The sequence below is a fragment of the Streptomyces sp. NPDC054794 genome (genome assembly GCF_053611585.1).
Window position 1 is genome coordinate 23955 of record NZ_JBSHAQ010000004.1, and the last position, 56954, is coordinate 80908.

Genomic DNA, 56954 nt, shown 5'->3' on the forward strand with positions numbered 1-56954 from the left:
GCCCGCCCCGGGCTACACGCCCCCAACAACAACCCCCGCGGCGGGGGGCGCGCCGCGGGGCGGCGCCCCCCCCCGGGGGGCGCCCGCGCCCGACTCCGCTCTCAGTACACGTAAACCACCGTGCAGTTGCCCAGCCCGAGCGTCGCGTGCAGCGTGCACTCCAGCGCGACGGGGGCGGCGGCCACCCGCGGAGGCTTCACCCTGAGCGAGGGCTCCCGCTCGACGCCCACCGCGTCGAACTCGCCCTCCTTCCTGGGGAAGTCCGTCGCGGTCGCGTTGATCTGCTCGAAGAGCGGCTCGGGAGCGAAGTTGACGACGAACTCGCCGCTCTCCTCGACGTTGCGCAGCGAGTCCTTGCGCCCCACGGACGTGAACTGCACGACGGGCGGATCGGTGCTGGCGACCGTGAAGAACGAGTGCGGGGCCAGGTTGGCCGTCTCCCCGTCCGCGGTGAGGGTCGAGACCCAGGCGATCGGCCGGGGCACGATCACCGCGGTGAGCAGACGGTAGAAGGAGCCCGGATCGAGGGACTCCGGCGAGTAGTCGACGCGCATGACAACACGCTATGCACACGGGTACGTGGACACGTCACCCGCCCCCTGGTGGGGCAGCAGACAGGCGGTCAGGGCGGCGATGTCGTCGTGCAGCCGGTCGTGGCTGTAGTCGAGCAGGTCGTGGTGGAGCCGGACCAGGAGTTCCCCGTGCGGGAGAGGCCCCCAGGACCGGACCCGGTCGACGAGCGGATAGAAGGAACCGTCCGGGGCGCGGGTCTCCGTGATGCCGTCCGTGTACATCAGCATCTGGTCGCCGGGACGGAAGGCGTGGACGTCGACGTGGTACGGCTCGCCGACGAGCATCCCGAGGTTCAGCGGCGGCCCCGACCGTCCCGTGCCCAGTTCGCGCACCTCGCCGGAGCGGATCAGCAGCGGCGGCGGGTGCCCGCAGTTGACGATCTTGAGGACCTGGTCCCCGGCGACGATCTCGGCGAAGACGGCGGTGACGAACCGCTCGCCCACCTCGCTGCCGGACAGCAGCTCGGCCCGGCGCGCCATGCTGGTCTCGACCCGGGCCGCCAGGGCGGGCAGGTCGGCCTCCTCGTGCGCCGCCTCCCGGAACGCGCCGAGCAGGGTGGCCGCGGTCTCCACCGCGAGCAGTCCCTTGCCGCGCACGTCGCCGATGACCAGGCGGACCCCGTGCGTGGTGGGGACGGCCTCGTAGAGGTCACCGCCGATCCGGGCCTCCGCGGCGGCGGACACGTAGAAGCTGTCCACCAGGAGGCCGCCGATGCGGTGCGGAAGCGGTCTGAGCAGCACGTGCTGCGCGATGTCCGCCACGAAGCGGACGTCGGCGAGCGTGCGTTCCCGGCGTGTGCGGTGGGAGGCCAGGATGGTGGCCAAGGCGCCCACCAGGGCGGTGCAGATGTAGGCGGTGACATAGTGCCGGTCCCAGAGGTAGCCGACGGACCGGCCCGCGCAGCACGGGGTCCCGGCCAGGACTCCCTCGAAGACGATCGCGAAGGCCGTGACACCGGCGACGAAGACGGGCCCGTGCGCGAAGGCGGCCACCAGCGGCAGGGCGATCAGCAGAAAGCTCACCGGCCACTGCACGGGAGTGAGGGGCTCCAGCGCCAGGACCCCGGCGACGTAGAAGACGGGCAGCCAGCGCATCCACGCCGGGTCCGCGGGCAGCCGCCGACGATCGGGGGCGGCCGCCTCGATCGCGGGGCCGTGCCGCCTCACCACCCGCTCCCGCGCACCGCTGTCGCCGTCTCGCCGAGGCGGCCCGGGGCGGGGCACGCGGGCGGACGGGTGGCCCGACGGCTCGACTGACGCGGCCTGCACACACGGAACTCCTGGCACAAGATCTCAGCAAGGGCCCCAGCCTGTTGTGCCCGACCCCGGCCCGCCGGTCATTGCTCCACTCAGCGGCATGTCCGGGCGTGCCGCTGATCTCCCGGCCGGTGGCCGCGGGTGGCGGGCAAACGGTGGCGTCGCGGCGTGGCATTCCCCGGGTACGTCGTCGCACGGTGAGTATTACTGGCCGTTGCTCCGGAAGATCGGGAGGCAGACGTGACGGTGAACCGGATCGGTCTGGTCGTGCACAGCGGGCGCGCGGAAGCCGCGGAGGCCGCACGGACCGTACGCGACTGGTGTGCCGAACACGCCGTGCCGTGCACGGACATCGACGTGTGGCGGCACGGCGACCGGCACAGTGCCCGGTACGAGGTCGACGCGGCGGGCGATCCCGACCTCGTCGTCACCCTGGGCGGTGACGGCACGTTCCTGCGCGGCGCCCGGCTGGCCGCCGCGAACGACGCCCTCGTGCTGGGCGTCGACCTGGGACGGGTGGGCTTTCTGACGGAGGTCCCGGCGGCGGCCGTGCGCGCCGCGCTGGACTCCGTACGGGAGAACCGGCACTCGGTCGAGGAGCGCATGCTGCTGACGATGCGCGCCTCGCGCCGCCTGGAGGTGCCCACCGACATGGAGGCGCTCCTGCGCTACGGCCGCGGCCCCATGCTGCCGCCGCCCCGCGTGCGCACCGACTGCGAGGTGGACCGCGACTGGGGCATCGCCCTGAACGTCATGGCGCTCAACGACATCGTCCTGGAGAAGCTGGCCCGCGACCGGCAGGTGTCGGTCGGTGTCTACGTCTCCGGCAGACTCCTCGCGTCCTACTCCGCCGACGCCCTGCTGGTGGCCACGCCGACGGGTTCGACCGCCTACAGCTTCGCCGCCGGCGGGCCGGTCGTGTCGCCCCGTGCGCAGGGGCTGGTGTTCACGCCGGTCGCCCCGCACATGACGTTCAACCGGTCGGTCGTCACGGCTCCGGACGAGCCCGTCGGCCTGCGCGTGCTCGAACGCTCCGGGCAGGCGGCGGTCAGCATCGACGGGCAGCTGCGGGGCGTGCTCGACCCGGGGGACTGGATCGGGGTGTACGCGGCTCCGCGCACGCTGCGGGCGGTCCGCTTCGGGCCGATGGACTTCTACGGCCGGCTGCGCGAGCGGATGAACCTGACCGACGCCCCGGCCGCGGTCGCCGACGGGACCCCCGCTCCGCTGTGGTCGGTGACCACGCCTCCGCCCGGGGACCTGGCCCACCTCTCGTTGCTGACCGGCCCGGACGACGTGGCGCCGGCCTTCTAGGCAATGCCGCCGGCCTCACTCGTTCGGGGCGCCCGGCGGGGCGTCTGCGAGTCTGCGCGTGCCGGGGCTGCCGGAGTGTGCGCAGGGTGAGATGCGTGCGTCTCGTGACAACAGTGAGGGGCGATGATCGTTTCGCTGGTGTCGATGCCGGAAGGGATCACCACTCGTGCGGACCTGACGCAGGCGCGCGAGCGGCTCGCGGAGTCCGACTTCCTGCTCGTCGACATCCAGTTGCCGGAGGAGGAGCCGGCCGACGAGGGGATCGGCCCCGAGGAGGCGATCGCCGAGGATCCTCGGATCGCTCAGCAGCTCGGTGTGGAGGCCTACAACCTGCCCTGGTTCGGCCGGGCGGGCGAAGCCGCGCGGGCCGACTTCCTCGGGGACGCCGCGGGGTTCGTCGTGCCCGTGGTCGAGGACTCACGGGTCACCCACGTCCATGTCCTGGTGACCGAGCGGTTCGTGATCACGGTGCACTGGGGGCAGATCGCCATGCTGGGGACCTTCGCCGCGCGACTGGTGCCCGAGCGGCCGCCCGACCCCGTGGCCGCCATGTTCCTGCTGCTGCAGGAAGCCCTGGAGACCTTCCGGCGGGCCGCGCTGGCCTGCCTGCTGGCGGTGGAGGACCTGGAGGACGAGATGTTCGAGCGGCGACGTCCCGAGCAGGTCTACAACCTGGCGCGGCTACGACGACGCTCCGCCCTGCTCCATCACAGCCTGCTGCCCTACCTCCAGGCGACGGACGAACTCGTCACCCGGCGGATGATGAGCCGGAACTTCCCCGAGGAACGCCAGCGGCTGGCGCGTGAGTTCCAGAACGCGAGCAGGCTGGTGCTCGCGGACATCGAGTCCCTGCAGGACGCCTCCCGGCGGGCGCTCTCCAGCTACTCCTCGCTCGTCTCCGGCGAGCAGAACAACGTGATCAACCGACTGGCCATCGTATCGACGATCTTCCTGCCGCTGTCGTTCCTGACCGGGTACTTCGGGATGAACTTCACCTACTTGACGGACGAGTTGGAGAGCAAGATCGTCTTTTGGATGCTCGCCGTCGGGCTGCAGGTGGCCGTCCTGGTCGCCGCACTCTACGTGCTGCACCGCATGCACCTGTGGCGCAAGCTCCGCGACGACGAGGGCACGGACGACCGCTGACACCGATCCGGTACCTCGGCGGTACCTCGGCGTCAGCCCAGGACCCGGCGCTTCTGCGCCTCGAACTCCTCGTCCGTGAGCACCCCTTGCGCCTTGAGCTCACCCAGCTCCTTGAGCTGGTCGATCTTGCTGCTCATGTCGTCGGCGACGGTGGGCGGCGTGCTGGGCGCGGGCGGCGGCGGCACGGGGGGCTGCGGCACCGGCTGTTGGTAGGCCGCCTGCTGCTGCTCGTAGGCCGCCGCCTGCTGCTGTTCGTAGTCCTGCTGTGCCCAGCGCCCCGCCTGCCGTCGTGACACACGGTTGGACACGGCGGTGGCGGTTCCGGCGACGACGGCGGTACGCGCGACGCCGCGAAGGAGTCCTGGCATGTTCACTCATCTCCCACACACTGCGCCGCGGTTCAGGCGGCCGCGGGTCCGCTGCTGGGCGGTGTCGTCCCCTCCACCGCGTCCAGGCAGGCCAGCAGTGCCTGGACCGGGATGCGGCCGTTGGCCACGAGCTGGGCCCCGCTGCGCCGGAGCGCGCGGGCCAGGGGCGCCGCCCACAGGTTCTCGTAGATCAGGACCGCGGCGGCGTTGCCGGGCTCCAGCGCGGCACCGGCCTCGTCGAGGTCGCTCTGGTCCAACAGCCCGGACGAGGCGCCCTCGAAGACCGTCAGATCGACTTCACCGCCGCCGACGTCCCGCAGCTCCAGCGCGGTGACCGACCCGTCGCTGTCCTTGCGGACGAAGGCCAGGTCCATGATCCTGATGATCCCCCGCTCGGCGAGATCGACGAGCATGGGGAACGCCTCGCCGGTCATGCGGTTGCCGGGGAACTCCATGACCACGTAGTCGACGGGGCCCATCTCTTCGACATCGTTCATGACCACTCCTCGGGAGCGGGACGGGCGTCCGGGCAGGTGAGCCGGGCCCTCCTCCGGAGCGGCGACGCGGCGCGACCGGGACTGGGAACCGTACTCCACAGCCCATTCCAACACGCGGCAGGAGGCGTCGCACTTCCGGGCGATCCGTGCCGCGGGCGGGCGGTGGGCCCGGCGTCAGGGCGATGTGCGGGCTGGTCAGCCGCGTGCTGCAATGGTCCGGAGATCACCGGGACAGCGAGGAGTGCGCCATGTCTCCCGGCTCCGACGTCGGCCCCGGCCAGGGCCCAGGGTCTGCCTCCGCCGCCTCCGCCGCTCCGCGCATGAGCGAAGCCGCGTTCCGGGCGCTGTACGAGCGACTGCGGGCGGACACCCGCGAGGGCGGCGTGCCGCGGCGCGGGGCCCTGCGTCATCTCACGCCCGAGCGCGTCGTGCACGCCGCCGCCGAGGTCCGTACGGGGCGAACGGTCTCCCTCGCCGCCCCCATCGAGACGCACACGGGGCCGGACAGCCCCGAGCCCGCCCGCCACCGGATGCTCGCGCCGAGCGCCGACGAGCTGGACGCGCCGGGGCTGCACTTCGCCCGCGACCGCCTGGAGATGAACGTCCACGGTGACGTGGACAGCCACCTCGACGCCCTGTGCCACGTGATCTACGACGGAGAGCTCTACGACGGGGTCCCGGCGCGCACCCTGACACCGGACGGGGCCGGCGAGCTGTCCGTCGACCTCGTCCGCGCGGGCATCGTCGGACGCGGCGTGCTCCTGGACGTGCCCCGGCTGCGCGGCGTCCCCTGGCTGGAGCCCGGCGACCACGTCACCCTGGAGGACCTGACCGCGGCCGCGGAGGCGCAGGGCGTGCGGGTCGGGCCCGGCGACCTGCTGTTCGTCCGCGTCGGTCACCGGCGCAGACGGCAGGAACGGGGACCGTGGGACGTCTCCGAGGCGCGCGCCGGTCTGCATCCGACGGCCCTGCGCTTCCTCGCCGAGCGGCAGGTGGCGGCGCTGGGCGGGGACGGCAACAACGACACCGCCCCCTGCGCGGTGGACGGCGTCGGCTTCCCCGTCCACGTGCTCGCGATCCAGGCCATGGGGACGTATCTGATGGACTGGCTCCAGTTCGAGGAACTGGCACCGGCGTGCGCGGACGCGGGCCGCTGGTCCTTCCTGTGCGTGGTCGCCCCGCTGCGGCTGCCGGCGGCCACGGGGTCGCCGGTGAATCCCGTCGCCGTCCTCTGAGCGGACCGTACGCGCCCGGCGGCCCCGGGTGCCGATCGCCCGGACGGCGGATACGTTCGAAAGGACGGACCGGCTGCCGCGCTCCTGCGGCGCGCACCGGCAGGTCCTGCGGGCGCGTAGGGCCGCGAGCGCAAGGACGGTGGTCCCTATGGCAGAGTCCCCGCACTACGACGTCATCATCATCGGCAGCGGGGCCGGCGGCGGCACCCTCGCCCATCGGCTGGCTCCTTCCGGGAAGCGCGTGCTCGTCCTCGAACGCGGGGGCTTCCTCCCGCGCGAGAGGGACAACTGGGACTCCACCGCCGTGTTCGTCAAGGGCAAGTACCGGGCCCCGGAATTCTGGCTCGACAAGCACGGGCACGAGTTCCCGCCCGAGGTCAACTACTACGTGGGCGGCAATACCAAGTTCTACGGCGCCGCGCTCTTCAGGCTGCGCCCCGAGGACTTCGGCGATCTGCGCCACCACGACGGCGTCTCGTCCGCCTGGCCGATCGACTACGCGGACCTGGAGCCGTACTACACCCAGGCGGAACACCTCTACCTGGTGCACGGGCGGCACGGCGAGGATCCCTGGGAGGGGCCGGTGAGCGGGCAGTACGCCTACCCTCCGGTCGAACACGAGCCGCGCATCCAGCAGTTGAGCGACGACCTGGAGAAGCAGGGCCTGCACCCCTTCCACCTGCCGATCGGCGTCAACCTCAGCCAGGACGAGAACGGCCACGCGACCCGGTCCAGCGCCTGCATCCGCTGCGACCGCGTGGACGGCTTCCCCTGCCTCGTCCGCGCCAAGTCCGACGCACAGGTCATCTGCGTGGAACCCGCCCTGGAGCACCCCAACGTCGAACTGGTCACCCGCGCCCACGTGGTGCGGCTGGAGACCGGCCCGGACGGGCGCAGTGTCACCACGGTCGTGGCCCGGCTGGACGGGGACGAGGAGGTCCGGTACTCGGCGGACATCGTGGCCGTCGCCTGCGGGGCGGTGAACTCGGCCGTCCTGCTGCTCGCCTCGGCCAACGAGCACCACCCCCAGGGGCTGGCCAACTCCTCCGACGTGGTCGGCCGGCACTACATGCGGCACAACAACCTCGCCCTGATGGCCGTGTCCAAGGAGCCCAACGACACCCGGTTCCAAAAGACCCTCGCCCTGCACGACTGGTACCTGGGCGCGGACGACTGGGAGTACCCCCTGGGCGGCATCCAGATGCTGGGCAAGTCGGACGCCGAGCAGATCCACGGAGAGGCGCCGCGCTGGGCGGGAGCGGTCACTCCCGACATGCCCTTCGAGGTCCTGGCCCATCACGCCGTCGACTTCTGGCTGTGCGGGGAGGACCTGCCCCAACCCGGCAACCGGGTCACCCTGGACCGGGACGGCCGGGTCCACCTCGCCCTCGACGAGTCCAACAACATCGAGGCGCTGCGCCGGCTGCGGCACAAGCTCCAGCAGATGCTCGGCCACCTCGGCATGCACGAGCACCATCTGCTCTCCCGCAGCATCTACCTGCACAAGGGCATGCCGATCGGTGCCACCGCGCACCAGGCCGGCACCGTGCGCTTCGGCTACGACCCGGCGACCTCCGCCCTGGACACGCACTGCAAGGCCCACGACCTGGACAACCTGTACGTGGTCGACACCAGCTTCTTCCCGAGCATCGGCGCGGTGAACCCGTCCCTGACCGCCATGGCGAACGCCCTGCGGGTGGGCGACCACATCCTGGAGCGGCTCGGCTGACCGCCGGCGCCCACGCGGCCGCCGACAGCGCGCAGCCCCCGACCGGGCGAAGATCCTCAGTCTGGCGGCGCAACCGCCGCACGTCGCGCGCGCCGCCCGTGTCGCGCGCTGATTGTGTGAGGTGCGACCTCTCCTGGGCGGTCCGGGTTCACCGGGGTCACGCTGCGGAGGAGGCAGTCGATCGTGGGTTCCACCTCGGCCACGACCCAGGGCGTGATCCCCGCCCACCTGCTCAAGGGACAGAAGGCGCTCGTCACCGGCGCCAACTCGGGCATCGGCAGGGCGACCGCCGTCGCGCTGGGCCGGGCCGGATGCGATGTCGTCGTCAACTACGTGGCCGGCCGCGAGGAAGCGGAGCAGGTCGTCGACGAGATCACGGCGATGGGCGTGCGGGCGGCGGCCTACGAGGCCGACGTGTCCCAGGAGGACCAGGTCGTCGCCATGATGGACCGGATGGTCGGCGAGTTCGGGACCATCGACATCCTCGTCGCCAACGCCGGGCTCCAACGGGACGCCGCGCTCACGGACATGACGCTCGCCCAGTGGCAGAAGGTGCTGGACGTCAATCTGACCGGGCAGTTCCTGTGCGCCCGCGAGGCGGTGAAGGAGTTCGTGCGCCGGGGAGTCGTCCCCGAGGTGTCGCGCGCCGCCGGGAAGATCATCTGCATGAGTTCGGTGCACCAGATCATCCCCTGGTCCGGGCACGTCAACTACGCCAGCTCCAAGGGCGGCGTACTGATGATGATGCAGACCCTGGCGCAGGAGCTCGCGCCGAAGAAGATCCGCGTGAACGCCGTCGCTCCCGGGGCCATCAAGACGCCCATCAACCGCAGCGCCTGGGAGACCCCGGAGGCCGAACGCGACCTCCTGCAGCTGATCCCGTACGGCCGGGTCGGCGACCCCGACGACATCGCCCACGCGGCCGTCGTCCTCGCCTCCGACCTCATGGACTACGTCGTGGGAGCCACCCTCTACGTGGACGGCGGCATGACCCTCTTCCCCGGCTTCGCCACCGGCGGCTGACACTTCCCGTACGTCGTCCTCGTACGTCGTCCCCGGCTGGAGGCACGCATGCACACCACGGTCCACCTGCTGGCGGACGTGCCGCCGCAGATGCTTCCGGCCAGATCCATGATGGCCTTCACCCTCGTCACGCACATCATCCTGGTGCCGCTGGGCGTGGCGCTGCCGCTGATCACGCTGATCATGCACGGCTACGGTCTGCGCCGCGGCGACGCGACCGCCCTGCTGCTGGCCCGGCGCTGGTCGGCCGTCATGGCGGTCCAGTTCGCGATCGGGGTCGTCACGGGCACCGTGCTGTCGTTCGAGTTCGGGCTGCTGTGGCCGGGCATGATGGGCCGGTGGGGCGATGTCTTCGGCCTCGGTTTCGGGGTGGAGGGGTGGGGTTTCTTCCTGGAGGCGGTCCTCATCGCCATCTATCTCTACGGCTGGCGGAGACTTCCCTCCCGTACCCACTTCCTGCTCGCGCTGCCACTGCCCTTCACAGCCCTGCTGGGCGCCTTCGGGATCCTGGCCGCCAACTCGTGGATGAACACGCCCCGGGGCTTCAGCCTCGACTCCGCGGGCAACCCCGTGGACGTGAACGTCCGGAAGGCGATCTTCACGCCCATCTTCGGCCCGGAGTACTGGCACTTCGTCGTGGCGATGTTCGTCACGGCGGGCTATGTCACGGCGGGCGTCTACGCCGTGGGCTGGCTGCGCGGCCGCCGTGACCGGTACCACCGGCTCGGTTTCACGATCCCCTTCACGATCGCCGCGGTGTTCACGCCGATCCAGTTCATGCTGGGCGACTCCATCGCCCGGCAGGTGTTCCACAAACAGCCGGTGAAGTTCGCCGCGATGGAGATCGTCTGGAAGACCGACACGCACGTGCCGGAGTACCTCTTCGGTCGACTGCACCCCGACGGCACGATCTCCGGTGGCATCAAGATCCCGCAGCTCGACTCCATCCTCGCCGGATTCCGCCCGGACACGAAGGTCACCGGCCTGACGTCGGTGGCGCCCGACGACCGGCCGACGGCCACCCAGGCCACGATCACCCACTTCGCGTTCGACACCATGGTCGGCATCGGCTCCCTGCTGCTCCTGCTCGCCCTCTGGTACGCCGTCATGTGGCTGTGGCGCCGTCGGCTGCCCGCCTCCCCGTGGTTCTTCCGCGGCGCGGCGTGCGCGGGCGTGGCCTCCGTCGTGGCCGTCGAATGCGGCTGGATCACCACCGAGGTGGGCCGCCAGCCGTGGATCGTCTACCAGTACATGCGGGTCGCCGAGGCGGTCACCCCGACCAGGGCGCCCGCACTGTGGACCATGTTCGGCCTGGTCATCGTCGTCTATGCGTTCGTCTTCGGGTCCTTCCTCGTCATCCTGCTGAAGATGCGCACCCGGTGGCGGCTCGCCGACGAGGCGGCAATCGCGGAAAGGACGGCGGCGGCACCGGAGACGGAAACCCCCTACGGCCCGCGTTCCACCCTGCGGGCAGGCAGTGCTCCCGGGCCGTCCGCCTCCGGGGAGGACCGACCGTGACCACCGCCGGCCTCGTCGCCCTCGTTCTGCTGCTTGTCATCGCCGCCTACGCCTGCGCCGGCGGAACGGACTACGGAGCGGGCTTCTGGGACCTGACCGCGGGCGGAGCCGAACGCGGCGAACGCCCCCGATGGCTCATCGACCACGCCATGGCCCCCGTGTGGGAGGTCAACAACGTATGGCTGATCTTCGTCCTCGTCATCACGTGGACCGGGTTCCCCGTGTTCTTCCAGACCGTGTTCGCCGCGATGTGGCTGCCCCTGGCCCTCGCGGCCGTCGGTATCGTGCTGCGCGGCGCCGGCTTCGCCCTGCGCAAGCCCGCCCGCCGACTGGCCGGACGCCGCCTGTACGGTGCGGTGTTCGCGATCTCCTCGCTGCTCACGCCGTTCTTCCTCGGGGCCGCTGCGGGCGGAATCGCCTCCGGCCGGGTCGCGCCGGGCACGGCGGCCTCGCCCGACAACTGGGCCAATCCCACCTCCCTCCTCTTCGGCCTGCTCGCCGTCGCCATGACGGCGTTCCTGGGGGCCGTGTTCCTGGCCGGTGACGCCCGCCGCTTCTCGGCGCCCGACCTCGACGGCTACTTCCGGCGCCGCGCGCTCGTGGCCGTCGCCGTGGTCGCCGTACTCGCGGTGATCATGCTGTTCGTCACCCACGGCGACGCGCCCCACGTCTGGCACGGGCTCACCCACGGTGTGGGGCTCGCCCTCGTCGTCCTGGCCGCCGTGGCCTCGCTCGCCACCTGCGGGCTGCTGCTGCGCACGGCCGACGCCCGCTGGTCCCGGGTCGCCGCCGTCGTCGCGGTGGCCTCGGGCATCTTCGCCTGGGGCATGGCGCAGCGGCCGTACCTCGTCCCGGTCTCGCTGACCGTGGCCGAGGGGGCGGGCGCCCCGACCACACTGCGCTGGCTGATGCTGGTCACCCTCATCGCCGTGGTACTGGTCTTCCCGGCGGTCGCCGTCCTGTACTGGCTGGACACCCATGGCGAGCTCGAATCCCTCACCGACGCCGACCTGCGGCGCGGCGGCGCGGGCGACGACGCCTGACCCGGAGCTACCCCGCCTGGGCCCTGTTCAGGGCGGCGTCGAGGGTGATCGCCGCGTCGATCAGGGCCAGATGGGTGAAGGCCTGCGGGAAGTTCCCCAACTGCCGTCCCGTCGGGTCGATCTCCTCCGAGTACAGGCCCAGGTGGTTGGCGTACCCGAGCATCTTCTCCAGCACCAGCCGCGCCCGGTTGACACGTCCCGCGCGGGCCAGCGCGTCGACGTACAGGAACGTGCACAGCGAGAACGTGCCCTCGGATCCACGGAGTCCGTCGGGGGAGGCCTCCGGGTTGTACCGGTAGACGAGGCTGTCGCTGACCAGTTCGTCCTCCATCGCGTCCAGGGTCGCGGTCCACATCGGGTCCTCCGGCGTGATGAACCCGACCGTCGGCATGCGCAGCAGTGAGGAGTCGAGGACGTCGCTGCCGTAGTGCTGGACGAAGGCCGAGCGGCCGTCGTTCCAGCCCTCCGTCCAGACCTGGTCGTAGATCTCGTCCCGGGTGGCGCTCCAGCGGGGCACCGCGGCGGGTCGGCCGTTCTCGTGGGCGAGGCGCAGCGCGCGGTCGAACGCGACCCAGGACATCACACGTCCGTAGGTGAAGTTCTCGCGGCCGCCGCGCGTCTCCCACAGGCCCTCCTCGGCCTGGTCCCAGTTGTCGGTGAGCCAGTCGAGGATGGTGAGCAGGGACTTCCAGCCTCGGTGCCCCACAGTGAGGCCGTGCTGGTGCGCGAAGGAGATGCTGTCCAGCGCCTCCCCGTAGATGTCCAGTTGCAGCTGCGTCGCGGCGCCGTTGCCGATACGCACCGGTGCGGAGCCCTCGTAGCCCTCCCAGTGCTCCAGGATCTCCTCGTCGAGATCGGTGGAGCCGTCGACCCGGTACATGATGTTCAGCGGTCCGGACTCGCTGTCGCCGCCGGCCCTGTCCTTGGCCCGGTCGGCCAGCCAGTTGATGAACGCCTTCGCCTCGTCGGTGAACCCCATCTTCAGCAGGGCGTAGACCGAGAAGGCGGCGTCGCGGATCCAGGTGAACCGGTAGTCCCAGTTGCGTTCGCCGCCGAGCTGTTCCGGCAGCCCCGCCGTCGGAGCGGCCACCAGGCCGCCGCTCGGCGCGTAGGTCATGAGTTTGAGCGTGATGGCCGACCGCTCCAGCATCTCCCGCCAGCGGCCGGTGTACGTCGACCGGCCGAGCCAGGACCGCCAGTGGCGGATCGTCTCCTCGAAGAGCTCCTGGAACTCGGCCGGCCGGATCTCCCGGGGCGGCCCGTCGGCGGACGACTCCAGCACGAACCCGCGCTCGTGGCCCGCCCGCAGGGTCAGGGAGTAGTGCAGGTCGATGTCGCCGCTGAACGGCTTGGCCAGCCGCTCGTCGTCCGGCTCACGGACCGGGTGCACCGTCAGTTCCAGTCCGTCGGACTCGAAGACGGCTCCGCGCTCGGTGATGTGCAGCTTGTGGGGCTTGCGGCCGTAGTCGAAGCGCGGAGCGATGTGGACGTCGAAGGTCATGGTGCCGCGCACGCAGCGCACCATGCGGACCAGGCGGTGCCGCGAGGTCGCCGTCGTCCCGGTCACCGGCATGAAGTCCACGATCTCGCCGGCCCCCGCCTCGGTCATGAACCGGGTGACCAGGACGGCGGTGTCGGGCAGGTACAGCTGCTTCGTCGCGTACGTGGCGTGGGACGGTCGGATGGTGCAGTGCCCGCCCTGGTTCTTGTCGAGCAGGGCGCCGAACACGCTGGGTGAGTCGATGCGTGGGCAGCAGAACCAGTCGATGGTTCCGTCGGTGGTGACGAGTGCCGCGGTCTGCAGGTCCCCGATCAGGCCGTGGTTCTCGATCATCGGGTAGTCATCCATCGCGGCGCCCCTTCCCGAATGCCTGTACCTGGGATGGCCGGCCACACCCGTTCAGACTAAGTCGGCGCACAGGCTCCGGCCCGTCGAGCCGGCCCCCGCCCGCGCACCGGCGCCGCGTGACCTGGTCCGCCGCATGGGCCTGAACGTGCTGGACCAGGCCCTGACGGCGGCACGCGCCGCCACGCCCACCGACACCGGCATCGCCGTGCCCGACGACGGCGGCCCGGTGACGGCGGTCCGCGCCGAGCGCGGCGGAGCGATCCAGGCGTTCCACGTCTCCGGGCTGCGCGCGGTGGCCCTGCGCCACGACTGCGTCCTCGTGGTGACCCACAGGATCGGGGACTTCGTACCCCCGGGAACCGTCCTCGTGGAGGTGCGCGGCGACACCCCGGGGCTCGACCCGCGGCTCCTGCTCGGCATGATCGCGACCGGCGCCGAGCGGACCACCGACCAGGACCCCGCCTTCGCCCTGCGCGTCCTCGTCGACATCGCCGTCCGCGCGCTCTCCCCGGCGGTGAACGACCCGACGACGGCCGTACAACTCCTCGACCACATCGAGGCGTTCCTGCACACGATCGCGCGCGTCGAACTCTCCGACCGCCATGTGCTGGCCGACGACCGCGGCAGACCCCTGCTGGTCGTGCCGGGCCGCACCTGGAGGACTCCCTCGAACTCGCCGGCACCGAGATCCGCGAGTACGGCGCCGGTTCCCTGCAGATCTGCCGACGCCTGCGCGCCGTCCTGAACGACCTGTCGACCACCGTGTCCGCCGAACGCGCCCCCGCGGTACGCAAGGAACTCTCCCTCCTGGACGCGCCGTCCAGCAGGGGTTCCACGATCCGGCCCACCGCGCCCTGGCCCGCACCGCCGACCGCCAGGGCATCGGCGGCGGCCGCCGCCCGGAGGCGGCCGAGACGGCGGATTGAGCCGACAGCCGTCTTGACCCCGCCGTACCGGCTGCCCTGGTCGGCGGGGTGGCCGGCGGGCCGTGCTGAGGTCGGTCGTGGTGGTGGAGCCGTCCGTGTCGCCGCTGGTCAGTCGAAGGACAGGCCGCCCGTGCGGGTGCGCTTGAGTTCGAAGAAGTCCGGGTTGTCGGCCAGGACGCGGAAGCTGTCGAAGAGCTCGGCCGCCTTCGCCCCGCGCGGAATGGCTCGCAGTACGGGGCCGAACCACACCGTTCCGTCGACATGCAGGGTGGGTGTGCCCACATAGGCGCCGGATTCGGGCTCGGCGCCCGCCTCGTGGCTCCGGCGTACGGCCTCGTCGTACGCCGGGTCGTGCGCGGCGGCGGCCAGGTCGGCCGGGAGGCCGAGTTCGGCGAGGGATTCGGCGACGACCACGTCGAAGTCCTTGATGCCGCGGTCGTGGACGCGGGTGCCGTAGGCCGTGTACAGGTCGCGCAGCACCTGCTCGCCGTGCCGTTCGGCGGCGGCCACCGCCACCCGTACCGGGCCGATCGAGCGGTCCACCAAGTCCCGGTACCAGTCGGGGAGTTCGGCGCCCAGGTTGTGCAGGTACAGGCTCATCACACGGAAGCGGAGGTCGAGCGGGCGCTCGCGCTCGACCTCCAGCATCCAGCGGGAGGCGATCCAGGCGAAGGGGCAGGCGGGGTCGAAGTAGAAGTCGACGGTGGTCCTGGCCTCGGAAGGCGCGGGCGTGGGCGGGTGCGTCATGGCGGTGACGCTAGTGCGCCAGTGGTGCACAGTCCCGGCCCAATCACTCAGCGTTTCAGTGACCCAATTTTTGGGCGGAGTGGCCTGTGACTTCCCCCACCAGCCCTTGCCGCGGCCACAGAGGTCTACCTAAGTTCGGTCACATGTCCTCGCAAGGCCCCACCCTCCCGAACGAGCCGGTCGGCTTCAGCATCGACCTCGGCGAGCACGAGGTGCTCCGCCGGGCCCACGTGCTGGACGCCATCGGCCCGGACTGGGATCCGGTGGCGGTGCTCCAGGGCGAGGAAGCCGCGTACGACCTGCTGTACTCCGGCCTCAGCGAGGAGCAGCAGCGCGTGTACGACGACCTGGTCGCGGCCGGTGTCCTCCCGAGGCGAGGGGACGGCCATGCTTCCCCTTGATCCGCAGGCGGACCTCGGGCGCCGCGCCTGGGTGAGCTGCCCGAACTGCGACGACAGCCGCGGATGCGTCCCGTGCGCCGAGGAGCGCACCTGCTCCGAACACTGGCGCTACCTGCTGACCAACACCGGCAGCCTGCTCCACCTGCAGTGCCCGTCGTGCACCCACATCTGGGAACACGAGACCGGCTTCGGCGCCACACGCTCCCGCTTCGAGCGCATCGTCAGCGGCCTGCGCCGCAAGTAGCTCGTCAGTCGACCGGCCAGGTGTGCGCCGGGGCGTTGAGGTGCATGTAGTCGATGTACAGCTGCGTCATCCGCCGCAGGGCCTCGTGACGGCCGGAGTGGGTGGTGGCGTCGATGCCGTGGAACGTCTCCTTCTGCCACAGCGCCCCGTTGCGTGCGACGACGCAGCGCTGCTCGATGATGCCGAGCAGCGGTTCCCGCCACGCCGCGTCCATCCCGGAGTGCTCCAGGCCCCGGTGGGCCAGCGGCAGCAGACGGCGCAGGACGAGTTCCGGTACGGGCACCTCGCCCATCCCGGGCCAGTACAGCCGTGCCTCGATGCCGTTCCGGGCCGCCGTGTGCAGGTTGTCCTCGGCGGCCGCGAAGGACATCCGTGACCACACCGGCCGGTCCTCCTCCACCAGGGCGCGGGTCAGCCCGTAGTAGAACGCGCCGTTGGCCAGGGTGTCGGCGACCGTCGGGCCGGCCGGCAGCACCCGGTTCTCCACCCGCAGGTGCGGCTTGTCGTGGGAGGTGGCGTAGACCGGGCGGTTCCAGCGGTAGATCGTGCCGTTGTGCAGCGTGAGCTCGCCCAGCTCGGGGATGTCGCCGCGATCCAGCGTCTCCCCGGGGTTCTGCTCGTCGCACAGGGGCAGCAGCGCCGGGAAGTAGCGCAGGTTCTCCTCGAAGAGGTCGAAGACGCTGTTGATCCACCGCTCGCCGAACCACACCCGGGGCCGTACCCCCTGTACCTTGATCTCCTGCGGACGGGTGTCGGTGGCCTGCTCGAACAGCGGGATACGGGTCTCGTGCCACAGCTCCTTGCCGAACAGGAACGGGGAATTGGCCGCCAGCGCGATCTGGACCCCGGCGATGGCCTGTGCCGCGTTCCAGTAGTCGGCGAACTCCTCGGGCGAGACCTGGAGGTGGAACTGGGTGCTGGTGCAGGCGGCCTCGGGCGTGATCGTGTCGGCATAGGTGCGCAGCCGGTCGACGCCGTCCACCTCGATGTGCAGGTCCTCGCCGCGTGCCGCGAACACCTGCTCGTTGATCAGCTTGTAGCGGGGGTTCTCCGACAGCGCCGCCTCGCCGACGTCGTCCTCCTGGAGGGTGGGCAGGATGCCGATCATGATCAGACGGGCGCCGACGGACCGGGCGCGCTGCTCCGCGTGATTGAGCGCCGCGCGGATCTCCGACTCCCAGGCGTCGGGGCCGCCCGCCGTCAGACGGCGCGGCGGCACATTGATCTCCACGTTGAACCGGCCCAGCTCGGTGGACCAGGCGGGGTCCGCGATGGCCTCCAGCACGTCGCTGTTGCGCATCGCCGGTTCCGCCTGGTCGTCGACCAGGTTCAGCTCGATCTCCAGCCCCACCTGGGGCCGCTCGGACTCGAACCGTGCGTCGCGCAGCATCTGCGCGAACGCGTCGAGACACTCCTGCATCTTGATCCGGTACCGGCGACGGTCCTCACGGGTGAAGACCTGTGCCGGGACGTCCCGTCCCATCGGCCCTCCCGGGTTCCCCCTCGCACACCTCTCCCTCCCAGCGTCGCACCGCAGGGCGCACCTGACCATGCGGATCGGGTCCGGCCCGGCCGAGCGCGGTCCGGGGCCGGGGGATCAGGAGTTGCGGGGCCGGGAGTTGCGTCCCGGGATCAGCCGCCCTCGCCACGCACGCGCGCGCCCCGGCGGGACCGCAGAACCTCCGCGAGGATGGGGATCAGCGAGACGACGACGATCAGCGCGACCAGCGGCAGCAGGTAGCGGTCGACGTTCGGGACGGAGGAGCCCAGCGCGTATCCGGCGAGGGTGAGGCCGACGCTCCACACCAGGCCGCCGATGACCTGCCACAGCGTGAACGTGCGCGCCGGTACGCCCAGGGCCCCGGCCATCGGGTTCAGTACCGTCCGCACCACCGGGACGAACCGGGCCAGTACGACCGCCTTGGCGTGCCCGTAGCGCTCCAGCAGTTCCTCGGCCCGCTCGGCTCCCTCGCGCAGCCGCTGCGAACGACTTCTGGCCAGGAGCGCCCCGCCCGCCCGGCGCCCGATCAGATAGCCGCACTGCGCGCCGACCAGGGCGCCGAAGGCCGCCGCGATCAGCAGCGGTCCCAGGGAGAGTTTCACCGCCCGGTCCGCCGTACCCGTGCACAGGAGGCCCGCCGTGAACAGCAGCGAGTCCCCGGGCAGGAAGAAACCGATCAGCAGTCCTGTCTCGGCGAACATCACCACGCCGACACCCAGCACGCCGAAGGCGGCGAGCAGTGAGCGGGCGTCGAGGACGTTGACGGCGAGCTGGGATGCGAGGTGCATCGATGTGGCCATGGCCCGAGCTCTTTCCTGAAGGCGATCTGTGGGCGAGGTACGAGCGACTACAGGCGGGTAGACGGTCTACCGAACTGTAGACGATGGGCGGGACGGGTTTCGTAACGCGTGCCATTCATCGGTCGTCCGGTCGATGCCAGGTACCGCCGGACGCGGCAATCTCACAGCATGACTGACACCCCCCACCACAACGCCGCGGAACCGGAGCGCGGCCCCCGGCCGTCCGACGTACCGGCCGGCGCCACCCGCAGGTCCGTGATCGCCACCCTGGGCGGCGTGACCCTCGGCGCGGCCGCCCTCGGACTCACCCCGACAGCACAGGCACAGGCCGAGGCGAAGGGCCAGGTCCGGACCCCGGCCCAGGCCCGGCCCGGGGCCGCGCCCGCGGCCGCCTGCGTCCTCACGCCCGAGCAGACCGAGGGCCCCTACTACCTGGACCTGGAGAGGGTCCGCAAGAACATCACCGAGGGCAAGGCAGGCGTACCGCTCACCCTGCGCGTCACGGTGACGGACGTGACGACCTGCTCCCCGCTGCCCGGCGCGGCGGTCGACATCTGGCACTGCGACGCCGTCGGGGTCTACTCCGGATACGTCGCCGGCGGTTCCACCCCGGACACGACCTTCCTGCGCGGTGTCCAGCTGACCGACTCCACCGGCGTCGCGGAGTTCACCACCGTCTACCCCGGCTGGTACGTCGGCCGCGCCCTCCACATCCACGTCAAGGCGCACGTCGGCGGCACCGTGTCCAACGGCACCTACCACGGCGGCCATGTCTCCCACACGGGACAGCTCTACTTCCCGGAGACGTACAACACCAGGGTCGCGGCCCTGACGCCGTACCGGAACAACACGGCCACCCGCACGCTCAACGCGAGGGACGGCATCTACCGCAACGGCGGCTCCTCGACGCTGCTGACCATCACCCAGCTGGGCAGCGACCTCGGCAAGGGGGTGACCGGCACCGTCGTCCTCGGCATCGATCCCGCCGCGACACCCTGACCCCCACCCGAGCGGCCGCGGGCCGGCCCGCCGGGCCGGCCCGCCCGTGTGACGTGCCGCGTGCCGAGCCGGTACGGCGGCACGGAACCGGTGAGGGTTTCGTCCCGGGAGCGAGCGGCCAGGAATCGTGGATGAGTCGGACTCCAGCGTGCGCGTTGTGCGGCACGGCGCTGACCGTGAGACCGCACGGCGGTCGGCCGGCTCGTTACTGCTCCAACGCCTGCCGGCAACGGGCCCTCAGACAGCGGCTGGCGCGCGAGGAACGGGGCCGCACGACGACCGCGGCCGACTCCGCGGCGTCGACTCCCGCGCCCCCCGACGCGCAAGCCCCCGCGCTGCCACGGGCACTCGACTCCTTCGTGGGCCGACGGCAGGAGCTGTCGGCCCTGCGCGCCCTGGTCCGGACGTCGCGCCTGGTCACCCTGACCGGCGCCGGCGGCGTCGGCAAGACGCGGCTCGCGCTGGAGCTGGCCCGGGGCCGGCCCGCCCGCACCGCACGGGTCGACCTGGTCGAACTCGACTCGCTGCACGACGGCGCCCTGCCGGCGCAGTCCGTGGCGGCCGCGCTGGCCGTGGGGGAGCGGGCGGGCCGCTCCGCCGCCGACATGCTCGTCCACGCGATCGGCGACACCGCACGGCTGCTGGTCCTGGACAACTGCGAGCATCTGGCCGAGCCGTGCGCCCGGCTCGCGGCGACCCTGCTGAGCCACTGCCCCCGGCTGCGGATCCTGGCCACCAGCCGGGAGGCGCTGCGGGTACCCGGAGAGACCGTCTTCCGCGTCGGCGAGCTGTCCCTGCCACCGGCCGACGCGGACGAGGACCCCACGGCCCTCCTGCGGTCGGACGCCGTCCGGCTGTTCGTCGAACGCGCCGCGAGCCGCGCCCCCGGATTCACGCTCGACCGGGACAACGCCCGCACCGTCGCCGAGATCTGCCGCCGCCTGGACGGGCTGACGCTCGCCATCGAACTCGCCGCACGACGCGTCGGCACCCTTCCGCTCGGGGACATCCTCGCGGGACTGGACGACCAGCTGTCCCAGCTGTCACTGCTCACCGACGGGAGCAGGACCGGGCCCCGGCGGCACAGCGAGCTGGCCGCCGCGATCGACTGGAGCCATCGGTTGCTGGAGCCGCCGGAGCAGGCCGTCTTCCGGCGGCTCGCGGTCCTCGTCGGCGGATTCGACACGGCCGCCGCGCGGACGGTCTGCGCGGGCGGCGGCATCGAGCCGCGGCACGTCCTGCGCATCCTGTGCGCCCTGGAGGCCAAGTCACTGATCGCGCGCCTGCCCGGAGACGTACAGCCCAGCCGGTTCCGGCAGTTGGCCGCCATCCGCGCCTACGCCATGGACCGGCTGCTCGCGTCCGGCGAGCTGCGCACCACCCGGCGACGGGCCCTCGACTGGCTGAACGGGCTGGCGGACGGGGCCGGGGACGAGGTGTTCGCCGACCAGGCCCGCAGCACGCTCACGGCCGAACGGGACAATCTCGCGGCGGTCCTGGCCGCCGCGAGCGGCCACGAGGACGCCGCGCAGCCGCGGCTGGCCCTGGAACTGGCCCGTGTGCACTACCAGCAGGAGCAGCCGTCGGCGGCCCGTCCGCTGCTGGCCGGACTGCTCCAGGAGCCCGGTGGCCCGGGAGGGGCGCTCGGCGGCGCGGTGGCGGCGCTCGCCGCGCGCGTGGCCTGCCAGCAGGCCGACCCGGTCCGGGCGCTGCGCATGGGCGAGCGGGCGGTGGAGGTGGAGCGGGCACGCGCCCGCCCCGCCGGGCTGGCCAACGCGCTGGACGCGCGGGCCGCGGCACGGCTGTGCCGCGGTGAATTCACCGCGGCCGTGGCGGACTTACGCGCCTGCCTGGACGTCGTCGAGGCGCTCGGCACACCGCACGACACCGCCTGGTGCACCCAGCACCTGGCCTGGGCACTGCTCCAGGCGGGCGAGGCGGCCGAGGCCGACGTCCTCATGGCGCGCTGTCTGCCGGTGCTCCGCGCGCACGCCCCCTGGCCCCGGCTCGCGGCCGCCCTGCACACGGCGGGCGCCGTGCGGCTGGCCCTGGGCCGACTGGACAGTGCCGAGACGCTGTTCGGCGAGGTGCTGCGCATCGTCCCCGAGGCAAGTTTCCATGCCCTGTACCCCGTTGAGGGCCTCGCCCTGGTGGCCGCCGAGAGCGGCGATCCGCAGCGGGCCGTACGACTCTACGAGGCCAGTGCGCAGGCACGGCGCCGCCTGGACACCGAGCCCGAGGATCCCTGGCGGCGCCGGGTGGAACAGGCGGCGGCCCGCGCCAGGACGCGGCTGTCGGCGGCCGAGTGGGACGCGGCCGTCAGCGGCGGCCGCCGGCTGCGCGCGGACCGCCTGGTCGCCTACGCCCTGCGGACCGGAAACGGCGGCCACGGCACGACGAGGAGCGCCGTCACGGCCGTCGACGACCCCTCGCCGCTGACCGCACGGGAGTTCATGGTGGCCGAACTCGTCGCCCAGGGCCTGACCAACCGGCACATCGCGGAGCGGCTCGGCCTGTCGCCCCACACGGTCGCCACCCATCTGAACAAGGTCCGCGACAAACTGGGCCTGCGCTCCCGCACGCAGATCGCGCTGTGGGTGGCCGGACGGACCGGTTCCCCGAGCGCGCGCGGGCGGGCTTGACCCGGTGCCCCGTACCCGGTGCCGGTGCCCGGTGCGGTGGAACCGGAGGCCGGGCGTCCACGTCTTGCGTGTACGACGGCCCGTGGTGTCGGGCGAGACGCGAGGGGTGACCTGATGGTCAACGAGCTCATGGGTGTCGTGGTCTGCTCAGGCGCGGGGATCCTGCTGCTCGGATGCGCCGCACGGGACGCGGTGGTGGTCCGGCGGCTGCGCCGCAACGGCATCCGCACCCGGGGCGTCGTGGTCGACAATGTGCGGGTCACCGACAGCGACGGGCCGGGCTGGGCGCCGGTCATCGCCTTCCACGACCACCTCGGTCATCGCGTGGAGTTCACCACGAAGGCACGGGGGACCGGCCTGGGCCTGCATACCGGACGGGAGGTGCCCGTCGTGTATCTGGGGCAGAACCCGCAGACGGCGCGCGTGGCGATGTGGCGGCATCTCGTGGGCCCGACGGTGGGCATGCTGTTCGGCGCGACGCTCTTCCTGGGCTGCGGCGTACTGATCGCCGCGATGGGCTGAGGGCGCGTTCAGGGACGATTCGACTGCTCGCGGCGACGGGTCGCAGCGAGCGAGCCCAGCAGGGCGAGGGCCTGGGCGCCGGGGCTTCCCGGTTCCGCGTGGTACATGACCAGTTGCTGGCCGGGCGCGCCGCGCACGTCGAAGCTCTCGTACGCCAACGACAGCGCGCCGACGTCGGGATGGACCAATTCCTTCGTGCTGAAGGTCTTGCCCTGCACGGCGTGCGCGTGCCGGAGGGCGGCGAACTCCTCGCTCGCCCCGCTCAGGGTGCCCCACGACCGCGTGCAGACGGGGAATGGTCGGGGGCGAGTCCGGTGGCCTGGCGGAGCTCCGCGACCCTAGCCTCGGCCGCGCGGTCCCAGTGGCGGAAGAAGCCCCGCGCGGCCGGGTCCGGGAAGGTCATGCGCCCCAGGTTGTCGGCTCGTCGGAACGGCGAGAAAAAGGCATCGGCCAGGGCATTGACCGTGAGCCAGGAGTCCGACGGAAGCATGCGGGTCACTGTCGTCTCGCCCGGCGTGACCGACTCAGAACTCGTCGACCACCTCGCCGATCCCGAGGCCCGCGCCATCATGCGGACCTATCGCGCCGTCTCCCTGCCGGCCGACGCCATCGCGTACGCCGTCGCCCAGCCGCCGGAGGTCGACGTCAACGAGATCGTTGTACGCCCGGCCGCCAGCGCGCGCAGTGACGAGTTCTCGCCGATGAGCCCGGCGGGTGTGCGTCTCGGTTCCCGCACACCGTCCGGACCGGTCCCGAAAGGGGCGTAGACGGGGCCCCGGGAGCAACTACACTGCCGCGAAGTCGCGAGGCGACACAGCAACTGGCCGGAAACGAACGAAACGGTGGGACAGGTCATGGCAACGGGGGGATGGGGTCCCGGACCCGGCGCGGGGCAACCGGGCGGCAGCCCTTACGGTCCGGACAACGGCGGCAACCCCTACGGTCCGCCCGCCCCGAACCTGTACCCGAACCAGAATCCTTACGCGCATCAGAACCCGTACCCGACCCCCTACCCGCATCAGAACCCGTACCCGAACGCGAACCCTTACCCATACGGCCCGCAGCCCGGCGCACCCGTTCCGGTCGCGCGTCGGCGCAGCTGCCTGTGGTACGTCTCGCCGGTCTTCCTCGTGGTCGCCATCCTCCGGTCCGCACACCGCGTGGCCACCAAGCTCTTCGTGTACGAGAGCGGGGACCGGATAGTGGACCGCGCCGTGGACCGTGTCCAGGTGGTCCGCACGGTGCTCGGTGTGCTGGCCACCCTCGCGCTGATCCTGGTCTACGACGTGGAGAAGGACCGTTGGGGGAACGCGGCGGAGGACGGTCTCGGCAACGCGCTGGCCACGCCGCTCATCCTGATCGTCGCCGGGCCGCTGGTCATCCTGGGATTCATCCTCTACGCGCCCCCGCATCTGCGCCCGCACCTGCGGTCCCGGCTGAGCGTCCCGCTCAAGGCGGTCGGCTGGTACGTGCTGACCCTGGTCGGCCTGGCCGTGACCCTTTACGCAGTCAGCGTCTTCATCAAACAGGAGGACCGGCCGCACTGGCAGCAGGTCGCGCTCGCCGTCATCGCGATGGTCGCCATCTTCTGGGGGCTGCCCTTCCTCTTCCTGGCGTCGCTGTACTCCGCGCGCAGCGCCTTCAACACCGCGCATGTCCACCCGATGCTGCCGCCCGTGGTCACCGGCGTCCTGGTGTGGGTGCTCGCCCTCTTCAACCTGATCGGCGACGGCCTGCCGGCGGGCCCGCCGGTGGCCCAGTTCTGCTCGCTGTTCGGCGGGCCGCTGTCGGTGACCGCGGTCTCGGCGTGGGAGATGCGGCGCCTGCGCACCCGCTTCGGCGTCACCGTCCGGGGCTGAGGCCTCATGCCGACGCGGGGCCGACGGCGGTCGGCCCCGCGCTCCGGTGACGTGGTTCAGTCGTCGTCGTCCGCGACGGGCGCGGCGTCCGCGCCGGGGACCTGACCGGGCAGCAGCACCTTCTTGTCACCGGGGTAGGGCCTGGTGAAGTTGTTCGAGGAGTACCAGATGTCCCGGTTCTCCTGCGCCATGTTCACCATGTCCTCCCGGGTGAAGTCCTGCTCGGCCGACCACTCGGCCCAGGCCCTCGCCATCGCGCCGGTGGCCTGCGCGGGCTGCGGGTTCGTGGTGGTCAGCGGGATCTCGTTGGGCAGGTGGGTGTACGGCGCGTACGCGGGCCGGTCGGTGAACGCGTCGTACATCGGCTCGGCCGTCATGTCCTGCTGGTTCATCGGCGGCAGACCGAGGATCTGCTCGATGGTCCGCATGACGTTCAGCTGGCTGTAGTACGTGTGCACCACCTTGCCCCGTGCCGCGTACGGGCTGATCACGAGCGTCGGGTTGCGATGCCCGTCGACATGGTCGACGCCGTTCTGCGAGTCGTCCTCCAGGACGAAGATCGCGGTGCTCTTCCAGTCCTTGCTGTGGGAGACGGTGTCGACGACGCGGCCGAGCGCCAGGTCGTTGTCGGCGACCTGCGCGGACGGTGTGATGGCGCCGGGCGCGGTGCCCGAGGTGTGGTCGTCCATCAGCCACATCATGTTGAGCGCGGGCAGGTTGCCGTCCTTCTCGTACCGGTCGAACACCGGCTTGAACAGGTCGGCCCGGTACTGGTCGGGGATGTTCAGGTCGAAGTTCGGGAAGTTCGGCTGCGTGATCTTCGCCAGGGACGGGATGTCCGTCTTCGGCTGGTAGGCGCCCACCGGGTAGTTGAGCGGGCCGTCGGCCCTGCCCTCCATGACTTGGGCGTCGTGGTACCACTTGGGCCAGCTGCCGGCGGGCGTGCCCTTGTCGCTCGCGTCGACGTAACGGTCGATCTGCTCGCCCCAGTTGGTGACGGACTTGCCGTGGGCGAGCGCGTTGTCCCAGATCCAGCCGGACTTCACGTCGCTCAGCGGGTCGCCTGGTACGAGCGCGTGTAGTTGCCGTACATCTGCTGCAGGTAGTTGTTGACGAACGCCTGGTTCAGCCAGTGGTGGCCCTCGGCGGAGTTGGTGCCGTCCGAGTACAGGTTGTCGATCAGCGGGTACGCGTCCGCCAGCGCATGGGTGTTGGGGGTGATGTGCTTGCCGAACTGGGTCAGGCTCGGATCGCCGTTGCCGCGCGGGTCGTCGCCGAGCACCTGGTCGTAGGTGCGGTTCTCCTTGACGATCAGGAACACGTGCTTGATCTTCGACGGGTCGCCGACGTGCAGCGGGACGGCGACCGGCGCGGCCTTGCCGCTGCCCGCCCGGTTGCGCCGGCGCAGCCCGTTCCACTGGTTGTTCCTGAAGACCTGCTCGGTGTACTTCCGCATCTGCGGCGCGGTCGGCGGGGCGACGCGGAACGGGTCGCGAGGGCAAGGCTTTACGGCATTATGGACCGAGCCGGAAATGCGTTTGGGAATGCGGTCCGGTGTGTCAACAACTCCCCAAGAAAAAGGGGATCTTCACAAACGCCCGGCTCACTCCCAGCTGGACGGGCCGGCCTCGCACGTGCCCTTGGCGTTCACCACGTAAATGATGTCCCGGCTTCCCACGCTGCCCGGCTCGGTGGGGGTGGGGGTGATGACGGGACACGTCGACCGCACTCCGTGGACGACGACGCGGTACGTCACCGGCCAGTCCCGCTTCTCCCGCCAGCCGACGTACATGCCGCCGCCGTCCGGCGACGAGGGGGTGTCGTTGCCCTCCACCAGCATCCCCTCCTTGCCGCACACCGGGCAGTCGAGCACACGGGCGTCCCAGGTCGAGTGGTTGACCAATCTGACCGCCAGGCCCTCGTCGGTGTTGTCCGACGTGCCGCAGCCGGTCAGCGACAGTCCGGCCACCGCGGCGAGGAGCACCAGGCTCCGGCGCGCCCGGCTTCCGCGGGGGCCGATGGAGGACGGGGTCCGGCCGGTGCGTGGCGTGAATCTCAAGTGCTGCTCTCTGGTGCGGTGGTGCGTCATGGCGAAGCCCCGCAGGTCACGGTCTGTGTGTCCGGCGAGGCCCGCACCCATTCTCGCATTGGCATGGACCTGGCGGTGACGGCTCGCTAAGCTCTGCCCCGCCACGAGTGAGAGCGCTCTCGGGAATCGGCTGTTCCACCCCCACCCCTGGAACGACGAAGGGCAACTCCGATGAGACGCAAGAGACTTACGCATGCCGTCCTGGCCGCACTCCTCACGCTCGGCGGCCTGAGCACGGCAGGCGCCTTCCCCGCCTCGGCGAGCGTGTCCGCGGCGGACACCCCGCGTACGGCCTCCCCCAAGGCCGCCTCCGACGGCCTCCTGTCCGCCATGCAGAGGGACTTCGGCCTGTCGCGAGCCCAGGCCGAGACCCGGCTCGCGGCCGAGCGGGCCGCCACGGCACTCGCTCCGAAGGCGCGCCGCACGGCCGGGTCCGCCTATGCGGGCTCCTGGTTCGACCGCGCAGGCGGTCGCCTGACGGTGGCCGTCACACCGGACGCGTCGGCCGCCACACGCCGGGCACTGCGCGCCGCCGGGGCCGGACTCCGCACGGTCCAGCACAGCGCACGGCAGTTGGACGCGGCCAAGACACGCCTCGACCGGCTGACCGCCCCCTCGGGGGTGAGCGGCTGGCACGTCGATCCCGTGGCCAACACGGTCGTCGTCGACATCGTGCGCGACAAACGCTCTGACAACGATGTCCGCACCTTCGTGTCCCGGGCCCGCCGCACCGGTCCTGTCACCGTCAGGACCGTCTCCGCGGCCCCGCGCACCTTCGCCGCGGGCACGGTCGGCGGCGACCCCTACTACACGGGCAACGTCCGCTGCTCCATCGGGTTCTCGGTGTACGGCGGGTTCGTCACCGCCGGGCACTGCGGCCGGCCGTACGCCGCCGTCTACGGCTGGGACGGCTCCTACGTCGGCAACTTCCAGGGCTCCTCGTTCCCGGGCGACGACTACGCCTGGGTGAGCGTGGGCAGCGGCTGGTGGACCGTCCCGGTGGTGCTCGGCTGGGGCACGATCCCCGACCAGCTCGTGCGCGGCTCGGCCGTGGCACCCGTCGGCTCGTCCATCTGCCGGTCGGGATCGACCTCGCACTGGCACTGCGGCACGGTGCTCGCCACCGACGAGACCGTCAACTACAGCCAGGGCACGGTGTATCAGCTGACGAAGACCAGCGTGTGCGCCGAACCCGGCGACTCCGGTGGCTCGTTCATCAGCGGTGACCAGGCCCAGGGCGTCACCTCGGGCGGCTGGGGCAACTGCTCCGGCGGCGGCGAGACCTGGTTCCAGCCGATCAACGAAATCCTGAACCGCTACGGACTGACCCTGCACACGTACTGACCGCACGCGGTCGCACCGTGGGGTTCCGAGCACCACGGCGGAACCCCACCGGGCCGGCACGCCGCGCAGACCATGGAGCAGACAGCATGCCGAGTCTCTCGTCCTCCCGTCCCTCCGCGCCGTCCCGGTCCGAGCAGACCTGGCGGTACTTCGTGGCCGCCGTCGCGGTGGCGACGCTGGTCGTCACCACCCTGCTCACCTCCGGCGCGCCCGCGGCCCGGGCCGCGGAGGTTTGGACCCCCAAACCCGCCCCGATGTCCACCCCCTGGACCAGCCGGGTCTCCGTCGACCACCCCCTGCCCGAATATCCCCGCCCGCAGCTCACCCGGCCCGACTGGGCCAACCTCAACGGCCTGTGGGACTTCGCGGTCACCCCGCGCGACGCCGCGCAGCCCACCACGTACGGCGAGCGGATCCGCGTGCCGTTCGTGCCGGAGTCCGCGCTCTCCGGCATCCAGCGCAGGATCAGCGGCGACGACCGACTCTGGTACCGGCGCACCTTCACCGTGCCCGCCGACTGGGGCAACCGCCGCGTCCAGCTCAACTTCGGCGCCTCCGACTGGGAGACCACGGTCTGGGTCAACGGCCGGCGGGCGGGGGCCGTGCACCGTGGCGGCTACGACGCCTTCTCGTACGACATCACGTCCCTGTTGAACGGCGGCACCAACACCGTCGTCGTCTCGGCGTACGACCCGACGGAGGCCGGCGGCCAGGCCATCGGCAAACAGCGCGTCCAGGACGTCACCCCGCACCCCGGGCACAGCATCGTCTACACCGCCTCGTCGGGCATCTGGCAGACCGTCTGGCTGGAGCCCACCGCCCCCGCCCACATCACCCGGCTCGACCTGGTCCCGCATCTGGAGGACGGCACGCTGCACGTGACGGTGCACGGCGCCGGAGCCGACGGCGCGGCCGTCAAGGTCACCGTCTCCGGCGGCGGCACCCCCGTCGGCAGCGCCACGGGTACGGTCGGTACCGAGTTCTCCGTGTCCGTGCCGAACGCCCGCCTCTGGTCGCCCGACGACCCGTTCCTCTACGACGTCACGGCCCAGCTCACCGGGACCCCGGGAGCCGACCGGGTCGGCAGCTACGCCGGCCTGCGGTCCATCGCGGTCAAGGACGTGGACGGCGTGCGCCGCCCGGTCCTCAACGGACGCTTCGTCTTCCAGACGGGCACCCTGGACCAGGGCTTCTGGCCCGACGGCATCTACACCGCCCCCACCGACGAGGCGCTCCGGTTCGACCTGCAAAAGCACAAGGACCTCGGCTTCAACATGGTCCGCAAACACATCAAGGTGGAGCCGCAGCGCTGGTTCTACTGGGCGGACCGGCTCGGACTGCTGGTGTGGCAGGACATGCCGTCCATGGACAGCGCCAAGACCCCGGACGGCGCGTCCCGCACCCAGTGGGAGAGCGAGTACCGGGCCGTCATCGACCAGCACCGCAGCTCGCCCGCGCTGATCCAGTGGGTCGACCAGAACGAGGGCTGGGGCCAGTACGACCAGGCCCGCATCGCCGACCTGGTCAAGGCGTACGACCCCTCCCGCCTCGTCGACAACATGAGCGGCGTCAACTGCTGTGCCGCCCAGGACGGCGGCAACGGCGACGTCATCGACAACCACAACTACGTCGGCCCCGGCAACACGCCGACGGAACCGGTGCGCGCCTCGGTGCTCGGCGAGTACGGCGGCCTCGGCTACCGCGTGCCCGGACACGAGTGGTACCCGGGCGGCGGCTTCAGCTACGAGGACCAGCCGACCCTGTCCGCCCTCGACGACCGGCTTGTCGGACTGCTGGACGGGATCCGGGAGAACGCGATGCCCGCGGGCGGCCTGTCGGCCTCCGTCTACACACAGATCACCGACGTGGAGAACGAGGCCAACGGGCTGCTGACCTACGACCGTCAGGTGGTCAAGGTCGACGAGCCCCGCGTCCGGGCGGCCAACGAGGCCCTCATCGCCGCCTCCCGCACGCTCGGCCCGCCGGTGCGGCTTCCCGTGGACCAGTACGTGTCCATCCGCGTCACCACACCCGGCTACACCGACCGCTACGTCCGGCACTACGACGGACTCGGCTACACCGAGGTGGTCACCGCCGGCAGCGACGACGTGCTGAAGCAGGACGCCACCTGGAAGGTGAGGCCGGGCCTGGCGAACAAGCTCTGCTATTCGTTCGAGTCGCGCAACTACCCCGGTGAATACCTGCGCCACCGCGACTTCCGGGTCCGACGCGAGGCGGGCGACGACTCCGCGCTGTACGGGGCGGACGCGACCTGGTGTCCGGTCCGCGGCGAGGGAGGCATCAGGCTGGCCGCGTCCGACTTCCCCGGCCAGTACCTGCGGCACATCAACGCCGAACTCTGGCTGGCCCGGTCGGGCGGCACCCACGCCTGGGACAACCCGAACTCCTTCACCGAGGACACCACTTGGGCCATCGAGGCCCCTTGGGCGCAGGCGCCCTGACCGACCGGCAGGCCGGGGCCGCGCCCGGGCCGGCGGTCGTCACACCTCCGTGGCTTTGACGTGCTCGTACCAGTCGCTGCCGCCGTTCGCCGCGATGTGTCCCGTGTCGTGCTTCCACTCGCTCTCCGTGACCCGGAAGCTCGCGCCCGGCATGAGCAGCACCTCGGCCTCCGTGCCCTGGTACTGGTGGAACGGGTCGATGTCGCGGCCGTACTTGCCGGTGAGCGTCAGTTCCAGCAGGACCCGGTGCCGTGACATGCCGTCGACCCGCTGACCCCGCATGAAGGTCATCCCCACGCGCTCCACCCGGCTGGTGCTGTCGAAGGAGGTGGTGAAGATGGAACCCGGCCGGTAGTTGACCGCCGCGTACCGGCCCAGCTGGGACACCGGCCCCTCCCCGCCGAGCTTCCAGTCGCCCCGGTAGACCTTGCCGGTCACGGGAGGCAGCCGGTTCAGCGCCTCCATCGTCATGTCGGCGTGCGCCTTCAGCTCCTCGAAGAGCACGGGCGCGAGTTCGTCGATCCGCGGGTCGATGATCGCCAGCGCCGCCTCCTTGGCCGCCGCGTTCGTCCCCCGGGCCGCCAGGAGCTGCGGCGAGATCACCGGGTCCTGGTCGATCGTGGGCAACTTCTCGTGCGGGTTCCGGACGGCCCAGCGGAGCTGACTCTTGATCTCGGCGAGCGAGAGGGACTCGGCACCGGCGGTGAGCAGACCGCCGGTGCCGTACGGCGCGTACCCCTCGGGCAGGAGCCGGCTGCGCACCGCCGCGTTGATCATCCTGTGCGCGCCGCCCGTGTACGTCATCAGGGCGGTGGCGTGCGCGGGCTTGAACTTCTCCGCGACCTGGGTGGTGGAGGCGTTGTTGTTGTCGGCCTTCCACTTCGTGATGCGCGGGGTGGGCGTGGTGTCGCCCTGCAGGAAGGTGTTGTACTTGGTCTGAGCTTGGCCGGCCGCGCCCACGCCCGGCTCCATGAAGCCGCTCGCCTTGGGGTCCTGGACCCGGGGCCGGGAGGCTTCGGCGAGATACATCAGCTCGTGCGGGAACTGGCCCCGGACGCAGACGTTCTGGCGCAGCTCCTCCTCGGTGAAGGGCGCGATGTCCTGGTACATCAGCGCGGCGCCCTTGTCGGCCCGCATGGCGGACTCCTTGGGCCCCTTGACCCCGGCCGCCCAGGAACCGCGCAGGATCTCGTAGAGCGAGTGGTCCCAGGAGGGCAGCATCCAGCCCATCACGGCCATCCGGTAGTCGAAGACGTCCACCCCGGCCGCGTTGATCCACTGGAAGGTCTTGAGCATGCGGGTCGTGGTGCCCGACATGCCCGCGACGACCGGGAGGCCGCGCGCGGCGCTCGACTTCGCCCAGCTCGACGCCTGGTTGATCTCGTAGTAGGCGCTGCCCTCGATCCAGGGCAGCTTGGCGTCCTTGCCCGGACGGCCCGCGAACACCAGCTCCCGGGCGCTGAGCGGGGCGCCCCGGTCCTCGTAGTCGCGGGGGGTCTTGCGGTGGGCGTCCCGGTCGGCGTCGCTGCGTTTCTGTCGCGGCCCCTGGCTGCTGACCATCTCAAGCGTGTCGCCGAAGAGGGTCTCCGAGTTCGACTGGGCCAGGATGTTGCCCAGCGCGTACGGGTCCTTCGCGTAGTTGTAGCCCTTGCCCTGGGTGCTCGCCGCCGTCTCCAGGAACGTCCGCGACCAGCTGTTGAGGAACGCGGAGTGCTTCTTCACCTCGTCCACGTTCATGCCGAGACCCGACGCCAGCTGCGGCTTGGGGCCGATGATGCCGTTCAGGACCTCCTTGAGCGAGAGCTTGCCCGCGCCGCCGTCCGGCCCGGTCGTGTTGTAGTAGGCGGCGTTGTACAGCGCCGTCATCAACTCCCGCACATTGCCGTCGCGGGCGAAGAACTCCTTGATCTGGTCGGTGGTCATGCCCTCGCCCACCTGGCCGCCGCTCGTCGTGTCGTTCATGAAGAACGACTTGTTGGCCAGAGCCGGGTTCTTGTGCTCCCGTTGGGCGTAGGAGATGAGGAGGCGCTTGAGCCGGGCCACGGTCGCGCGGGCCGCCGCGAGGGCCCGCGGATGGTTGAACGCGTAGCCGCCCAGCCGCTTCTCGAACTCCTCGGCCGCGGCCTGCCAGCCCGTTCGCGCGTAGTACTGGGCGTGGTCGAACGGCGCCTCGCCGTTCCCGTAGCGCTGCACGGCGACCGGTCCGCCGGTCCGGGCCGGCGCGGCCACCCGCTGCACGGGTGAGTCGGTGACCGGCACGGGACCGGACAGGACGCGGCGGGCGTTCTCCTCCGCGGCGCGTTCGAAGTGGTCGGAGGGGTGCGAGATGCTCAGGCCCGCGCCGTTGTCGGTGCCCGCGACCGGCCCCTGGCGCTGCTGGATGACATGGGTCAGCTCATGGGCCAGGGTGTGCCGGTCGGCGCCGCCCGAACCGATGACGACATGGTTGCCGGAGGTGTAGGCGCGGGCACCGATCTCCGCCGCGGACGCCTGGGCGCTCGGGCCGGTGTGCAGACGCACGTCGGAGAAGTCGGCGCCCAGCCGCGCCTCCATCTCCGAGCGGACCGGCCCGTCCAGCGGCCGGCCGGTGGTGCGCAGCACGTTCGGCACCGATGAACGCTGCACCGGAGCGGACTCCCCGTGACCGCAGGAGGCGTCGTGCACATGGCGTTCCTGTTCCAGCGCCCGGACCACGGCGGCGTTCCCGGCGGAGCGCTGCAGGGCGAGGAACTGCCGCGCGGACAGCGTGCCCGACGCGGCCGGGCGGGCGGCGCCGCTCCCGGCGACAGCGGTGGCGCCGGCCGAGCGCGCGGGGACGGCGGTCCGGGCGGCCTGATCCTGCTGATCGTGACTGCGCATGGACAGATACTCGGCCATCTCCCTCTGGAACGCGAGGAGTTCACACATTCGTAAGATGTAGTGCCGCTCCCGCGGACTACCGCTCCACCTGCCCCTGAGTGATCGCCAGGGCCGCCGCCATGATGCTCAGCTGCGGATTCACCTCGGGACAGCCCGGGAGCACCGAAGCGTCCGCGACCAGCACCCCGTGCACGCCGCGCAGTCGTCCCGTCGCGTCCGCCGGGAAGCGCTCCGCGTCGGTGCCGGCCGCGACCGTGCCGGTGGGGTGGTAGGCCGACAGATGCAGCTGCCGTACGCTCGTGCCGGCGAGCAGGGTGTCCAGTTCCGCCAGGCTGCGCACCCGGGGCGTGCCGGGGATGCCGGTGAGGACTTCCTCGGCGCCCGCCGCGAACAGCAACTCGCCCATGGCGCGCACCGCCCGCAGCAGCCGGCCGGCGTCGCGGTCGTCCACGTCGTAGCGGAGAAGGATGCGGTCCCGGCCGAGCACCCGCCCGGAGGGCCGGTCGGCGATCATCGCGCCGAGGGTGGCGAGCCGGTCGGCGCCCTCCAGTTCACGGCGCAACTCGCGCCCCAGCCCCGGCAGTACGAACGACCCCATGCCGGGCGGGGTGGCGGTGGCCTCGATGAGGACGCCCTCGCCGTGATGCTCCTCCACGCCCACGCTCTGCAGGACGCCTTCCCAGGCGGTGACCGGTTCGGCGAAGCGTCCGGCGACGCTGGTGGCCGGGTGGACGCTGAGGTTGTGCCCGAGCCGGGGGTGCCGGCCGAGGCCCGAACGGCGCAGCAGCGGCGGCGATTCGAGGGCGCCCGCCGCGACCACGACCAGCGGCGCGAGGATCTCGACGGCACCGCCTTCCCGACGTACCCGCACCCCCGCCGCACGCGGCCCGCCGGGCCGGTCGGCGTCGACGAGGACGCGCTCCACCCGCGCGCCGGTGACGATACGGGCCCCCGCGGCACAGGCGTCGGGCAGCACCGACAGCTGCACGCTCTGCTTGGCTCCGGTCGGACAGCCCACCACACACTGGCAGGAGCCCTTGCAGCCGGGCGCGTTGCGCCGCAGGGGAGCCGCGCCCCAGCCGAGCGCGGACGCTCCGGCCAGCGCGATACGGCCGTTGCCGCCGAGGACGTCCAGGGGCTGGGTGGCCACGCGCAGGGTGCGCTCGACCTCGTCGAGCCGCCGCCCGAAGCCCTCGGCGGGCGCGAACCCGAACTCCTTGCCCCAGCGCGCGAGGACATGGTCCGGAGTGCGGTAGCAGGTACCCGAGTTGACGACCGTGGTGCCGCCGACGGCCCGGCCCACGGGCAGCAGCAGCGGAGGCCTGCCGACGGCGACGGTGGCACCGCCGTCCCGGTACAGGTCCGTGAACCGGTCGAGCGGGGCCCGTCGGCCGAAGGACTCCGTGGAGTGGTGCTGTCCCTCTTCGAGGACGACGACGTCGAGTCCGGCCCTGGCCAGGGTCCGGGCGGCCATGGCCCCGCCCGCACCCGAGCCGATCACGACGGCGTCCGCGATGGACCGCGCGGGCCACGCGTGCACCGGCGTGCAGTCGAGCGGGGGGTCCTGACGCGTGAGCAGAGGCGTCGGAAGCCCGTCCTGCAGCATCCGCTCGGTCCCGGCCGCGAGCAGGACGGGCACCTTGAGCACGTCCAGCAGCGGCTGCAGCGCGGGCCGTGCGCCCAGGCCGCGGAGCACGGACTCCCGCTCGGGGCCGGTGAGCGCGGCCAGTTTGCGCCCGGTCCGTGCCACGGCGTAGGCGTCCAGTCCACGCGCCGCCGCCCGTACACCGGCCCGCGCGGGCAGCGGCATCGAGGCGAGGACCGTCTCCAGCCTGGCGGGGACGCGGGCGGGCCAGTCGGCGGTGCGGTCGTCGGCGATCAGCGCGGCGACCATGCCGGTGAGGCTCATCGGGTGCCCACCTCCGCGTGGGCCGTACCGTCCAGGGTCCACTCGGCCTCGGTGCGCCAGCCGCCGAACCACCGTCGCTCCAACAGGACGTGCGCGTCGGCGCGTTCGCTGTTGCGGCAGATCGCGTGGGCGCCGTCCGGGTCGGTGTAGTCCAGGGCGAGGATGCGCTCCTCGTGCTGGGTGACCTCGACGCGGATCCGGCGCAGCCCGGCGCGGCCGGTGACCGTCCAGGTGGGCAGGCCGATGGCGGCGCGGAAGCGGCCCGCTCCGGCCCAGCCCACCGCCGGGCGTTCGGCGCGGCGCGGCCAGGTGCGGCCGCCGTGGCGCAGGCGGAGGAAGACCAGGGGAGGGAGCCGGCGCAGGCCGGGACGCACGGAGACGGCGGCGACGATCTCCAGGACGTCTCCGCCGCCGAGGTCCGCGTGCAGCCAGGACCAGCGGCGGGCGTTGCCGTGACCGTAGATCCGGGCGGAGGCGCCCGGGGCCCCGGTGAGCGTCAGCGTGGTGTCGTCGTGGGTGAAGGTCCCGTCGTAGGAGGCGTTCGCGGCGGGGAGCATCTGGGCGGCGGGCAGCAGGGGCCGCCGCCACGACCATCGGGGGAAGGTGAACAGCGGCTCGCCCAGGGGCCGTTCGGTGAGCTCCCAGCGCAGGGCGTCGTCCTCCGCCGAGCCGCTCAGGTGTCCCGGCCGGACCACGACCCCGTCCATGCTGAATCCGGCCCGGTCGGCGGTCCAGCGGGTGGGACCGAAGCGCGCGTGCCGCACCGGTCCGTCCTTGGGGAACACCGCGGCCCAGCCGTGCGCGTACGGCTCGGATCCGTCGGCGGGCGCGACGAGTTCGTGGTGCAGCCACAGTCCGCCGCCGGTCGCCGGGTCGGTGACGGTGGTGTACCAGACCTCGGTACGGCCCGGCTCGCCACGCCAGCGGGGCGCGAGGAGCGCGTCGGGGTCCTCCCGGCGCGGGAAGCGGAAACTCGCGAGGAACGGCAGGAGCTGGGTGGCCACGGGGAAGCGCAGGGTGCCGGTGCCGACCTGTGCGCCGTCCTCGTACAGCGTGAACGGCAGGACGGTCATCGAGGCCACCGGCCTGCGCGGTGTCACGGACTTCCAGCCGTCGAGGGTCAGCCGGCGGCCGTCGGCGGTGAACGCGATGCGGTAGCGGATCCGGCGCCGTGCGAGCGGCGAGATCTCCAACTCGCCCTCGGCGCCCGCGTCGTCGGCCCAGCCGGCGATCCGGACCCGGCCGGTGGCGCAGGCCTGGGTCGTGCCCGTCAGCCGCATCACGCGGTCCGCCGAGACCCGCAGATCGAGGCGTACCTGGCGGGTGCGCTCCTCGTCGTCGAGCCGCAGCGTGCCGAGCATCGTCTCGGTGAACAGGGTGCCGCGAGCCGGGGTGTTGCCGCCGTTGCCCGTGCTCGTGCTCGTGCTCGTGCCCGTGCCCTTGCCCTTGCCCGCAGTGCCTGCCGTGCTCATGCGAGACCCTCCAGCATGATCCGCTCGGTCGTCGTCAGATACTCCTCGGCCGCCCGCCGGGCACCCGCCCGGTCGCCGGCCGTGACCGTGTCGACCACCGGCTCCAGGCGTCCGTGGGCCACGGCGGCGTCCGTGAACGGGCCGCGGAGCGCGGCGCGTACCGGCAGATAGGCGTTGAAGAGGGTGTTGGTCAGCAGGACATAGACCCGGTTGCCCGTGGCACGGGCCAGGGCCCGGTGCACCTCGACGTCCGCGAGCTGCACGGCGTCGCCGCCCTCCGCCTCGCGCACGGCGGCCAGCAGGACGCGCAGCTCGGCGCGTTGCCGCTCGGTGGCCCGGTCCGCGGCGCGTTCGGCGATCAACGCCCCGATACTGCGCCGTACTTCGAAGATCTCGCCGATCCAGTGACTGTCGTGCCGCACGAGCATGGGCAGCAGATCGGCCCCGCCGAGGCGCAGATAGTCCCGCACGCGGGTGCCGACACCGTGCCTGGTCTCCAGCAGGCCCGCCTGTACGAGGCGGCCGAAGGCGTGCTTGAGGGTGGTGCGCGTGACGCCGTAGCCATCGGCGAGACTGCGCTCCGGTGGCAGGTAACTCCCGGCCGGATGCCGCCCGGTGAGGATGTCCTCACGCAGCCGGTTCTCCAGTACGTCGACGATGGTCTCGCGGGGCAGTGCCTCCACGCGGTCCTCCCCAGTGGCTCAGTGGATGAGCCACTCAACCAATGGGAGGCGGGGAAGTCAATGGCTGTGTCCGGCGGGGGTTATCCTCCTCGGCATGAGTGAGGGGGAAAGCGGCAGACGGATCGTCGACGGCCGCTTCGCATTGCAGGCCAGGCTCGGGGGCGGCGGCATGGGCACGGTGTGGCGTGCCCAGGACCTGCTGCTGCACCGCGACGTGGCCATCAAGGAAGTACGGCCGCCGGACGCCGGTCTCGCCGAGTACGACCCGGACGGCGCCCGGACGCTGCGCGAACGGGTCCTGCGGGAGGCCCGCGCGCTGGCCAGGGTCGATCACCCGAACGTCGTGACCATCCACCACATCGTCGACGGCGGTCCCGACACCTACCCGTGGATCGTCATGGAGCTGGTCCAGGGCGGCTCGCTGGCCGACCGTCTCCACCACGGCCCCATGCACCCTGCCGAGGCTGCCCAACTCGGCCAGGGCGTCCTGTCGGCGCTGCGCGCGGCGCACGCCGCCGGCGTGCAGCACCGGGACGTGAAGCCCGCCAACGTCCTGCTGCGCCCCGACGGCCGCCCGGTCCTCACCGACTTCGGCATCGCCGCGCTGCGCGAGTCGACCGCGCTCACGGTGACCGGGGCGCTGATCGGCACCCCCGACTACATGGCGCCTGAGCGCATCTCGGGCGGCCCGGGCGGGCCGGAGGCGGACCTGTGGTCACTGGCGATGATGCTGTACGTGGCGGTCGAGGGGCAGCACCCGATGCGCCGGGGCACGACGCTGGCCACGCTCGCCGCCGTGCTCTACGACGAGGTACCGCCGCCCACCCACGCCGGCCCGCTCACCGACCTGCTCAACCGCGTCCTGGTGAAGGACCCGGCGGTGCGGCCGGACGCCGAGACGGTGGAACGCATGCTCGCGGCCGCTGCCGCGGCGCGGCCCGCTCCCGAGCAGCAGGCCACGTCGTACCAGTTGGCACCCCCGATGCCCGTGCAGCAACCCCGGGACGCCGCGCCCTGGACGTCCACGCCCGACACGGCGGGTGGTGCGGGTGCCTTCGGCACGACCACGGCGGGTGGTTTCGGAGCTTTCGGCAGCACCACGGCGGGTGGTGCCGGAGCCTTCGGTGTCACCACCGCGGGTGATGCCGGTCCCGTCGACGCGCACGCGGTCACCAAGCGGACCGAACGGCCGCGGCGTACCCGGAACATCGTGATCGCCTGCTCCGTGGTCGCCACCGTCGCGGTCGGCGGCGTGATCCAGGGACTGGTGTACAACGGCGGTGGCCACGACGCCGGCTCCGATTCCACCGACCCCACCAACTCGCCGCGCCAGACCGCGTCCCGCACGCCCGGCGCGACCTCCGGCGGCGCGGACGACCAGGGTTCCGGTGGCGCGACTGATCGGACCTCCGGGGACTCGAAGACGACCGACCTGCTCACTCCCGACGGCATCCGCACCGCCCTGAAGGCCATCGAACGCGAAACGGGACGTGACTCGTTCGGCGACTTCAGCGTCTATCCCGGGTACGTCAACGCCGAGGTCATGGTCGCCGGCAGCCGGACCAGCTACGAGACCTACACCTACCGCGTGAACGGCGGCGTGGAGAAGGGCATCATCACGGGCAAGCTGATGGGCGGCTACCAGCCGTTGAGCCTGGACGACTTCAACTGGGACGCGGTTCCCGCGCTCCTCGCCGAAGCGAAGAAGAAGCTCAAGGTCGACAAGCCCACGAGCCGCTACCTGCTGATCCGCCAGCCGAACAACATCTTCGACACCCCGGCCGGTATGGCGATCTACCTGAGCGACCAGTACGACCACGGCGGGTACATGGAGGCCGACCCGCACGGCAAGGTGACCAAGACGATGGCGGACTGAGGCCGACGGGCGTCAGGAGGAGCGGGTCAGGCGGGACGGTGAACCGGCCGTCTGGCTGCCCTCGTTGTCGAGCCGGAGGGTGTCGGCGCCGGTCTTGGTCAAGGTGTAGAGGTTGCCGCGCACACAGACCACCCCGGCCGACGGGTCGGTGGGCGTGCTGGTGGCCGCCTCGAAGACCATCGAGTTCCGGTGGGTCTCCCGCAGGCGCAGCGTCTCGGTGCATCCGACGTCCCGGCCGCTGCCGGCCTCGGTGACATGGCTGACCTGGCGGCCCACGAGTTCGCCGCGGGCCGCCGCGTGCAGGGTGACGACCACGGCGACCTCACTGGTCCGGGAGGTGACGACACCGTCGGCGGACTTGCTCCCCGGCCCCGTGCCCTTCCAGGTACCGACCCACGCTGCGGGCAGGGCATCCGCCCGCGCGCCGGATCGGGACGGCGACGGAGACGAACCGCCCCTGCCGCCCGACGAGTTGACGCTGTCTCCGTCGGGCCACGACAGCGCGGCGACGACGGCCGCGACCGCCACCACACCCGCGACGACGGCGACGGTCCGCGCGCGAGGCCCCCGCCCCCGTGCCGGTGTCGGCCCGGTGGGTGGCCCGGTGGGCGGGGCGGCCGACGGACCGTAGGCGTACGGCGGCCCGAAACCGGCCGACGGCCCTGGCTCCGGGGGAGCTGTGGCGGGCACTGACACGGCGGCCGGCATGACCGACGGGGCGGCCGGAGTGACCGACGGCGGCGCGAGTGTGCCCGGCGCGACCGTGGCCATCGGCATCGAGGCCCGCGGCGCGGTGGCCGACGGCGCGCTGGCCGGTGGCACCGCGTCCCGCGGCTCGGCGAAGGCGGCTGACCGCTTCAGCAGCGCCCGCAACTCGGCTTCCCTGGCGACGAGTTCCGCGTCCAGGCCCGGTGGCGGAGCGGTCACCCAGTCGCCGGGTCCTCCGGCACTCGGCGCGGTGCTGCCCAGACGTTCCAACAGGGCCTGGGCGGTGGGGCGTTCCCGTGGTGACTTGTGCAGACAGGCGGCCAGCAGCGGCAGCAGGGATGCCGGGACGCCGTCCAGGACGGGTTCCTCGTGCGCGATCCGGTACAGCAGCCGCGCGGCGGAGGGGTCCTCGCCGGGGCGGAGGAACGGGCCCGCCCCGGTGGCCGCGTACACCAGGACCGCGCCCAGGCAGAAGATGTCGCCGGGCTCGGCCGAGCCCTCGCCGGTGACCTGCTCCGGGGCCATGTATCCGGGGGAGCCGACGACGCCCCCGGTGCGGGTGTGGCGGACGTCGTCGGCCGCGCGGGCGATGCCGAAGTCGATGAGCAGGGGGTGGCGGCGGGCCAGCAGCACATTGGACGGCTTCACGTCACGGTGGGCCAGGCCCGCCCGGTGCACGGTGCTCAGTCCCTCGGCGAGTTCCGCCGCGAGGGCCCGGACGGTGGGCTCCGGCAGCGGACCGTGCGACCGCACCCAGTCGGCCAGGGACGGCGCGGCCACGTACTCCGTAGCCAGCCACTGCGGCCGGTGTCCCGGCGGGCTGTAGTCGACGACCGCCACCGCCCAGGGGGAGCGCACCCGGTCGCTGCTGACGATCTCGCGGGCGAAGCGCTCCTCGAAGCCCGGATCCACGTCGAGTTCGGGCCGCACGGTCTTCAGCGCGAGCGGCCGGCCGGACGGGGTGCGGGAGAGGAACACCTGGCCCATGCCGCCGGCCCCGAGCCGGGCCAGCAGTCGATAGCCGCCGATGTCCGTCGGATCGGTGGGATCCAGACTCCTCATGAGCGGCTCCGGCCGATCCACGCCCTTCGCATGGGCTCATTTTACATAGCGTGTACCAATCAGAATTGACGGACTGTGCACTTGAATGGGCATGTTTTCTCCCCTGCTCTCGCTAGGGTCGGGACGCGTGAACTACTACGACCTGGGCGGCCACGGCCGACGCGTGTCGACGTCGTCCCCCGAGGCACAGACCTGGTTCGATCGCGGACTGGTCTGGACGTACGGCTTCCATCACGAGGAGGCCGTCCGCTGTTTCGAGGCGGCCGGCGCGGCGGACCCCGACTGCGCGATGGCGGACTGGGGGATCGCCTACGCGCTGGGCCCCAACTACAACAAGCCCTGGGAGTTCTTCGACGAGCAGGACCTGGCGCGCACGGTGGAGCGCACCCACACGGCCGTGGAGCGCGCCCACGCCAAGGCCGCGTCCGCGACCCCGGTCGAGCGGGCCCTCATCGAGGCCTTGCGCGCCCGCTACCCGCGCACCCAGGCCGCGGATGCCGAGGAATGCGGCGTGTGGAACGCGGCCTACGCCGACGCCATGCGGGGCGTCCACGAACTGGCCCCGGACGACCTCGACGTGGCCACTCTGTACGCCGACGCCCTGATGAACCTCACCCCCTGGGAGCTGTGGGACATCCGCACGGGCCGGCCGACCGAAGGGGCGCGCACGACGGAGGCCAAGGCGGTGCTCGAACGGGCGATGGCGATCGAGGCGGGCGCCCGGCACCCCGGACTGCTGCACATGTACATCCACCTGATGGAGATGTCCTCGACCCCCGAGGCCGCCCTCACCGTCGCCGACCGGCTGCGGGACCTGGTGCCCGACGCCGGACATCTGCAGCACATGCCGTCGCATCTGGAGGTGCTCTGCGGCGACTACCGCCGGGTGGTCTCCGACAACGCCGCGGCGATCGCGGCCGACGAGAAGTACCACGCGCGGGCCGGCGCGATGAACTTCTACACCCTCTACCGGTGCCACAACCTGCACTTCAGGATCTACGGCGCGTTGTTCCTGGGCCGCCTCCAGGACGCCCTCGACACCGCGCGGCGGCTGGAGGCCGCCGTACCCGAGGACCTGCTGCGCGTGGAGAGTCCGCCCATGGCCGACTGGCTGGAGGGCTTTCTCGCCATGCGGGTCCATGTGCTGATCCGCTTCGGTCGGTGGGAGGACATCCTGCGGCTGCCCCTGCCCACAGACCCGCGGCTGTACTGCGTGAGCACGGCGATGCTGCACTACGCGCGCGGCGTCGCGCTGTCCGCCACCGGCAGGATCGCCGAGGCCGGGAGGGAACGCGCCCTGTTCCGCGAGGCGGTCGCCCGGGTCCCGGAGACCCGCATGCTGTTCAACAACACCTGTGTGGACATCCTCGCGGTCGCCTCGGAGCTGCTCGATGGCGAACTGGCCTACCGCACGGGCGACTTCGACGCGGCCTTCGCCGCCCTGCGCCGGTCGATCGAACGGGACGACAACCTCCCGTACGACGAGCCGTGGGGGTGGATGCAACCCACCCGGCACGCGTACGGCGCACTGCTCCTGGAGCGGGGCCTGGTCGCGGAGGCCGAGGCGGTCTACCGCGCCGACCTCGGCCTCGACGACACGCTGCCCCGGGCGCTGCAACACCCGGGCAACGTATGGTCCCTGCACGGGTACCACGAATGCCTCGTGCGGCTCGGCAGGACGGGCGAGGCCGGGATCGTCGCCCAGCAGTTGAAGATCGCGGCGGCGACGGCGGACGTACCGATCACCTCGTCCTGCTTCTGCCGCCTCGACACCGCCCCGCCCGCCGACCCGGGCGACGACTGCTGCACACCCCGTCCCTGAGCCCGGCCGGAGGGCTGCTCCGGCGCCAGATTCCGAGACGGTTCAGGGGAGTTGTCGGGCAGGAGCGCCCCGGTCCTCGCGTCCCACACGCGCGCGGTGCGGTCGTGCGAGCCGGTGACGAGGCGTTCGCCGTCGGGGGACCAGGCGAGGGTGGCGACGATGTTGTCGTGGCCGGCCAGCACCGGGCCCACCGTCCCGTCCCGCTGCCACAGCCGGGCGGTGCCGTCCGAGGACGCGGTGGCGACGCGCGCGCCGGACGGGTCCCGTCGCGCCCGCCACACGTAGTCGGTGTGCCCGGACAGGACCGTCTCGGCGGGCGGGCCGGCGGGCCGCCACACGCGGGCGGTGCCGTCGTGGCCCGCGCTGACGAGGTCGTGGCCGTCGGGCGACCAGTGGGCCTCCCGGACGGGCAGGCGGTGACGGGTGGAGACGTGGGCGGCGGCGCCGGTGCGGACGTCCCGGACCCGGACGCTGCCGTCGTCGGAGGCGCTCGCGAGCAGCCGGTCGCCGGGCGCCCACGACAGGCTGCGGATGGCCGAGGCGTGCCCGGTCATCACCTGGAGTTCGGTCGCGCCACTGACGTCCCAGACCCGCGTCACCCAGTCCTGGCAGCCGGTGACCAGCCGACGGCCGTCCGGCGACCAGGCCACACTCCACACCAGGTCCCGGTGGCCGGCCAGCGCGTGCAGCTGGGCCATCGAGCCCGTGTCCCACACGCGCACCGTGTGCCGGAGGACGCCGTCGCCAGCCGGCGCCCGTCCGGCGACCACGCGACGTCCCACACCGTGTCCTGGTGCACCGGCACGGCGAGCCGGAGCATGCCGTCCGAGCGGGACCGGACACGCAGCGTACGGTCCTCCGAGACGGTGGCCAGCGAGGCGCCGTCCGGGGACCAGCACACGGACGTGACCGCCTGCGGGTGTGCCGCCAGGACCAAGGTCGCCTCGTCGCCGTCGGGCGACCAGAGCCGCACCGTGCCGTCGTCGCAGGCCGAGGCCGGCTCACCGCGCGGCGACCAGGCCACCCGGCGGACGCTGCCGGTATGCCCCCGCCAGATCCGCACGCACTCCCCCGTGGCCGCGCGCCACAGCCGCACCGTGGTGTCTGCGGACCCGGAGGCGAGGTAGGTGCCGTCGGGGGACCAGTCCAGCGCGTCGACGCGGTCGGTGTGCCCGGTCAGGACCGCGATGCAGCGGCCGGTGCGCGCCTCCCCTGATCCACCGCACGAACACCGCGGGATGGTCCGGATAGCCGGTCACGTAGTTGGCGGCCAGACCGATCAGTACGCCCCGGACCAGCGAGGAGACCTGGAGCCCCACCTTCACGAGTCGTCGCACCGGCCCCCGATGTTTCTGCCCGTACTCACGCCAGTGCCTGCTTCTGTGGTTCTGTTCACAATTCGCCGGAAACCGGGTCCTGCGTGGTGCCCGTCACATCGCGGATCGGGTCTTTTGCCTAGGTTCGGTGGCCTGTGTCCCCCCACGTGAACTGTTGAGGCACCGCACCATGGCGTATCCATCGACCCCTCTGTCGTACCCGCGGAACGCGGAGGGCCGTCGACCCCGGGGGAGACGCGCCGCGGTCTGGGGCGGTGTCCTCGCGGCCGCGGCGGCGACGGTCTTCTCGGTCGGCACCCCGGCCCCGGCGGCGACGGGCGCACACCCCGACGTGGCCGCGGCCCCGGGATGGGTGAAGACGCAGGGGAAGGCGCGCGTGACGGCCGCCGTCCTCGACCTCGACGGCAGCGGCCGCAAGCCCCTGGTCTACGGCGCCGACGTCCGGTACGACACCGCGAGCATCATCAAGGTCGACATCCTCGCCACGGCACTGCTCCAGGCCCAGGACGCCGGCCACGGCCTCACCGCCGAGCAGCGGGCCGAGGCCGAGGTGATGATCGAGCGCAGCGACAACACGGCGGCGAACGCCCTGTGGCGGCAGATCGGCCTGGCCCCCGGCCTGGAGGCGGCCAACGAGCGACTGGGGCTGACCTCCACCCGTGGCGGCCCGGGCGCCAAGTGGGGGCTCACGAGGACGACGGCGAGCGACCAGATAAGGCTGCTCCGCGCGGTCTTCGGTACGGGCACCGCCGCGCAGGGGGGCTCCAAGGCGCTCAACCAGGCGTCCCGGACCTACATCCGTACGCTCATGAACCGGATCGCCGGCGAACAGGCGTGGGGTGTCTCCGCCGCGGCCGACTCCGGGTGGGCGTTGAAGAACGGCTGGCTGCAGCGCGCGACCACGGGGCTGTGGGACGTCAACAGCGTGGGCAGGATCGCGGTGGGCAAGCATCACTACCTCGTCGCGGTCCTCTCGGACGGCAACACGTCGATGAAGGACGGCGTCGCGCTCGTCGAGCGCGCGGCCCGAACGGCCGTCGCGTCGGCCACGGCCGGCTGAGGCCGCCCTCGCGGCCGACCGGCGGTGCCCTCGGGGAGGGCTGAGGGCGCCCTCGCGGAGGGCTTCGTGGCCGTGCGGTCTGCCCGGTGCGTCACAACTTACGCTCGTTCGATCCTACGAACTTCCGGCTCAGGGGTTCCGGTACGGAGTCTGATAGGAAACCTTCCTGTTAGTGAAGGTCCCGCCAACTTCCCACCCCCCACCCCCCGTTGGAGTTCCTGTGGTGCACCTCGACCATGACGCAGCGTTCCCCTCCGCCGTCTCCCGCCGGTCCTTCGTCGCCCTGACCGGCGCCCTGGCCCTCGGCACGTTCCTGTCCGCGCCGCATGCCACGGCGCTGCCCGCCGCGGCCGCGGCCTCCGGCCTCGACGACCCGGCCAAGAAGGAGATCGCCATGAAGCTGGTGTCGAGCGCGGAGAACTCCTCGCTCGACTGGAAGGCCCAGTACAAGTACATCGAGGACATCGGCGACGGCCGCGGCTACACCGCCGGCATCATCGGCTTCTGTTCCGGCACCGGCGACATGCTCGACCTCGTCGAGCTCTACACCGACCGCAAGCCCGGAAACGTGCTCGCCAAGTACCTGCCGGCCCTGCGCCGGGTCAACGGCTCGGACTCGCACGACGGGCTCGACCCGAACTTCCCCAAGGACTGGCGCAAGGCGGCACAGGACTCGGCGTTCCAGCGGGCGCAGAACGACGAGCGCGACCGCGTCTACTTCAACCCCGCGGTACGCCAGGGCAAGGCCGACGGGCTGCGCGCGCTCGGCCAGTTCGCCTACTACGACGCCATCGTCATGCACGGCGACGGGGGCGACTCCACGAGCTTCAGCAACATCCGCAAGCGGGCGCTGCGCCAGGCGAAGCCGCCGGCGCAGGGAGGCGACGAGACGACGTACCTCAATGCCTTCCTCGACGCCAGGGTGTGGGCCATGAAGCAGGAGGAGGCCCACAGCGACACCAGCCGGGTCGACACCGCACAGCGAGTCTTCCTGCGCAAGGGCAACTTCGACCTGAACCCGCCGCTGGACTGGAAGGTGTACGGGGACAGCTACCACATCGGCTGACCCCCGAGACGCGCCCTGTCGGCCGCCGTTTTGGTCTCGGAGCGGCGGCCGTCCTGCGCGACGGGCGCGATCGGCTCCGCCTGTCGCGTCGCGGCGATCGTGCTCGGTTCTGGGCATGTTGAGATCCGAGGGCGGCCTGTTCGACGTGTCCGCGGCCGTCCGTTCCGTGCGGCCGCAGGGTGCGTCCGACGAGAAAGTGCCTGGCCGCCAGGCCCTCCGTGGAGTGCGGGTCGAGGACGCACAGCGGCCGTCCGAGGTGCTCGGTCTCCCGTTTGCCCGCGAGAACGTCGGGGCGCGCTCGTTCGACCGCTCCCGGCCGACCGTCCTGTCCGGAAGCGGGCGGTCCACTCCGCGCCCAACTGTTCGAAAAGCATCGGTTCCCTCGCCCGTGGCTTCGACCAGCACCGCACTCCCGCCGATCGCCGTGCCCGGCAACCGTGTTTGCAGGCCAGGCGGTTGCGGCTCCGCGTACGTGAACGAACACCGCTCCGCGCACCCCGTCACGGCCCGGCCGCACCGTCGTCCCGTACGTCCCAGGCATGGCGGGACGCCACACCGACACCAGTGGATTGTGTCCGGATTACTCGTCTGACTGGTGTTCGACTCCGGTGATACTCAGGGCTGGGCAATCCGTCCCAATTCCCACGTCCGGAGGCCGCTGATGCCCCAGACCAGTGTTCACACCGCCGCCGTGCTCGACGCCTGGCTGTCGGGTGCCGAGAGCGCGTACGGCCAGATCAACCCCGCCGGGCCGCTCTACGTCGGTGGCGCCGCCGCAGAGGCCGCGCTGACCGACCCGAGCGACTCCCTGTACGGCTTCTGTTCCAGCCCGAGCGGGTCGCGCGGCAGCTGGTGTTGCTGATCGACGGCGGCACCTTCAGGGGCCTGTGAGGGCCTTGGTGTGAAGTGAGTTCGAAGAACGGAGCGTGGGGGACCGCGCGTACTGCCGGGCGCCGATGTGCCCGGGCTGGTCGCGTGGTTCCCCGCGTCGTTTCCGGGCGCCTCGGCAGGCGCGGACGAGCGGCGGAATGGGGAGGGCGGACGGTGAGCGCAGCGGCGCCGGCAGGGCCGAAGGGGTCACAGGAGCCGAGGGGGTCGGAGCGGCGGGGCGAGGCGGAGTGGTTCGCCGGGCCCGTACGAAGCATCGCCCGCCCGTGGCGGGAGGAACTGGCCCGGCGACTGGCCGCCGTGGACGCGTTGAGCCCGGCGGAACGGGACGTGGTGCTTGAGGCCGGGCACACCAGCCTCCTCAAGTCCCTGCACGCCAAGCTGTCCCGCCTGTACCTGATCGAACTGCACGCCCTGCGCATGGCGTTGGGCGGCGGGACGCCCGGCGAGAGCGAGCGCGAGGCCGCGGGCGCGGGAGGCGGGTCCGACACCGAGACCTGGGCCGCGTTCATCAAGGAGGCCGGGCAGGAGGGCCACCTCGAGCGGCTGGCCGGCCGGTACCCGACCGCCGGCTCCCGGGTCGCCTCGGTGGCGCGTCTGTCGGTGGCCGCCACGGCCGGATTCGCCGAGCGGCTCGCCACGGACCGCGACCTGCTGCGGCCCCTGCTGCAGTCGCCCGCGGGGGAGTTGCGGGCGGTCGAGTTCGGGGAGGGCGACACCCACCGGGGCGGCCTGACGGTCAGCCGGGTCGAATTCGCCGGCGGCAGCGTCATGTACAAGCCCCGGCCGTCCGAGGCCGACGTGGCGCTCGGCGCGCTCCTGGACGAACTGTTCGCGGACTTCCCCGGCGCGCCGGCACCGGACGAGCGCATCCGGCTGCCGCGGACACTGGTACGGGAGGGCTACGGCTGGGCCGAGTTCGTCCGCCACCGCTACTGCACGGGCGACGCCGAACTCGCCGCTTTCTACCGCAACGTGGGCCACTGGCTGGCGGTCCTCCGCTTCACCGGCGGCACCGACATGCACGCCGAGAACATGATCGCCGCGGGCCCGGTCCCGGTCATCGTGGACGCCGAGACGCTCTTCGACGCGCCCGCGCCCTTCCCGCCCAGCGGACAGGGCGACGCCGTGGACGTGGCCGCGGCGGCCATCCGCCGCACGGTGCTGCGGACCGGCCTGCTGCCCGTACGCGGCACCGGTTTCGCGCTCGGCGGGGTGGACATCTCCGGAGTCGGGGCGCTGCCCGGACAGCAACCGCTGATCCCGAACCCGGTGATCGCGGACGGCGGCACCGCGGCGGCCCGCTTCGAGGTGGACCTGGTGGCCATGCCCAGCGCGGGCAACCACCCCAGCCCCACCCCGGTGCTGAGCGCGTACTGGGACCGGATCCTGGCCGGGTTCCGCGAGATGACCGCGCACCTGCGCAGGCCCGGGACCGACCCGCACCGGCTGCTGCGCCGATTCGAAGGGGCCCAGGCACGACGGATCCTGCGGCCGACACAGGCGTACGTCGACATCGGCCGCATGCTGTGGCACCCGGCGTCGCTGCACGACGAGGCGGCGGCGGTCGAGCGGGCCCGGGACATCCTGCGGCGCAACGCCGAGGTGCTGCCCGGCGCGCCGACGGACCGCGCGGCCATCGACGGCGAGATCGCGGACCTGCTCGTCGGCGACGTACCGATGTTCACCTTCACCGTCGACGCGGCCGCCGTCCGTGCCACGGTCGAGGACTGGCGCACCGCCGACCTGCCGCTGGAGGAGTCGGTGATCCAGGACGCGCTGGTGGGCGCCTATCTCAACGAGCGCACGCTGCCGCCGCGGGTGCAGGCCGCCGCGCACGAGCCGCACGCCCGCGACCGGGAGCGGCGCCGCCGCGACCTGGCGGCCCAGATGGTCCGGCGGCTGTGCGACGGCGCGGTGCGCGGCGCGGACGGCACGGCCACCTGGATCAGCCCCGTCTTCACCCCCGCGGGATGGTCCATCCGCGTCCTGCCCGCCGACCTCTACACCGGGCAGGGCGGAGTGGCGCTCACGCTCGCCGAGTACCTCACCGAGGTGCGGGCCGGCCGCGCGGACGAAGTACCGGGCGTGGCCGAGACGTTCGACGGAGCGCTACGGGTGCTGGTCGGCACCGAGGACCGGACGTCCACGCCGTCGCCCGGTGCGTTCAGCGGAGCCGCCTCCCAGGTGTGGACCTGGCTGGCGCTGCACCGGGTGCTCGGTGAGGACCGGCTGCTGGAGCGGGCCGCCGAGCGGGCGGTGCCGCTCGCGGAGGGCCGGCTGGTCGAGGACGACATCGAGGTGGACCTCCTCAACGGGGCGGCCGGCGGTGTCGTACCCCTGCTCAACCTGGCCGCGGCGACCGGGCAGGACCGCTGGCTCGCGGCCGCCGCGCACATCGGCCACCGCCTGACCGGGCAGGCCACGCTCGACGCGAGCGGCGCCCGCTGGACGACCCGCCTCAACCCCGAGGGCATCGGCGGCTTCGCCCACGGCGCCACCGGCATCGGCTGGGCCCTGACGCGGCTGGCCCTCAGCGACGCGGGTACGGCGGCCGAGCGGCGCGGCTGGCACGCCCTGGGGGAACGCGCCTTCGCCTACCAGGAGTCCCTCTACCAGCCCGAGCAGGGCAACTGGCTCGACGTCCGCGTCGGCGCCGAGGAGGACTTCTTCACCAGCTGGTGCCACGGCAGCGCGGGCGTCGGCATCGGCATGCTCGACCTGCACCGGCGCACGGGCGACCCCGCCCACCTCGACATGGCGCACCGCGCCGCGCGCGCCTGCGCCACCGAGGGCTTCGGCTGGAGCCACACGCTGTGCCACGGCGACCTCGGCCTCTGGGAGTTCCTCACGTCCCTGGGCTTGTCAGACCCCTTCGACCTGGACGGCGAACTCCTCACCGGCCTCGAACAGCGCGGCCCCGTCGGCGGCCTGGCCCGCGAGGCGTTCTCACCGAGCCTCATGTCCGGCCTCGCGGGAGTCCTCCACACCCTCCTCCGCATGCATCCGGAGGCCGCCCTGCCCAATCCCCTTCTCCTCGACTGACAGAGCACCCGAGGGTGCTGCGGGGCGGCGCGACGCCGCCCCGCCAGCCCGCAGCGGGTGGGTCCGGGCCTGCACCTGATGCTGCAGACCCTCAACCACGTGCCCGCGCCGGCGCACCGACGTCCTGGCCCCCAACCGGCTCGCCCGCGAGGTCCTCACCGACTTCGACGCCCTGCCCGCGCCGCACCGCAACCTGGCCCGCTACTACCTCCTGCACCCCGAGGCCCGCGCACGGGTCGGCGACTGGGAGCGGATCGCCGCCGAAACCGTCGCCATCCTCCGCCTCGAAGCCGGCCGCTACCCGAACGACCGGCTGCTCGCCGACCTCGTCGGTGAACTCACCCTGCGGTCACCCGAGTTCACCACCTGGTGGAACGACCACCGCGTGCTGCGCCGCACCCACGGCACGAAGCTCTACCACCACCCGCTCGTGGGCGATCTGTCCTTCTCCTACGAATCCTTCCAGGTGCCCGGCGACGTCGACCAGTCTGCGTCTACGACGTCGAGCCCGGCTCGCCCACCGCCCAGGCCCTTCGGCTCCTGTCCAACTGGACGGCCCTGCAGCGTCAGAACGGGTAGCGCGGACGCTGCGTCGCGAGGGTCACCCAGCGGGTGTTGGAGAAAGCCTCGATGCCCCAGCGGCCGCCGAACCTGCCGTAGCCGGACGCCTTGACGCCGCCGAACGGGGCCTGGGGTTCGTCGGCGAGGGACTGGTCGTTGACATGGACGATGCCGGTACGGACGCGCCGGGCGACCGCCAGGCCATGAGTGCCGTTCTCGGTGAGAATGCCGCAGGTCAGACCGTTGTCGGTGTCATTGGCCAGCGCGACGGCCGCGTCGTCGTCCGTGAAGGTCTCCAGCACGCACAGCGGACCGAAGGACTCGGTGTGGAACAGGTCGGCGTCCTTGGGGACCCGGGTGAGGACGGTGGCCGGGTGCACGGCGCCGTCCGGGGCGCCGCCGCCGGCCAGGACCCTCGCGCCCTTGGCCACGGCGTCCTCGACCAGTGCGGCGACCCGCCGCGCGGCATGTGTGCTGACCAGCGGTCCCACCACCGTGTCGGGCCGGGTGGGGTCCCCGGCCGCGCATGCTGCGCCGACGGCCGCGGTCGCGTCAAGGGCCTGCGGAGCGCCTTTTCCTGGGCGGCCCGGCCATTGCCGGTGAAGGCGTGAGGGCCTGTGGTCGCCGCGCTCGGCATCACCTACGATATTCCACGGATTTATGGATGAACGAGTTCCGTTCGTCAGGGAAGACCAGGAGGACCAGGAGGACCATGAGCGACCTGAAGATTCCGTCCGCCGACACGCTCGCCGCCGACCCGGCGGCCGCCCAGCGCCGCATCCTGAAAGTCCTGGTCGCCTCCCAGATCCTCAGCGGTGCCGGCCTGGCCGCCGGCATCACCGTGGGCGCCCTCCTGGCCCAGGACATGCTCGGCACCACCGGCCTGGCCGGACTGCCCAGCGCCCTGTTCACCGCGGGCAGCGCGCTGACGGCGATATGCGTCGGCCGCATATCGCAGTCCCGCGGCCGCCGCCCCGGCCTGGCCGTCGGCTACCTCACCGGCGCCCTCGGCAGCCTCGGCGTCATCACCGCCGCCGTCATCGACAGCTCCGCCCTGCTCTTCGTCGCCCTGTTCGTCTACGGCGCGGGATCGGCCACCAACCTCCAGGCCCGCTACGCGGGAGCCGACCTCGCCGCCCCCACCCACCGCGCCCGCGCCGTCTCCACCGTGCTGGTCGCCACCACCCTCGGCGGAGTCGTCGGCCCCAACCTCGCGGCCCCCACCGGCGACCTGGCCGCCATGTTCGGCATCCCCCGGCTGGCCGGCCCCTTCCTCCTCTCGGGCGCCGCCTACGCCGCCGCGGCCCTGGTCCTCGCCTTCTGTCTGCGCCCCGATCCGCTCCTGCTCGCCCGCGTCGTCGACGAGAAGAGCGACCGCGTCGCGGCGCACGCGACCGGGGCCGCGGCGGCCGGGGACGGCGCGCCGGCGAAGCCGCGGGGCGGGGTGGTGCTCGGGGCGCTGGTCATGGTCCTCACCCAACTCGTCATGGTCGCCATCATGACCATGACGCCGATCCACATGCACGACCACGGTCACGGCACCGCCGCCTCCGGCCTGGTCATCGCCGTCCACGTCGGCTCGATGTACCTGCCCTCGCCCCTCACCGGCCGCCTCGTCGACCGCTGCGGCCGCATCGCCGTCGCCGCCACCTCCGGGATCACCCTGTTCGCCGCGGGACTGGTCGCTGCCCTCGCCCCGGACGACTCGGTCGGCCTGCTCGCCCTCGCGCTGGCGCTGCTGGGCCTCGGCTGGAACCTCGGTCTTGTCTCGGGTACCGCGATCATCACCGACACCGTGCCGCTGGCCACTCGAGCCAAGACCCAGGGGATGGTCGACGTCTCCATCGCCATCGCCGGCGCCACCGGCGGCCTGGCCTCGGGCGTCGTCGTCGACCTGGCGGGCTACCCCGTCCTCGCGCTGACCGGCGGCATCCTCGCGCTGGCCGTCCTGCCGGCCGTCACCGCCACGGCCCACGGCCGATGAGCGCGCCGGACCTTCGCCGAGCCGGGCCACGACCGCGGTATCCGGCACGCCTCGGGTAACATATTCCATGGATTTATGGATGAAAGCGGCGTGGAGGACCTCATGGCGGACAAGGCCACGAAGGCGCAGTTGTACGACGCATTCGCGGCCAGCGGGAAGGCGCTGGCCAGCGGAAAGCGCCTGGAACTGCTCGACCTGCTCGCCCAGGGCGAGCGCACCGTGGACGCGCTCGCCAAGGCGGCCGGGTTGAACCTGACGACCGCCTCCGCGCACCTGCAGATCCTCAAGCAGGCCGGCTTCGTCACCACCCGCCGTGAGGGGGTGCGCATTCACTACCGGCTCGCCGGCGACGACGTCGCCCAACTGTTCGCCCTCCTCCGCAGGGTCGCCGACCGTCACCAGGCGGCTGTCCCCGCCGCGCGGGACGCCTACCTCGGCGACGACGGCGGCCGCGAGGTCACCCGCGAGGAACTCCACGCCCGGGTGACGGCCGGGCAGGCCGTGATGCTGGACGTGCGCCCGGCGGAGGAGTATCTCGCCGGCCACATCCCCGGTGCCCTCTCCATCCCCGTCGAGGAGTTGACCGACCGCATCGGCGAACTTCCCGTGGACGTCGAGGTCGTCGTCTACTGCCGCGGCGAGTTCTGCGTTCTCGCCTACGACGCCGTACGGCTGCTGACCGAGAACGGCCGGCGCGCCATCCGCCTCAACGACGGCATGCTGGAGTGGCGTCTGGCGGACCTGCCCGTGGCCGCCGGAACGACGGACTGACGGGCCTTCCGTCGCGGCGAGGGGTGGACCCGGCGTTCGGCGTGGCGGGCGCGTTCGGCGTCGCAACCGACTCGTTCAGGTGATCGTCCGCGGTGCGTCGGCGTGCTGTCCGCGAGCGTTCTGATCACTGCGAACAATGGGGCGCCCTGATTCGAGCCGCCCGTCGGCACGCCTACGGAGAGGGCCTGTCATGGCCGTACCGACCTCGTTCGACCATCACTCGACCGGTTACAGCCTGCAGCGGGCCTACTGGCTCGCGCAGGCCTGCGACCTCGCCTACAAGTCCCGCGACGTCATCGAGGACCGCGCCCGCGTCTGGGGATTCGACCAGGTCCGCCATCACGGGACCCGGTTCAGGCCGCCCTTCCCGCTGGAGGACACCCAGGCTTACACCCTGGCCGGCGACCACATGATCCTCACCGCGTTCCGCGGCACCGAGCCGGCCCAGATCAAGGACTGGCTCTCCGACGCCACCACCCCGCCCCGGCCCGGTCCCGCGGGCACCGGCTGGGTCCACTACGGCTTCGCCGAAGCGCTGGAGTCGATCTTCCCCCAGGTCAAGGACACCCTGGCCGAGCTGCGCACCAACGGCCAGAAGGTGTACTTCACCGGACACAGCCTCGGCGGCGCCCTGGCGATGCTGGCCGGCGCCCGGATGTACCTGGAGGAGCCACGGCTGGCCGCCGACGGCGTCTACACCTACGGCCAACCCCGAACCTGTGACCGGGAGTTGGCCAAGGCCTACAACAAGGGTTTCGGCGGCCGCATGTACCGGTTCGTCAACAACAACGACATCGTGCCCCAGCTCCCACCGGAGCCCGCCTTCACCCACGTTCAGGCCCTGCGCTACATCGACTCCCACGGCCGGTTGCACGACTCCATGCCCCCGCTCGGCCGGCTCATGGACCGGGCCCAGGGAATGACCGCCGACACCTTCGCCCCCGCCGCGGACGGCATCCGCGACCACTTCATGCACAACTACATCGCCGTACTGGAGAAGAACCTCTCCGACTGATCCACGAACACCACCGGAGCCCGACTCCCGGGCCGGGCGGCAGCGCCCCCATCGGGCTCGGCGAATTCGAGGGGGCCGCTGCCGCAGCCTCACGGGCAGTCGGTGACGTTGCCGGCGAGGGCGATGGTGTCGCCGCCGTGGAGAACGGTGGTCCGGCACGCCAAGTCGGGCTGTGGGTCTGCCCTTTGCCGGGTCAGGGCATGAGTCGCGACATCGTGGCGAGCGGCAGGGACGGGTTGGCTGCTGCTGCCTGGGCCACCTGCCAGTCGTCGTCGGTCAGGAGGTCGACGACGGTCCGGGAAGGCAGGGCCGGATGGCCGGCGGCCGTGCGCCGGGCCCGTTCGTCCGACAGGCAGGCGAGGAGTGACAGCGGCGTCGCGTTGTCGTGCTGGGCCACCTCGCGAAGCACCTTGGGTACGGGCGGTTCGTGCCGGGTCAGTTCTTCCAGCAGCGCCGGCGACGCCTCCGGGTTGGCCGCCACCTTGGCGATCACCCGGACGCCATGTCGTTCCACCATGTCGCGCAGTCGGGCGTCGGAGAGACCCGGATGCGGCGCGACGGATTTGACGACCTTCGCGTCGAGGTCGGCGGCCAGCGCGTCGCGGATCTCCGGCGGCAGATCACGCCGTTGGGCCAGCAGCATCCGCATCGCCGGCTCCGGAGACTTCGCCAACTCCTCGACCTCGGCGGGGGTGGCGGTGGCGATCCGGGGGAGAAGAGTGGAGGGCATCTTGTCAATGCCGGCCAGGGTGGTGAGCACGTCGAGCGGCACTCGCGGGTTGAACGCGAGCCTGCGTCGTACGTCGGGGTCGCGGTCCGTGGCCAGCACGCGCATCAGCGCCTCGTCGATCGCCGGGTTCTCGGCGAGTTCGCCCCGGACACCGGGGACGGGATCGCGCGCCAGCCGTTCGCCGATCCGCGGCGGCAGGTCCGGGCGGGCGGCGAGCGCCCAACGCAGTTGCAGAGAGGGATGGTCGGCGAAGCCGATGACCGCCTCGGTGGGCGTGGCCGGGTTGCCCAGTGCACTGGCGTGCATCTGGTGCCGGACGTACTCGTGGGAGCCGTCGCACGAGGCACCCGGCGGCAGATCGCAGTCGGGTTCCGGGCAGTTCGGATCGTGGACGAAAGGCGTTGTCTTTCGGTCGCATACGAGGCAACTCCGCGCCGGAGCCGACCCCTCACCGGTGAGCAGCATCGCCAGCACGGTCGGCGGCGTGGCCTCGTTGGCCGCCACCGCGCTGCGGACGTCGGCGTGCGGGTGCCGTGCGAGCCGGACCGCCATCTCCGAAGTCGTCCACAGCGCGAGCTCGCTGACGACCCGTATGTCCGGGTCGGCGGCGAGGGTCTCCACCACGTCGGAAGGCAGGCCGGGGCAGGCAGCCAGCCTCTCCCGGTGGTCCACGACCGGATCCTCGGCAAGCACGCGAGCCCACTTTGCACGGCCGGCGTTCCCGTCGAGCAGGGCGAGCGCGGCACGCGGCTGCCGGACCGGATCGATGTCGGCGACGGTCAACTTGCCCTCGTAGGCCAGGCCCACCGCCGCCTCCGCGACCCGCCCCGCCAACGCGACCGCCTGCGTGTGACCGAGGTCCTCGCGGTCGGCAAGGGTCCGGGCGAGTTCCTCGTCCGCGATGTCGATCAGCCGGTCGACCAGTTCGGACGGCAGGGCGGGATTGCCGGCGAGTCCGTACAGCAGATGGTTCACAGGCCCATCCTGTCGGACCGCGATCGAACGGCTCCTGGATTTTCGACGGTGGCGGTCGCTCGGAAGCGGACGGACAGCCGACGAAGCTCCCTCACAGCCCGAAACCTCTTGCCGCCAGCCCGCATTCGCTACACCTCGCGGTCGCCCTGCCAGGTGAGGTACGTCAACGCGGCCAGTCCGCCGTTCGCCAGGCCTTTGTAGGTCACCTTCCGGGCGGGGCCGAGTTCGTGCGCGAGCCGCCTCGCCAGGTCTTTCCCCTCGCGGAACAGCCGCTCCCACTCGGGTTCGTGCCGGTCGTCCTGCCTGTCCCGGATGTACAGGTTCAGTGTGGTGTCGATCGCCGTCGCCCATGCGTACAGGTCGGCGACGAGGCCGTCGGACAGGTGCAGGGCGGCCGCGGGATCGTCGGGGGCGAAGTTCCCGAATTTCTCGGCGCGCAGCGGCCAGGACCCGAATTCGCCTTCGACGACGATGTCCAGGGGATGCGGTGGTGTGCCGTGACTGTCGCGTTCCCAGTGCAGGCGATCGCAGCCCCAGCACACCCACTTGGCCGACCTGTGGCGCTCGTCCCAGTGGCGCACCGCCCACGCAGGCCCGAGGTGGCGGGCCAACATCTGTGCGACGGCCAGGCCTTGCTTCACGTGCTTGCGCAGGTGTGGGCGGGAGGGGAAACCCTCCGCCGGGCGGGACGACGACCACGCGTTCAACGCGTCGGCCAGATCCTTCGGCAGGCCGAACCGGGAGTCGTCCAACGGGACGTTGAGGGTGAACACGTCGAGGTCACCGGATCCGCCGCCCTCGTACGGCTCGTACAAGGGCGACGGCTCGCTCCGGGCCCGCACCAGCAGCAGGCGGGGTTCTTCGAAGGACACGTCGGGGTCCGCCCTCACAGACGACCGTGCTCGGGAACGAGCGTCTCGCACCCGTCGCACAGCACAAGATGGATCCGTCTGCTCTCCCGCAGTGAACCAGCCACGCCACATCGTTCACAGGTGACCTTGCTGCGGTCGACGAAGACCTGGATGACGGCGTGGAAGCGGTCGG

General features: G+C 72.0%; 47 protein-coding genes and 4 pseudogenes (1 of these 51 only partly in view). 27 read left to right on the forward strand and 24 right to left on the reverse strand.

What is annotated here, in order from left to right; translation table 11 throughout:
* Positions 1-110: 110 nt before the first annotated feature.
* Positions 111-554 (reverse strand): annotated as a pseudogene (locus ACWGKT_RS05135) (flavin reductase family protein); the annotation flags it as partial.
* Between the two features lie 9 nt (positions 555-563).
* The gene (locus tag ACWGKT_RS05140) at positions 564-1739 is read right to left on the reverse strand and encodes a PP2C family protein-serine/threonine phosphatase (protein WP_453272512.1); all 1176 of its coding nucleotides are present in this window, start codon (positions 1737-1739) and stop codon (positions 564-566) included.
* A gap of 330 nt (positions 1740-2069) precedes the next feature.
* Between ACWGKT_RS05140 and ACWGKT_RS05145 the strand changes: the two genes are divergently transcribed.
* Both ACWGKT_RS05145 and ACWGKT_RS05150 read left to right on the forward strand, forming a co-directional pair.
* A complete protein-coding gene (locus ACWGKT_RS05145) occupies positions 2070-3143 on the forward strand; it encodes an NAD(+)/NADH kinase (RefSeq protein WP_453272513.1) in 1074 nt (357 codons plus the stop codon).
* Positions 3144-3266: 123 nt separating this feature from the next.
* On the forward strand, positions 3267-4289 hold the full coding sequence (locus tag ACWGKT_RS05150; protein ID WP_453272514.1) for a magnesium transporter CorA family protein: 1023 nt from the start codon (positions 3267-3269) through the stop codon (positions 4287-4289).
* A gap of 32 nt (positions 4290-4321) precedes the next feature.
* On the opposite strand, the gene ACWGKT_RS05155 is transcribed toward ACWGKT_RS05150, so the two are convergent.
* Together ACWGKT_RS05155 and ACWGKT_RS05160 are read right to left on the reverse strand one after the other, a co-directional pair.
* Positions 4322-4657: an SHOCT domain-containing protein gene (locus ACWGKT_RS05155; protein WP_453272515.1), complete on the reverse strand. Its 336-nt coding sequence runs from the start codon at positions 4655-4657 to the stop codon at positions 4322-4324.
* A 32-nt stretch (positions 4658-4689) separates the two neighbouring features.
* Positions 4690-5154 carry a DUF6325 family protein gene (locus ACWGKT_RS05160; RefSeq protein ID WP_356141220.1) on the reverse strand — a complete coding sequence of 155 codons (465 nt, stop codon included), beginning with the start codon at positions 5152-5154 and terminating at the stop codon, positions 4690-4692.
* Positions 5155-5474: 320 nt separating this feature from the next.
* Here ACWGKT_RS05160 and ACWGKT_RS05165 point away from each other — a divergent pair, with 320 nt between their 5' ends.
* The 5 genes from ACWGKT_RS05165 (at position 5475) to ACWGKT_RS05185 (ending at position 11702) form a co-directional block, all read left to right on the forward strand.
* Positions 5475-6389, forward strand: coding sequence for a cyclase family protein (locus tag ACWGKT_RS05165; RefSeq protein ID WP_453272710.1), 915 nt, complete (start codon positions 5475-5477; stop codon positions 6387-6389).
* A gap of 148 nt (positions 6390-6537) precedes the next feature.
* Positions 6538-8118 carry a GMC oxidoreductase gene (locus ACWGKT_RS05170; protein WP_453272516.1) on the forward strand — a complete coding sequence of 527 codons (1581 nt, stop codon included), beginning with the start codon at positions 6538-6540 and terminating at the stop codon, positions 8116-8118.
* A gap of 228 nt (positions 8119-8346) precedes the next feature.
* Complete coding sequence (locus ACWGKT_RS05175; protein ID WP_453272711.1) at positions 8347-9141, forward strand: SDR family oxidoreductase; 795 nt, start codon at positions 8347-8349, stop codon at positions 9139-9141.
* Positions 9142-9189: 48 nt separating this feature from the next.
* Positions 9190-10659 (forward strand): cytochrome ubiquinol oxidase subunit I, encoded by a 1470-nt coding sequence (locus tag ACWGKT_RS05180; RefSeq protein ID WP_453272517.1) that lies wholly within the window; start codon positions 9190-9192, stop codon positions 10657-10659.
* Positions 10656-11702 (forward strand): cytochrome d ubiquinol oxidase subunit II, encoded by a 1047-nt coding sequence (locus ACWGKT_RS05185; RefSeq protein ID WP_453272518.1) that lies wholly within the window; start codon positions 10656-10658, stop codon positions 11700-11702. Before ACWGKT_RS05180 ends, ACWGKT_RS05185 begins: the two co-directional genes overlap by 4 nt.
* A 7-nt stretch (positions 11703-11709) precedes the next feature.
* Here the strand turns inward: ACWGKT_RS05185 and ACWGKT_RS05190 are convergent, their stop codons facing one another.
* Positions 11710-13551 carry a glycoside hydrolase family 15 protein gene (locus ACWGKT_RS05190; RefSeq protein ID WP_453272519.1) on the reverse strand — a complete coding sequence of 614 codons (1842 nt, stop codon included), beginning with the start codon at positions 13549-13551 and terminating at the stop codon, positions 11710-11712.
* A gap of 133 nt (positions 13552-13684) precedes the next feature.
* Here ACWGKT_RS05190 and ACWGKT_RS05195 point away from each other — a divergent pair, with 133 nt between their 5' ends.
* Positions 13685-14296, forward strand: a complete 612-nt coding sequence (locus ACWGKT_RS05195) for a DUF2254 family protein (protein WP_453272520.1) — start codon at positions 13685-13687, stop codon at positions 14294-14296.
* A 289-nt stretch (positions 14297-14585) separates the two neighbouring features.
* On the opposite strand, the gene ACWGKT_RS05200 is transcribed toward ACWGKT_RS05195, so the two are convergent.
* Entirely contained in the window at positions 14586-15224 is a 639-nt protein-coding gene (locus ACWGKT_RS05200) for a mycothiol-dependent nitroreductase Rv2466c family protein (protein ID WP_453272521.1), read from the reverse strand.
* 143 nt (positions 15225-15367) lie between these two features.
* Between ACWGKT_RS05200 and ACWGKT_RS05205 the strand changes: the two genes are divergently transcribed.
* Both ACWGKT_RS05205 and ACWGKT_RS05210 read left to right on the forward strand, forming a co-directional pair.
* Entirely contained in the window at positions 15368-15625 is a 258-nt protein-coding gene (locus ACWGKT_RS05205; protein WP_453272522.1) for a DUF6400 family protein, read from the forward strand.
* Positions 15612-15869, forward strand: coding sequence for a hypothetical protein (locus ACWGKT_RS05210; protein ID WP_235453336.1), 258 nt, complete (start codon positions 15612-15614; stop codon positions 15867-15869). The genes ACWGKT_RS05205 and ACWGKT_RS05210 overlap by 14 nt, the downstream gene beginning before the upstream one ends.
* Positions 15870-15873: 4 nt before the next feature.
* Here the strand turns inward: ACWGKT_RS05210 and ACWGKT_RS05215 are convergent, their stop codons facing one another.
* Together ACWGKT_RS05215 and ACWGKT_RS05220 are read right to left on the reverse strand one after the other, a co-directional pair.
* Positions 15874-17352 carry a glutamate-cysteine ligase family protein gene (locus tag ACWGKT_RS05215; protein WP_453272523.1) on the reverse strand — a complete coding sequence of 493 codons (1479 nt, stop codon included), beginning with the start codon at positions 17350-17352 and terminating at the stop codon, positions 15874-15876.
* 149 nt (positions 17353-17501) lie between these two features.
* Positions 17502-18170 carry a DedA family protein gene (locus ACWGKT_RS05220; protein ID WP_453272524.1) on the reverse strand — a complete coding sequence of 223 codons (669 nt, stop codon included), beginning with the start codon at positions 18168-18170 and terminating at the stop codon, positions 17502-17504.
* Between the two features lie 168 nt (positions 18171-18338).
* On the opposite strand from ACWGKT_RS05220, the gene ACWGKT_RS05225 reads away from it, so the two are divergent.
* From ACWGKT_RS05225 to ACWGKT_RS05235, 3 genes are all read left to right on the forward strand, one after another.
* Positions 18339-19169 (forward strand): intradiol ring-cleavage dioxygenase, encoded by an 831-nt coding sequence (locus ACWGKT_RS05225; RefSeq protein ID WP_453272525.1) that lies wholly within the window; start codon positions 18339-18341, stop codon positions 19167-19169.
* Between the two features lie 131 nt (positions 19170-19300).
* Positions 19301-21811, forward strand: coding sequence for an ATP-binding protein (locus tag ACWGKT_RS05230; protein WP_453272526.1), 2511 nt, complete (start codon positions 19301-19303; stop codon positions 21809-21811).
* 114 nt (positions 21812-21925) lie between these two features.
* Positions 21926-22333, forward strand: coding sequence for a DUF3592 domain-containing protein (locus ACWGKT_RS05235; protein ID WP_453272527.1), 408 nt, complete (start codon positions 21926-21928; stop codon positions 22331-22333).
* A gap of 8 nt (positions 22334-22341) precedes the next feature.
* Here the strand turns inward: ACWGKT_RS05235 and ACWGKT_RS05240 are convergent, their stop codons facing one another.
* Positions 22342-22599, reverse strand: a complete 258-nt coding sequence (locus ACWGKT_RS05240) for an MmyB family transcriptional regulator (protein ID WP_453272712.1) — start codon at positions 22597-22599, stop codon at positions 22342-22344.
* Positions 22596-22823, reverse strand: a complete 228-nt coding sequence (locus tag ACWGKT_RS05245) for an MmyB family transcriptional regulator (RefSeq protein ID WP_453272528.1) — start codon at positions 22821-22823, stop codon at positions 22596-22598. Before ACWGKT_RS05245 ends, ACWGKT_RS05240 begins: the two co-directional genes overlap by 4 nt.
* On the opposite strand from ACWGKT_RS05245, the pseudogene ACWGKT_RS05250 reads away from it, so the two are divergent.
* Both ACWGKT_RS05250 and ACWGKT_RS05255 read left to right on the forward strand, forming a co-directional pair.
* Positions 22774-23016: pseudogene (locus tag ACWGKT_RS05250) on the forward strand (oxidoreductase); the annotation flags it as partial. The gene ACWGKT_RS05245 and the pseudogene ACWGKT_RS05250 sit on opposite strands and share 50 nt — an antisense overlap.
* A gap of 171 nt (positions 23017-23187) precedes the next feature.
* Positions 23188-24192, forward strand: coding sequence for a hypothetical protein (locus ACWGKT_RS05255; RefSeq protein ID WP_453272529.1), 1005 nt, complete (start codon positions 23188-23190; stop codon positions 24190-24192).
* Between the two features lie 56 nt (positions 24193-24248).
* On the opposite strand, the gene ACWGKT_RS05260 is transcribed toward ACWGKT_RS05255, so the two are convergent.
* The 3 genes from ACWGKT_RS05260 to ACWGKT_RS05270 all read right to left on the reverse strand — a co-directional run bounded on the left by ACWGKT_RS05260 (position 24249) and on the right by ACWGKT_RS05270 (position 26251).
* Positions 24249-25238, reverse strand: a complete 990-nt coding sequence (locus tag ACWGKT_RS05260; RefSeq protein ID WP_453272530.1) for an alkaline phosphatase family protein — start codon at positions 25236-25238, stop codon at positions 24249-24251.
* Positions 25239-25243: 5 nt separating this feature from the next.
* The gene (locus ACWGKT_RS05265; RefSeq protein ID WP_453272531.1) at positions 25244-25648 is read right to left on the reverse strand and encodes a hypothetical protein; all 405 of its coding nucleotides are present in this window, start codon (positions 25646-25648) and stop codon (positions 25244-25246) included.
* Between the two features lie 147 nt (positions 25649-25795).
* Entirely contained in the window at positions 25796-26251 is a 456-nt protein-coding gene (locus ACWGKT_RS05270; protein ID WP_453272532.1) for a hypothetical protein, read from the reverse strand.
* 201 nt (positions 26252-26452) lie between these two features.
* On the opposite strand from ACWGKT_RS05270, the gene ACWGKT_RS05275 reads away from it, so the two are divergent.
* Together ACWGKT_RS05275 and ACWGKT_RS05280 are read left to right on the forward strand one after the other, a co-directional pair.
* The gene (locus tag ACWGKT_RS05275; protein WP_453272533.1) at positions 26453-27625 is read left to right on the forward strand and encodes a S1 family peptidase; all 1173 of its coding nucleotides are present in this window, start codon (positions 26453-26455) and stop codon (positions 27623-27625) included.
* Between the two features lie 86 nt (positions 27626-27711).
* Positions 27712-30087 (forward strand): AbfB domain-containing protein, encoded by a 2376-nt coding sequence (locus tag ACWGKT_RS05280; protein WP_453272534.1) that lies wholly within the window; start codon positions 27712-27714, stop codon positions 30085-30087.
* A 39-nt stretch (positions 30088-30126) separates the two neighbouring features.
* Here the strand turns inward: ACWGKT_RS05280 and ACWGKT_RS05285 are convergent, their stop codons facing one another.
* The 4 genes from ACWGKT_RS05285 to ACWGKT_RS05300 form a co-directional block, all read right to left on the reverse strand.
* Positions 30127-32946, reverse strand: coding sequence for an eCIS core domain-containing protein (locus ACWGKT_RS05285; RefSeq protein WP_453272535.1), 2820 nt, complete (start codon positions 32944-32946; stop codon positions 30127-30129).
* 76 nt (positions 32947-33022) lie between these two features.
* Positions 33023-34855, reverse strand: a complete 1833-nt coding sequence (locus tag ACWGKT_RS05290; RefSeq protein WP_453272536.1) for a GMC family oxidoreductase N-terminal domain-containing protein — start codon at positions 34853-34855, stop codon at positions 33023-33025.
* Positions 34852-36327, reverse strand: a complete 1476-nt coding sequence (locus ACWGKT_RS05295; protein WP_453272537.1) for a hypothetical protein — start codon at positions 36325-36327, stop codon at positions 34852-34854. The genes ACWGKT_RS05290 and ACWGKT_RS05295 overlap by 4 nt, the downstream gene beginning before the upstream one ends.
* Positions 36324-37010 (reverse strand): FadR/GntR family transcriptional regulator, encoded by a 687-nt coding sequence (locus ACWGKT_RS05300; protein ID WP_453272538.1) that lies wholly within the window; start codon positions 37008-37010, stop codon positions 36324-36326. Before ACWGKT_RS05300 ends, ACWGKT_RS05295 begins: the two co-directional genes overlap by 4 nt.
* A 94-nt stretch (positions 37011-37104) precedes the next feature.
* Here ACWGKT_RS05300 and ACWGKT_RS05305 point away from each other — a divergent pair, with 94 nt between their 5' ends.
* Entirely contained in the window at positions 37105-38886 is a 1782-nt protein-coding gene (locus ACWGKT_RS05305; RefSeq protein WP_453272539.1) for a serine/threonine-protein kinase, read from the forward strand.
* A gap of 12 nt (positions 38887-38898) precedes the next feature.
* Here the strand turns inward: ACWGKT_RS05305 and ACWGKT_RS05310 are convergent, their stop codons facing one another.
* Positions 38899-40656, reverse strand: a complete 1758-nt coding sequence (locus ACWGKT_RS05310; RefSeq protein WP_453272540.1) for a protein kinase domain-containing protein — start codon at positions 40654-40656, stop codon at positions 38899-38901.
* A 127-nt stretch (positions 40657-40783) separates the two neighbouring features.
* Between ACWGKT_RS05310 and ACWGKT_RS05315 the strand changes: the two genes are divergently transcribed.
* Positions 40784-42478, forward strand: coding sequence for a hypothetical protein (locus tag ACWGKT_RS05315; protein ID WP_453272541.1), 1695 nt, complete (start codon positions 40784-40786; stop codon positions 42476-42478).
* A gap of 92 nt (positions 42479-42570) precedes the next feature.
* Here ACWGKT_RS05315 and ACWGKT_RS05320 read toward each other — a convergent pair.
* Both ACWGKT_RS05320 and ACWGKT_RS05325 read right to left on the reverse strand, forming a co-directional pair.
* A pseudogene (locus ACWGKT_RS05320) lies at positions 42571-43176 on the reverse strand (WD40 repeat domain-containing protein); the annotation flags it as partial.
* The gene (locus ACWGKT_RS05325; protein WP_453272713.1) at positions 43074-43727 is read right to left on the reverse strand and encodes a WD40 repeat domain-containing protein; all 654 of its coding nucleotides are present in this window, start codon (positions 43725-43727) and stop codon (positions 43074-43076) included. The pseudogene ACWGKT_RS05320 and the gene ACWGKT_RS05325, both read right to left, overlap by 103 nt.
* A 257-nt stretch (positions 43728-43984) precedes the next feature.
* On the opposite strand from ACWGKT_RS05325, the gene ACWGKT_RS05330 reads away from it, so the two are divergent.
* From ACWGKT_RS05330 to ACWGKT_RS05350, 5 genes are all read left to right on the forward strand, one after another.
* Positions 43985-44875, forward strand: coding sequence for a serine hydrolase (locus ACWGKT_RS05330; RefSeq protein ID WP_453272542.1), 891 nt, complete (start codon positions 43985-43987; stop codon positions 44873-44875).
* Between the two features lie 220 nt (positions 44876-45095).
* Positions 45096-45941 carry a chitosanase gene (locus tag ACWGKT_RS05335; protein WP_453272543.1) on the forward strand — a complete coding sequence of 282 codons (846 nt, stop codon included), beginning with the start codon at positions 45096-45098 and terminating at the stop codon, positions 45939-45941.
* 661 nt (positions 45942-46602) lie between these two features.
* On the forward strand, positions 46603-46803 hold the full coding sequence (locus ACWGKT_RS05340) for a DUF6229 family protein (protein ID WP_235453360.1): 201 nt from the start codon (positions 46603-46605) through the stop codon (positions 46801-46803).
* Between the two features lie 182 nt (positions 46804-46985).
* Positions 46986-49874 (forward strand): type 2 lanthipeptide synthetase LanM family protein, encoded by a 2889-nt coding sequence (locus tag ACWGKT_RS05345; RefSeq protein WP_453272544.1) that lies wholly within the window; start codon positions 46986-46988, stop codon positions 49872-49874.
* A 124-nt stretch (positions 49875-49998) separates the two neighbouring features.
* On the forward strand, positions 49999-50547 hold the full coding sequence (locus ACWGKT_RS05350; protein WP_453272714.1) for an MmyB family transcriptional regulator: 549 nt from the start codon (positions 49999-50001) through the stop codon (positions 50545-50547).
* Here ACWGKT_RS05350 and ACWGKT_RS05355 read toward each other — a convergent pair.
* Positions 50441-50968, reverse strand: a pseudogene (locus tag ACWGKT_RS05355) (aldehyde dehydrogenase family protein); the annotation flags it as partial. The gene ACWGKT_RS05350 and the pseudogene ACWGKT_RS05355 sit on opposite strands and share 107 nt — an antisense overlap.
* 179 nt (positions 50969-51147) lie before the next feature.
* Between ACWGKT_RS05355 and ACWGKT_RS05360 the strand changes: the two are divergent.
* The 3 genes from ACWGKT_RS05360 to ACWGKT_RS05370 all read left to right on the forward strand — a co-directional run bounded on the left by ACWGKT_RS05360 (position 51148) and on the right by ACWGKT_RS05370 (position 54205).
* Positions 51148-52419, forward strand: a complete 1272-nt coding sequence (locus tag ACWGKT_RS05360) for an MFS transporter (protein WP_453272545.1) — start codon at positions 51148-51150, stop codon at positions 52417-52419.
* A gap of 75 nt (positions 52420-52494) precedes the next feature.
* Positions 52495-53190 carry an ArsR/SmtB family transcription factor gene (locus ACWGKT_RS05365; protein WP_356141165.1) on the forward strand — a complete coding sequence of 232 codons (696 nt, stop codon included), beginning with the start codon at positions 52495-52497 and terminating at the stop codon, positions 53188-53190.
* A 190-nt stretch (positions 53191-53380) separates the two neighbouring features.
* Positions 53381-54205 (forward strand): lipase family protein, encoded by an 825-nt coding sequence (locus ACWGKT_RS05370; RefSeq protein ID WP_453272546.1) that lies wholly within the window; start codon positions 53381-53383, stop codon positions 54203-54205.
* Between the two features lie 193 nt (positions 54206-54398).
* On the opposite strand, the gene ACWGKT_RS05375 is transcribed toward ACWGKT_RS05370, so the two are convergent.
* The 3 genes from ACWGKT_RS05375 to ACWGKT_RS05385 all read right to left on the reverse strand — a co-directional run.
* On the reverse strand, positions 54399-55910 hold the full coding sequence (locus tag ACWGKT_RS05375) for a hypothetical protein (RefSeq protein ID WP_453272547.1): 1512 nt from the start codon (positions 55908-55910) through the stop codon (positions 54399-54401).
* 128 nt (positions 55911-56038) lie between these two features.
* Positions 56039-56782, reverse strand: a complete 744-nt coding sequence (locus tag ACWGKT_RS05380) for a hypothetical protein (protein ID WP_453272548.1) — start codon at positions 56780-56782, stop codon at positions 56039-56041.
* Positions 56783-56796: 14 nt separating this feature from the next.
* On the reverse strand, positions 56797-56954 hold the end of the coding sequence (locus tag ACWGKT_RS05385; protein WP_453272549.1) for a hypothetical protein. The gene runs 250 nt beyond the window's last position; 158 of the gene's 408 nt are visible here — the last part of the coding sequence; the start codon falls outside the window, past its right edge; the stop codon is at positions 56797-56799.

Bases quoted from the DNA above. Each gene is read 5' to 3' on its own strand.
- ACWGKT_RS05180 (WP_453272517.1), top strand. From the start codon at position 9,190: ATGCACACCACGGTCCACCTGCTGGCGGACGTGCCGCCGCAGATGCTT.
- ACWGKT_RS05285 (WP_453272535.1), bottom strand. From the start codon at position 32,946: ATGCGCAGTCACGATCAGCAGGATCAGGCCGCCCGGACCGCCGTCCCC.
- ACWGKT_RS05190 (WP_453272519.1), bottom strand. From the start codon at position 13,551: ATGGATGACTACCCGATGATCGAGAACCACGGCCTGATCGGGGACCTG.
- ACWGKT_RS05230 (WP_453272526.1), top strand. From the start codon at position 19,301: ATGAGTCGGACTCCAGCGTGCGCGTTGTGCGGCACGGCGCTGACCGTG.
- ACWGKT_RS05305 (WP_453272539.1), top strand. From the start codon at position 37,105: ATGAGTGAGGGGGAAAGCGGCAGACGGATCGTCGACGGCCGCTTCGCA.
- ACWGKT_RS05150 (WP_453272514.1), top strand. From the start codon at position 3,267: ATGATCGTTTCGCTGGTGTCGATGCCGGAAGGGATCACCACTCGTGCG.
- ACWGKT_RS05265 (WP_453272531.1), bottom strand. From the start codon at position 25,648: ATGCGGAAGTACACCGAGCAGGTCTTCAGGAACAACCAGTGGAACGGG.
- ACWGKT_RS05235 (WP_453272527.1), top strand. From the start codon at position 21,926: ATGGTCAACGAGCTCATGGGTGTCGTGGTCTGCTCAGGCGCGGGGATC.
- ACWGKT_RS05275 (WP_453272533.1), top strand. From the start codon at position 26,453: ATGAGACGCAAGAGACTTACGCATGCCGTCCTGGCCGCACTCCTCACG.
- ACWGKT_RS05225 (WP_453272525.1), top strand. From the start codon at position 18,339: ATGACTGACACCCCCCACCACAACGCCGCGGAACCGGAGCGCGGCCCC.
- ACWGKT_RS05215 (WP_453272523.1), bottom strand. From the start codon at position 17,352: ATGGGACGGGACGTCCCGGCACAGGTCTTCACCCGTGAGGACCGTCGC.
- ACWGKT_RS05160 (WP_356141220.1), bottom strand. From the start codon at position 5,154: ATGAACGATGTCGAAGAGATGGGCCCCGTCGACTACGTGGTCATGGAG.
- ACWGKT_RS05210 (WP_235453336.1), top strand. From the start codon at position 15,612: ATGCTTCCCCTTGATCCGCAGGCGGACCTCGGGCGCCGCGCCTGGGTG.
- ACWGKT_RS05195 (WP_453272520.1), top strand. From the start codon at position 13,685: ATGGGCCTGAACGTGCTGGACCAGGCCCTGACGGCGGCACGCGCCGCC.
- ACWGKT_RS05245 (WP_453272528.1), bottom strand. From the start codon at position 22,823: ATGCTTCCGTCGGACTCCTGGCTCACGGTCAATGCCCTGGCCGATGCC.
- ACWGKT_RS05165 (WP_453272710.1), top strand. From the start codon at position 5,475: ATGAGCGAAGCCGCGTTCCGGGCGCTGTACGAGCGACTGCGGGCGGAC.
- ACWGKT_RS05365 (WP_356141165.1), top strand. From the start codon at position 52,495: ATGGATGAAAGCGGCGTGGAGGACCTCATGGCGGACAAGGCCACGAAG.
- ACWGKT_RS05170 (WP_453272516.1), top strand. From the start codon at position 6,538: ATGGCAGAGTCCCCGCACTACGACGTCATCATCATCGGCAGCGGGGCC.
- ACWGKT_RS05200 (WP_453272521.1), bottom strand. From the start codon at position 15,224: ATGACGCACCCGCCCACGCCCGCGCCTTCCGAGGCCAGGACCACCGTC.
- ACWGKT_RS05280 (WP_453272534.1), top strand. From the start codon at position 27,712: ATGCCGAGTCTCTCGTCCTCCCGTCCCTCCGCGCCGTCCCGGTCCGAG.
- ACWGKT_RS05290 (WP_453272536.1), bottom strand. From the start codon at position 34,855: ATGAGCCTCACCGGCATGGTCGCCGCGCTGATCGCCGACGACCGCACC.
- ACWGKT_RS05360 (WP_453272545.1), top strand. From the start codon at position 51,148: ATGAGCGACCTGAAGATTCCGTCCGCCGACACGCTCGCCGCCGACCCG.
- ACWGKT_RS05295 (WP_453272537.1), bottom strand. From the start codon at position 36,327: ATGAGCACGGCAGGCACTGCGGGCAAGGGCAAGGGCACGGGCACGAGC.
- ACWGKT_RS05330 (WP_453272542.1), top strand. From the start codon at position 43,985: ATGGCGTATCCATCGACCCCTCTGTCGTACCCGCGGAACGCGGAGGGC.
- ACWGKT_RS05340 (WP_235453360.1), top strand. From the start codon at position 46,603: ATGCCCCAGACCAGTGTTCACACCGCCGCCGTGCTCGACGCCTGGCTG.
- ACWGKT_RS05220 (WP_453272524.1), bottom strand. From the start codon at position 18,170: ATGGCCACATCGATGCACCTCGCATCCCAGCTCGCCGTCAACGTCCTC.
- ACWGKT_RS05155 (WP_453272515.1), bottom strand. From the start codon at position 4,657: ATGCCAGGACTCCTTCGCGGCGTCGCGCGTACCGCCGTCGTCGCCGGA.
- ACWGKT_RS05310 (WP_453272540.1), bottom strand. From the start codon at position 40,656: ATGAGGAGTCTGGATCCCACCGATCCGACGGACATCGGCGGCTATCGA.
- ACWGKT_RS05205 (WP_453272522.1), top strand. From the start codon at position 15,368: ATGTCCTCGCAAGGCCCCACCCTCCCGAACGAGCCGGTCGGCTTCAGC.
- ACWGKT_RS05255 (WP_453272529.1), top strand. From the start codon at position 23,188: ATGGCAACGGGGGGATGGGGTCCCGGACCCGGCGCGGGGCAACCGGGC.
- ACWGKT_RS05370 (WP_453272546.1), top strand. From the start codon at position 53,381: ATGGCCGTACCGACCTCGTTCGACCATCACTCGACCGGTTACAGCCTG.